Source organism: Catenulispora pinisilvae, from assembly GCF_015356865.1.
Taxonomy (GTDB): Bacteria; Actinomycetota; Actinomycetes; order Streptomycetales; family Catenulisporaceae; genus Catenulispora; species Catenulispora pinisilvae.
Window position 1 is genome coordinate 1 of the sequence record NZ_JAAFZA010000062.1, and the last position, 47,138, is coordinate 47,138.

General features: G+C 67.4%; 32 protein-coding genes and 2 pseudogenes. 17 read left to right on the forward strand and 17 right to left on the reverse strand.

Annotated features, from left to right (window positions below; genetic code table 11):
• Positions 1 to 232, reverse strand: a 232-nt coding sequence (locus IZR01_RS18885; protein WP_228559758.1) for a hypothetical protein, incomplete at its 3' end; no start/stop codon positions are given.
• A 112-nt stretch (positions 233 to 344) separates the two neighbouring features.
• Here IZR01_RS18885 and IZR01_RS18890 point away from each other — a divergent pair.
• From IZR01_RS18890 to IZR01_RS18905, 4 genes are all read left to right on the forward strand, one after another.
• The gene (locus tag IZR01_RS18890; RefSeq protein WP_194899798.1) at positions 345 to 1,262 is read left to right on the forward strand and encodes a LysR family transcriptional regulator; all 918 of its coding nucleotides are present in this window, start codon (positions 345 to 347) and stop codon (positions 1,260 to 1,262) included.
• Between the two features lie 265 nt (positions 1,263 to 1,527).
• Positions 1,528 to 2,508 carry a helix-turn-helix transcriptional regulator gene (locus tag IZR01_RS18895; RefSeq protein WP_194899796.1) on the forward strand — a complete coding sequence of 327 codons (981 nt, stop codon included), beginning with the start codon at positions 1,528 to 1,530 and terminating at the stop codon, positions 2,506 to 2,508.
• Positions 2,509 to 2,961: 453 nt separating this feature from the next.
• Positions 2,962 to 6,570: a choice-of-anchor D domain-containing protein gene (locus IZR01_RS18900; protein ID WP_194924584.1), complete on the forward strand. Its 3,609-nt coding sequence runs from the start codon at positions 2,962 to 2,964 to the stop codon at positions 6,568 to 6,570.
• A 473-nt stretch (positions 6,571 to 7,043) separates the two neighbouring features.
• Complete coding sequence (locus tag IZR01_RS18905; RefSeq protein WP_194899253.1) at positions 7,044 to 7,868, forward strand: polysaccharide lyase family 7 protein; 825 nt, start codon at positions 7,044 to 7,046, stop codon at positions 7,866 to 7,868.
• Between the two features lie 37 nt (positions 7,869 to 7,905).
• Here the strand turns inward: IZR01_RS18905 and IZR01_RS54285 are convergent, their stop codons facing one another.
• The 5 genes and pseudogenes from IZR01_RS54285 to IZR01_RS18925 form a co-directional block, all read right to left on the reverse strand.
• Positions 7,906 to 8,553, reverse strand: a complete 648-nt coding sequence (locus IZR01_RS54285; protein ID WP_194924585.1) for a TetR/AcrR family transcriptional regulator — start codon at positions 8,551 to 8,553, stop codon at positions 7,906 to 7,908.
• 11 nt (positions 8,554 to 8,564) lie between these two features.
• Positions 8,565 to 9,069: pseudogene (locus tag IZR01_RS54290) on the reverse strand (SDR family NAD(P)-dependent oxidoreductase); the annotation flags it as partial.
• 46 nt (positions 9,070 to 9,115) lie between these two features.
• Positions 9,116 to 9,604: an SMI1/KNR4 family protein gene (locus tag IZR01_RS50710; protein WP_228559760.1), complete on the reverse strand. Its 489-nt coding sequence runs from the start codon at positions 9,602 to 9,604 to the stop codon at positions 9,116 to 9,118.
• Between the two features lie 23 nt (positions 9,605 to 9,627).
• A complete protein-coding gene (locus IZR01_RS18920; protein ID WP_194899250.1) occupies positions 9,628 to 9,870 on the reverse strand; it encodes a hypothetical protein in 243 nt (80 codons plus the stop codon).
• Positions 9,871 to 9,966: 96 nt separating this feature from the next.
• Positions 9,967 to 10,668, reverse strand: a complete 702-nt coding sequence (locus tag IZR01_RS18925; protein WP_194924586.1) for a TetR/AcrR family transcriptional regulator — start codon at positions 10,666 to 10,668, stop codon at positions 9,967 to 9,969.
• Between the two features lie 167 nt (positions 10,669 to 10,835).
• On the opposite strand from IZR01_RS18925, the gene IZR01_RS18930 reads away from it, so the two are divergent.
• Both IZR01_RS18930 and IZR01_RS18935 read left to right on the forward strand, forming a co-directional pair.
• Positions 10,836 to 12,455, forward strand: coding sequence for an MFS transporter (locus IZR01_RS18930; RefSeq protein ID WP_194924587.1), 1,620 nt, complete (start codon positions 10,836 to 10,838; stop codon positions 12,453 to 12,455).
• Positions 12,456 to 12,762: 307 nt separating this feature from the next.
• Positions 12,763 to 16,701, forward strand: a complete 3,939-nt coding sequence (locus IZR01_RS18935) for a glycoside hydrolase family 3 C-terminal domain-containing protein (RefSeq protein WP_323747040.1) — start codon at positions 12,763 to 12,765, stop codon at positions 16,699 to 16,701.
• Positions 16,702 to 16,843: 142 nt separating this feature from the next.
• Here the strand turns inward: IZR01_RS18935 and IZR01_RS18940 are convergent, their stop codons facing one another.
• Positions 16,844 to 17,791 carry a threonine/serine dehydratase gene (locus IZR01_RS18940; RefSeq protein ID WP_194924589.1) on the reverse strand — a complete coding sequence of 316 codons (948 nt, stop codon included), beginning with the start codon at positions 17,789 to 17,791 and terminating at the stop codon, positions 16,844 to 16,846.
• A 299-nt stretch (positions 17,792 to 18,090) separates the two neighbouring features.
• Between IZR01_RS18940 and IZR01_RS18945 the strand changes: the two genes are divergently transcribed.
• Genes IZR01_RS18945 through IZR01_RS18970 form a run of 6 tightly spaced genes read left to right on the forward strand, consistent with a single transcriptional unit; the run spans position 18,091 to position 23,201 of the window.
• Positions 18,091 to 19,371, forward strand: coding sequence for an ATP-binding protein (locus IZR01_RS18945; protein WP_194924590.1), 1,281 nt, complete (start codon positions 18,091 to 18,093; stop codon positions 19,369 to 19,371).
• Positions 19,372 to 19,374: 3 nt separating this feature from the next.
• A complete protein-coding gene (locus IZR01_RS18950) occupies positions 19,375 to 19,785 on the forward strand; it encodes a roadblock/LC7 domain-containing protein (protein ID WP_194924591.1) in 411 nt (136 codons plus the stop codon).
• Complete coding sequence (locus IZR01_RS18955) at positions 19,782 to 20,129, forward strand: DUF742 domain-containing protein (RefSeq protein ID WP_194924592.1); 348 nt, start codon at positions 19,782 to 19,784, stop codon at positions 20,127 to 20,129. The genes IZR01_RS18950 and IZR01_RS18955 overlap by 4 nt, the downstream gene beginning before the upstream one ends.
• Positions 20,107 to 20,700, forward strand: a complete 594-nt coding sequence (locus IZR01_RS18960) for a GTP-binding protein (RefSeq protein ID WP_194924593.1) — start codon at positions 20,107 to 20,109, stop codon at positions 20,698 to 20,700. The genes IZR01_RS18955 and IZR01_RS18960 overlap by 23 nt, the downstream gene beginning before the upstream one ends.
• A gap of 50 nt (positions 20,701 to 20,750) precedes the next feature.
• Positions 20,751 to 21,920, forward strand: coding sequence for a cytochrome P450 family protein (locus tag IZR01_RS18965; RefSeq protein WP_194924608.1), 1,170 nt, complete (start codon positions 20,751 to 20,753; stop codon positions 21,918 to 21,920).
• Between the two features lie 57 nt (positions 21,921 to 21,977).
• On the forward strand, positions 21,978 to 23,201 hold the full coding sequence (locus IZR01_RS18970) for a cytochrome P450 family protein (RefSeq protein ID WP_194924594.1): 1,224 nt from the start codon (positions 21,978 to 21,980) through the stop codon (positions 23,199 to 23,201).
• A gap of 167 nt (positions 23,202 to 23,368) precedes the next feature.
• Here the strand turns inward: IZR01_RS18970 and IZR01_RS18975 are convergent, their stop codons facing one another.
• The 9 genes from IZR01_RS18975 to IZR01_RS19015 form a co-directional block, all read right to left on the reverse strand.
• Positions 23,369 to 25,072 carry a family 43 glycosylhydrolase gene (locus tag IZR01_RS18975; RefSeq protein WP_194924595.1) on the reverse strand — a complete coding sequence of 568 codons (1,704 nt, stop codon included), beginning with the start codon at positions 25,070 to 25,072 and terminating at the stop codon, positions 23,369 to 23,371.
• Positions 25,073 to 25,792: 720 nt separating this feature from the next.
• Positions 25,793 to 26,245 (reverse strand): hypothetical protein, encoded by a 453-nt coding sequence (locus IZR01_RS18980; RefSeq protein WP_194924596.1) that lies wholly within the window; start codon positions 26,243 to 26,245, stop codon positions 25,793 to 25,795.
• A 61-nt stretch (positions 26,246 to 26,306) separates the two neighbouring features.
• Positions 26,307 to 26,444 carry a hypothetical protein gene (locus IZR01_RS18985; protein ID WP_194924597.1) on the reverse strand — a complete coding sequence of 46 codons (138 nt, stop codon included), beginning with the start codon at positions 26,442 to 26,444 and terminating at the stop codon, positions 26,307 to 26,309.
• A gap of 430 nt (positions 26,445 to 26,874) precedes the next feature.
• Positions 26,875 to 27,282 carry a tetratricopeptide repeat protein gene (locus IZR01_RS54295; protein WP_194924598.1) on the reverse strand — a complete coding sequence of 136 codons (408 nt, stop codon included), beginning with the start codon at positions 27,280 to 27,282 and terminating at the stop codon, positions 26,875 to 26,877.
• Complete coding sequence (locus IZR01_RS18995; RefSeq protein ID WP_194924599.1) at positions 27,275 to 28,693, reverse strand: NB-ARC domain-containing protein; 1,419 nt, start codon at positions 28,691 to 28,693, stop codon at positions 27,275 to 27,277. Before IZR01_RS18995 ends, IZR01_RS54295 begins: the two co-directional genes overlap by 8 nt.
• 265 nt (positions 28,694 to 28,958) lie before the next feature.
• Positions 28,959 to 29,186, reverse strand: coding sequence for a hypothetical protein (locus IZR01_RS19000; protein ID WP_194924600.1), 228 nt, complete (start codon positions 29,184 to 29,186; stop codon positions 28,959 to 28,961).
• 169 nt (positions 29,187 to 29,355) lie between these two features.
• Positions 29,356 to 29,544, reverse strand: a complete 189-nt coding sequence (locus IZR01_RS19005) for a hypothetical protein (protein ID WP_194924601.1) — start codon at positions 29,542 to 29,544, stop codon at positions 29,356 to 29,358.
• The gene (locus tag IZR01_RS19010; protein ID WP_194924602.1) at positions 29,541 to 29,732 is read right to left on the reverse strand and encodes a hypothetical protein; all 192 of its coding nucleotides are present in this window, start codon (positions 29,730 to 29,732) and stop codon (positions 29,541 to 29,543) included. Before IZR01_RS19010 ends, IZR01_RS19005 begins: the two co-directional genes overlap by 4 nt.
• 579 nt (positions 29,733 to 30,311) lie before the next feature.
• Entirely contained in the window at positions 30,312 to 34,430 is a 4,119-nt protein-coding gene (locus IZR01_RS19015; protein WP_194924603.1) for a ricin-type beta-trefoil lectin domain protein, read from the reverse strand.
• Between the two features lie 728 nt (positions 34,431 to 35,158).
• Between IZR01_RS19015 and IZR01_RS19020 the strand changes: the two genes are divergently transcribed.
• From IZR01_RS19020 to miaB, 5 genes are all read left to right on the forward strand, one after another.
• Positions 35,159 to 42,187, forward strand: coding sequence for an RHS repeat-associated core domain-containing protein (locus tag IZR01_RS19020; protein WP_228559774.1), 7,029 nt, complete (start codon positions 35,159 to 35,161; stop codon positions 42,185 to 42,187).
• Between the two features lie 233 nt (positions 42,188 to 42,420).
• On the forward strand, positions 42,421 to 42,651 hold the full coding sequence (locus IZR01_RS19025; protein WP_194924605.1) for a hypothetical protein: 231 nt from the start codon (positions 42,421 to 42,423) through the stop codon (positions 42,649 to 42,651).
• Positions 42,652 to 42,806: 155 nt separating this feature from the next.
• Positions 42,807 to 43,010 (forward strand): hypothetical protein, encoded by a 204-nt coding sequence (locus tag IZR01_RS19030; RefSeq protein WP_194924606.1) that lies wholly within the window; start codon positions 42,807 to 42,809, stop codon positions 43,008 to 43,010.
• A gap of 561 nt (positions 43,011 to 43,571) precedes the next feature.
• Positions 43,572 to 44,375 (forward strand): hypothetical protein, encoded by an 804-nt coding sequence (locus tag IZR01_RS50715; protein ID WP_228559761.1) that lies wholly within the window; start codon positions 43,572 to 43,574, stop codon positions 44,373 to 44,375.
• 119 nt (positions 44,376 to 44,494) lie between these two features.
• Positions 44,495 to 46,024: a tRNA (N6-isopentenyl adenosine(37)-C2)-methylthiotransferase MiaB gene (miaB, locus tag IZR01_RS19040; RefSeq protein ID WP_194924607.1), complete on the forward strand. Its 1,530-nt coding sequence runs from the start codon at positions 44,495 to 44,497 to the stop codon at positions 46,022 to 46,024.
• Positions 46,025 to 46,128: 104 nt separating this feature from the next.
• On the opposite strand, the pseudogene IZR01_RS19045 reads toward miaB, so the two are convergent.
• Positions 46,129 to 47,138 (reverse strand): annotated as a pseudogene (locus tag IZR01_RS19045) (hypothetical protein); the annotation flags it as partial.

The following is a 47,138-nucleotide window of genomic DNA, read 5'->3' on the forward strand; positions in this document are numbered from 1 at the left end:
CTTCGGGGCGGCGGGCTTGGCGGATGGCCTGGTAGGTGGTGGGGGCGCTCAAACTAGCCGCGGCGCGGGCGGTGCTCGCGGAGGGCACTGTGCCCTCGGCGGCGTTCCCGCTGGTGGCGGTGCGGTCGGCGATGGCGCCGGTCGGTGCGGTGTGGCTGGCGGCGTGGGCGGCGCTCGTGCCGGCGGGGGTCGCGGCGGTCTTTTCAGCGTCGGCGGTCGGGCTCGTGTTCATGACCATGATCGTAGGGAGCGCCGCTGGTCGTGAGCAGAGCGCCGGGTTTCTGGATCCCGGCGTTCCATGAACGCGCTTCATGATCCGGCCGCCGCGGCCTAGAGTGATCGGCATGACCGATCTCGCCCCCTCGGAGCTGCGCCTGCTCGTCGCCGTGGCGCGCACCGGGAGCTTCACCGCCGCCGCCGAGGCTACCGGTACCAGCCAGTCCGCGGTGTCGCACGCGGTGCGGACTGTCGAGCGCAAGGTCGGTGCCGTGCTGTTCGAGCGCGGGCGCACCGGCGCGCGGCCGACGGCGGCGGGGGAGCGGGCCGTGGTGCGGGCGCGGCAGGTGCTGCGGCAGTTGGAGTTGCTGGGGGCTGAGGCGCGTGGGGCTGAGCGGGGCACGGTCTCCGGCACGCTGCGCGTCGCGGCGTTCCGGAGTGCGGCGGCGGTGTTGTTGCCGCCCGCGCTGAAGGGGCTCGCGGCGCAGTATCCGGGCGTGGAGCCGCGGGTGTTGGTGGTGCCGGAGCTGGGGGCCGGGACCGTCGGTGAAGTGGAGGAGGGGCGCGCGGATTTGGCGATCGCCACGTTGGACGACGACGCGCCGACGCCGGACGGCATGGTGGTCGGCGAGCTGCTGCGGGAGCCGTACGTGCTGGCGTACCCGTCCGTGCACAAGGAACCCCGCGGCCTGCCGGCGATCGACTGGCCGGAGAACTGTTCCTCGTACACGCGTGATTGGTGGCGGCGCCAGGACTTCCTGCCGAAGGCGACGTTGGAGGTCGCCGACGACGGCGTGGTGTTGTCGATGATCGCGCAGGGCGTCGGGATGGCCGTCCTGCCCCGGCTGACGGTCACCGGCCCGGTCCCCGGAGTGACGGTGACCAGCCTCGGCCCCGACGGACCGACCCGCCGCATCGTCAGCGTGGCCACCCGCGCCGACGCGAAGGCGGCGGCGCCCCGGGAGTTGGTGCGGCTGCTGCGTGGTGTGGCGCGGGAGATGCTGGTCGGCCAGGTACCGGCTGACGGCTACCGGACGCCTGCCTGACAGGTCCCGGGGGCAGCGCGGGAACGGTTCGGCCGGGTGCCGCCCCACGCCACCCGGCCGTCCCCCCCCCATCAGGGCCTTGTCGGTCCTGACAGGTGATGTTTCCAGCCCCGGACGGGCCCGGGGAAGGGACGGCTGTCGGCCCGAACGTGCCATGGCACGATCGGGTCACGTATCCTCACGCGCGCGGGCGGGACACTCGGCGGCGCGATCGCCGGTGGCGGGACGCCTATCGGACGTGGCACCTATCGGAACTGGGAGTCGGATGCTGCAAGGACTGGGCCTCGACGCGGTATCGGAACAGGTCTATCGAGCGCTGCTGGCCGAGCCGGCGCTCGAGTACGCGGCCCTGGCCGAGTCGTCGGGCCTGACACGGGAACAGGTCATCGCGGCCCTGGACCGACTCGCCGAACTGGCCCTGCTGCGCACGTCCCGGCAGAACCCGGACCGGTGGCATCCGGTCAGTCTGGAGCGCGGCGTCGCGGCACTGCTACGGCGCCAGGAAGCCGAACTCGCGGCGCGCCGCGAGGCCCTGCTGGCGGGCCAGGCGGCCGCGGTGGCGTTCAACGAGTCGGTGGCCCGGCGCCGATCACGGATGCCCGGCGGCGTGGAGCAGATCACGTCGCTGGACGACATCCAAACGCTGATGGAGTCGCTGCTCTACGCCGCGGACACGGAAGTCTGCTCGATCGTCCCGAACGTGATGCCCGCGGAGGCGTTGCAGGCCTCCCGTCCACTCGACGAGGACCTGGCCGCGCGCGGCGTCCGGTTGCGGATCCTGTGCCACGAAGCCATCCGCTCCAACGCGGCCGCGCTGGCCTACGAACGCGCGCTGCTCGCCCTCGGCGCGCAGGTCCGCACCGCCGCGGTGGTGCCGATACGGCTGCTGGTCGTCGACCGCACCAGCGCCGTGGTGCCCTTCGACCCGGAGTCCCGGGAGACCGGCGCGATCCTGACCACCGCGCCCGGCATGGTCAGGGCGTTGTGCGAACTGTTCGACCGGCTGTGGGACGGCGCCGTCCCGTTGGAGCCCACGCCGCCCTCCGATGCGGCCACCGGTTTGACCGACTCCGAAGCCGAGCTGCTGAAGCTGCTCTCCGGCGGTCTGACCGACGAGGCCGCGGCCAAACGTTTGGGCGTCTCGGTGCGGACGGTGAAGCGCCGCATGGAGGATCTGATGCGCCGCCTCGAAGCCGGCTCGCGATTCGAGGCCGGGGTGCGTGCGGCCAAGCGCGGCTGGCTGTAGACGCTGATCCGGTAAGGGGTGGCCCGGTTAGCGCCGACCCCGGCGAGGGCCGGCCCGGTTACCGCTGACCCCGGCGAGGGCCGACCCGGCTGGCGCTGATTCGGCAAGCGCTGACTCGGTAGATGTCGATTCGGTAAACGCTGATCGGGTCCGGCCGATCGCCCACGCCCGGCCGATCGCGCGCCGCGCTGATCAGGTCCGGCTCCGCCGACGCGTCGAGTCCGGCCGGCCACGTCCGGCCCGGTCGATCAATCAACACCCTGACCTGCGAGTTCATCCCCGGCCGCCCGCGCATCGTGATTTTTCATCGAACAGCAAACTCTTTGCAGCACTGGCACCAGGATATTGCGCGCAAGTGTCGCCAGCGTTACGCTCCGCCTGCGACATCCCCCCAACGGGCCGCACCCCACGGCCCGTCCCCCGCACGGTGCCCCATCGAAGGAGCCCTTTGTGATGTCCAGATCCGCATGCGCCGGGATCCCCGGCGCGCGTAAGCGCCCCGCTCGACGCGCCCTGGCCGCCGCCCTCGGCACGGTCCTGGCCACCGCCGGCGCCCTGGTCGCCCTCGCCGCCTCGCCCGCGGCCGCGGCCGGGGCCACCGGCGGTGGCGGGGCGAGCCTGCCCTATGTGGAGGTGGAGGCCGCGAAGGCGGCCACCACCGGTACCTTGATCGGCCCCAGTTTCAGCCAGGGCCAGCTGGCCGACGAGGCTTCCTATCGTCAGGCCGTGACCCTGGCCGGGAACGGCTCGGGGCAGAGCATCACCTTCACCACGCCGGTGGCGACCGACTCGATCGACGTCCGGTACAGCATCCCGGACAGCTCCGACGGCTCGGTCTACACCGCGCCGCTGTCGCTGTACGTCAACGGGACCAAGCAGTCCGACCTGTCGCTGACCAACGCCTACAGCTGGTACTACGGCAGCTATCCGTTCACCAACACCCCGAGCAGCGGCAACCCGCACCACTTCTACGACGAGGTGCACCAGCTGTTCAACACCACCTACCAGGCCGGAACCACCTTCAAGCTCCAGGTCGATTCCGGGGACAGCGCCTCGTCCTACACCGTCAACTTCGCCGACTTCGAGAACGTCGGCCCGGCGCTGACCCAGCCGGCCGGCTCGGTGTCCGTGACCAGTGAGGGTGCTGACGCCAGTGGCGTCAACGACTCCACCAGCGCCTTCAACGCCGCCATCGCGGCGGCCGGCGCGGGCGGGACGGTGTGGATCCCGCCGGGCAGGTTCAACATCCCCGGCCACATATCCGTGAACAACGTGACGGTCGCCGGCGCGGGCATGTGGTACTCGACGGTGATCGGCACGGCGCCCGGCTTCTACGGCGACTCCGCGCCGAACCCGAGCACCAACGTGCACCTGTCGAACTTCGCCATCTCCGGCAACGTGCAGGAACGCGACGACAGCGCCCAGGTCAACGGGATCGGCGGCGCGATGAGCGATTCGACCGTGTCCGACATCTGGATCGAGCACATGAAGGTCGGGGCCTGGATGGACGGCCCGATGGACAAGCTGACCTTCAGCGGCATGCGGATCCGGAACACCACGGCCGACGGCATCAACTTCCACGGCGGCGTGACCAACTCCACCGTGACGAACAGCGACATCCGCAACACCGGTGACGACGGCATCGCGACCTGGGCCGACTCCGGCATCGGGGCGGACGCCAACGACACGATCTCCAACAACACCGTCTCCGACCAGCAGCTGGCCAACGGCATCGCGATCTACGGCGGCCACGACAACACGGTCTCCGGCAACCTGGTCGTGGACACCGGCATCACCCAGGGCGGCGGCATCCAGGTCGGCCAGCGCTTCAGCTCCACGCCGGTCGGCACCACCACGATCGAGAACAACACCCTGATCCGGGACGGCAGTCTGGACCCGAACTGGCAGTTCGGGGTCGGCGCGCTGTGGTTCGACGGGAGTCAGGGGGCGATCACCGGGCCGATCAACGTCAGCAATGCCCTGATAGAGCAGAGCCCGTTCGAGGCCGTCCAGTGGGTCGAGGGCACGGTCAGCGGCGTCAGCCTGAACAACGTGACGATCGCCGGCACCGGCACCTTCGCGATGCAGGAGCAGACCGGCGGCGCCGCGACGTTCCAGAACGTCACCGCCACCGGCGTCGCGCAGGCCAACGCGGGCAACGCGCCCAGCTACAGCTGTGAGGGCAACTCCTTCGCGATCACCGACAACGGCGGCAACTCCGGCGTGAGCCCGACGCAGTGCGTCACCACGAGCCCCGCCCCGGTCTTCCCGCCCTACCCGGCCAGCAGCGTCAGCACCAGCCCGGGTTCGCTGAACTTCGGCTCGGTGGCCACCGGGGCGACCAGCGCGGCGCAGACCGTGACGGTGTCCAACCCGACCGGCTCGGCGGCCTCGGTGTCCTCGATCGCGGCCGGCGGCGACTTCGCGCAGACCGACAACTGCGGCTCCTCGATCGCGGCCAACGGCTCCTGCACGGTGAACGTCACCTTCACGCCGAGCGCTTCCGGGGCCCGCTCCGGCAGCCTCACCGTCAACGCCGGCGGCGTCACCGACACCGTCTCGCTGTCCGGCACCGGCATCGCGCCGGGACCGGTGCTCAACGCCAACCCGGCCAGCCTGGCCTTCGCCCGCACCGCGGTCGGCGCCTCGGCCGGGCCGCAGACGGTGACCGTCACCAACACCGGCACCAGTGCGGCGAGTGTGTCAGGGGTCTCCGTCACCGGTGACTACAGCCAGACCGACAACTGCTCCTCGATCGCCGTCAACGCCTCGTGCAGCGTGACGGTCAAGTTCACCCCGACCGCCGGCGGTGCGCGGACCGGCACGCTCACGGTCGCCAGCAACGCCACCAACACCCCGACGACCGTGGCGCTCAGCGGCACCGGCGTCGACGGCACCGTGAACCTCGCCGCCGGGCAGCCGGCCACCGCGAGTTCCAGCAACGGCACCTACGTGCCGGGCAACATCACCGACTCCGACCCGTCGACCTACTGGGAGAGCGCCAACGGCTCCTTCCCGCAGTGGGCACAGGTCGACCTCGGCCAGAACTGGAGCGTCGGCAAGGTGGTCCTGCGGCTGCCGCCGTCCACCGCGTGGAGCGCCCGCACCGAGACCCTGTCGGTGCTCGGCTCCACCGACGGCACCAACTTCTCGACCATCGTCGGCTCCGCCGGGTACAGCTTCGACCCGAACGCCGACAACAACACGGTGACGATCCCGTTCACCACCACGACCGCCCGCTACCTGCGGGTCAACATCACCGCGAACAGCGGCTGGTCGGCCGGTCAGCTCTCTGACTTCCAGGCCTACCTCGGCAGCGGCGGCGGCACCACCGGCCCGTCGATCGCGGCCAACCAGACCAGCCTGTCGTTCGGCAACCAGGCCGTCGGCAGCACCAGCGGCGCGCAGGCGGTCACGGTCGCCAACTCCGGCAACGGTGCGGCGACGATCTCCTCGATCGCCGCCACCGGCGACTTCGCGCAGAGCGACAACTGTGGCAGCTCGCTGGCCGCGGGTGCGTCCTGCACAGTCAACGTCACCTTCGCCCCGACCGCCTCCGGCGCCCGGACCGGCACGCTCAGCATCGCCAGCAACGCCCCGAACAGCCCGGCGACGGTCGCCCTGACCGGCACCGGCGGGTCCGCCACCACCGATCTGGCGCTCAACCAGCCGACGTCGGCCAGCGGCTCCACGCAGAACTACGCGCCGGCCAACGCCGTCGACGGCAACACCAGCACCTACTGGGAGAGCGCGGACAACGCGTTCCCGCAGTGGATCCAGGTCGACCTCGGCGCGGCCAAGAGCGTCAGCAAGATCGTGCTCGACCTCCCGCCGGCGACCGCCTGGGCCACCCGCACCCAGACGCTGTCGGTGCTCGGTTCCACCGACGGCAGCACCTTCTCGACCGTCGTCGGATCGGCGAACTACACCTTCAACCCTTCGACGGGGAACACCGTGACCATCACGTTCTCCTCGACCAGTACCCGGTATCTGCGGCTGAACTTCACCGCGAACACCGGATGGCCGGCCGGGCAGCTCTCGGAGTTCCAGGTCTTCCAGTGACAGTGCTCTGAGTTCTCTGCTCTGAGCTCTCGTGCTCTGAGCTCTCGTGCTCCGAGCTCTCATTGGGTGGCGCGGCTTTCGGCCGCGCCACCCATCACGTTCATGGATGTCGTTCATATCCGTGAACTGCGAAAGATGCCCGCCGAACGCCCTCGCGAGCCTGAGCGGTCTGACGGGCGCTTCGCAGGACCGGTCCAGGGCTCGCGCACGGATGATGGCGCGGATCTGACGCTGGTTATCGAAGCGCTCTGAGGCCCAGCAGTCAACAGCCTTAACTCGTTTGTTTCACGAAGTTAGTCACCATTGGCGATGCTATGTCAGTTCACGAATATGAATCAGAATCAGTATCGCGAACAATTTTACCGACGCTTGACCCTTCGGCCCTTGCCCGCCATGTCCCGGCCGCTGACGATGAACTCGCGCTTCGTACGGACCGGACAGTGCCACCGCCCCACTCCGAAGGGAAAGTCCTGATGTTCAGAGGCGCATCACCCAAGCTCCTGGCCCTGACCGCGGCCGCGACCGTGATCTGCACCGGCGCCGCGGTCGTCGTGACGTCGACGGCGGCCCAGGCCGCCCCGGCGGCGGCTTCCGTCGCTCAGCCCCACCTCAGCACGACGGTCGCACCCGGCGGCAACTTCAACCTGTCCGTCTGGGAGCTCCAGGAGCCCGTCGGCTCGCCCGGTTCCCCGCGTACGATCCCGTCCTCGAAGCTGGTGGGGGCCAAGGGGTATCAGGATACGTACTTCTACACCGACAAGTCCGACGGCGCCATGACGTTCTGGGCGCCGGAGAAGGGCGTGACCACGCCCAACTCCAACTACGCGCGCTCGGAGCTGCGGGAGCTGAACAGCGACGGCAGCACCGCGGACTGGGCGCTGCCGGGCAGCCACCAGCTCCAGGCCACCCTGCGCGTGGACTCGGTGACCGACCACGTCTGCGTCGGCCAGATCCACCTCGGCAGCGGTGGTTCCTCGACCAAGCCGCTGGTCGAGCTGTACTACTACAACAACGGGAACATCATCCTGGGCACCGAGAACTCGCCCTCCGGCGGGCAGACGACGCACAGCATCGCCAACGTGCCGGTCGGCAAGCAGTGGAGCTACACGATCGCGGTCACGGGCGGGAACACCGTCGTGCTGACGGTGAACGGCAAGACGACGAAGTACTCGATCCCGTCGTCGTTCGACGCGTACCACATGTACTTCAAGGCCGGTTCCTACAACCAGTCCTCGTCGAGCAGCACCACGAAGGGGGCCCGCGTCGGCTTCTACGCGCTGACCGTGCACCACGGCTGACCGTGCCGCGTCACGGCTGACCCGCTCAAGCTCAGCGTCAGCCTCGCGCCCGGGCCCGGTCTTCGCCGGGCGCGGGTGCGGGTGCGGACTCGCCGAGCCGGCGCAGGTCGCCGATGGCCAGGTCCAGGGCGGCGCGCAGATGGTCGGCCCGGCCGGTGGCCTGCAGGATCATCACGCCGCCCTGGACCGCCGCCAGCAGTGCCGCCGCCCGCTCATCGACGTCCAGGTCGGCGGGCAGGTGCCCGGCCGTACGCAATGCCCTGATGCCGACCGCCAGGTACTCCTGCCAGCGGCGCATCAGCTCGATGACGACGGCGCGGGCACCGGGAGTGCTTCGCCCGAGGTAGAGCGCCAGGGTCCCGAGCAGGCAGCGCTCGCCCTGCTCCTCGTAGTGGCGGACCGTCACGTCGCGCCACTGCTGCCACGCCTCCCAGCTGTCCGGGCATCCCAGATACGGCTGCTGGACATCCAGCACCTGGTCGGCCTCGTACTGCGCCACCGCGAGCAGCAAATGGTCCTTCCCGTCGGGGAAGTAGTGGAACAGCTGGCTCTTGCTGGTGTGGCTGCGGGCCATGACGTCTTCGAGGGTGACACCCTCGATCCCGGACTCGCGCAGGACCTCGGCCGCGGCCTCGATGACGCGGCCGCGGGTGGCTTGTCCTTTCGCCGTCAGCTCTTTGGGCACTGTTCCCACCTCTAGGCGGCGATCACGGCGACCGCGGTCCGCCCGCCGTCCACGTCCACGTCCAGCACGATGCCGTGGACGAACGCTGACTCGTCGGCTGCCAGGTACACCGCGGCGCGCGCGATCTCCGGGCCGGCCCATCCGCCCGGCCGGCGTCCCGTTCATCATGGCCTCGCCGGGATGGGACTGGTCCGGCCAAGGTTCCAGCACCACGCCCGGGGAGATCGCGTTCACCCGCACCCCTTGCGGGCCGAACTCGGCGGCCCAACTTCGGGTGAGGGTTTCCATGGCGCCCTTGGAGGAGCTGTAGAGCGCTCCGACCGGAACCGCCAGCCGCGCGATCCACGATCCGAGGTTGATGACGGCCCCGCCGCCGGCCGCCGCCATCGCCGGCGCGATCTCGCCGGTGAGGAAGAACGGCGCCTTCACGTTCACCGCGTAGACCTCGTCGAAGGTCTTCTCGTCGGTGGCCGCCGTGGTGTCGCCCGGGAAGATCCCGGCGTTGTTGACCAGGATGTGGTGAGGGGCTTGCTGTGAGCGCGTGCTGGTTCTGCGACGGGCGCTACTCCCGGCCGAACTCGCGCCGGAGGCGAACCGCCTCGGGAAGGTGATCGAACATCTCCCGCAGCCAGTCGGTGAAGGTCCCCTCGCTTTCGGCGAGGGGCGTCTGCTCGGCGTAGACCCAGAAATGCGGGTCGTCCTTTGCCAGGTCAGAGGCTCTGAAATAGAAGAACAGATACCCCTGGAAGGTCTGGAGCACAAAGGCTTCCGCAAAAGGTGTGAAGTCCTGCTGATGATCGTCGACGACTATTTCTCGCGCGACATCCTTCGCGCCCAGCAGCCAGTCGTAGTCCCACTCGCCGGAGGTGGAGAGCCAGTAGGGGTTCCTGCCGCCCCAGGCAAGAAACTCGCGATAGGCCCGGGGCAGCTCTGTGACGCCCTGCGCACGCATCAAGGCGGCGATCTCATCCTCGGAGCAGCCCTGTACCGCAGTCCGCGCCACCAACCCCTGCTCTATCAGCGGCTCGGTCAGGTCGGACAAGAAACTCACGGTCGAGAGTGTAGGGCGCCGCGTTACAGTCCGAACGCCTCTTTCGTCTTGGTCCGCTGGGCGTGCGCCACCCCGCGCAGCACTTCGTAGCTGCGGCCGTCCATGGTCGACACCACGATGACGTCGTGGCCCTGGCGCTCTTCGACCGTGGTGATGGAGGCGCGCGACAGCGAGATGTTGTCGTTGAGGAGCACGCGGAACGGCGCCTTCAGATGAATCGTGTGTTCGTCGAAATCGGTCACGGTCCAGCGCTTGTTGTCGGTCATGCCTGTTAGCGTCGCGCCGACGGGCGGTGCTGTCGGTGTGGGTGGGCCGTTCGGGTGTGTCGGCGGGGCGGTGGCGTAGAAATTCCTGGCGGTGGCTCAGTTCTCGGGGCCGCCGGGGAGTTGGGCGCGCAGGCCGTCGATGAGGCGTTCGACGCCGAAGGAGAACAGTTCCTTGGTGTCGCCGGACTTCTTCACCGCGATCAGCGACATGATGTTCGGGTACTGCGCGGCGGTCGTCGTTCGGCAGGCCGCGGACAGCTCCGATGCGGCATCGGGCTCCCGGTGCGGTGCCTTCGGCACTTGTTCCTGCAGGACGTAGCCCTGGACGTAAGTGGAGATGGTGAGGGTGGCCCGGGCGGCGACCGCGTCGGAGAAGCCCGCCTGGTGCAGCCGGCTCAGCATGACGTCCAGGACGTAGAGCAGGTTCGGGCCGGGGGTGCGGCGGCCGGCCATCAGGCGCGCGGCGTCGCGGTTGGCGTGCAGGTGGCGGTAGTAGGCGTGGGCCGCTTCGCGCAGGCAGTGCTCCCAGTCCCCGGTGGTGGCCAGCTTGCGGGCGTCCCAGACCACGCTGTCGGCGAGCAGGTCCAGGAGTTGTTCCTTGTCCTGCACGTGGTAGTAGAGCGAGGCGGCGCGCACGCCCAGCTCGGCGGCCACTTTGCGCATCGACAAGGCGTCCAGCCCCTCGCGGCGCAGGACGGCCAGACCGGCCGCGGCCAGTGCTTCGCGGGTGATGGCCGGTGCCTTGGCCGCCGCTCCGGCCCGCGGTGAGCGGGCCGAGCCGTTGTCCGCCGAAACCACTCGGGCCTCCTCGTCTCCGTGCGCCGTCGTCGTGTGTCGTCGTCAGGTGGCGTCGGCTCACAGACTTGCAGTCTAACGCTGTTAGTGGGAACCTAACGGCGTTAGGCAGCCGTCGCGCGGTGGCTCCGGCCCGGCGCGGGCCCCGCCGCGCCCCAGGAGGGGGCACCATGGCCATTCCGGAACAGAGAAACGGCGGGACCAGGAGCGGTCCCGAACTCCAGGCGGCTCCGGGGGAGCCGACCTCACGTCGCAAAGCCCTGATCCTCGGCACGCTGTGCATCACGCTGTTCATGGCCATGCTGGACAACGTCGTGGTCAACACCGCGCTGCCGAGGATCGGCTCGCAACTGCACGCCGGCGTCACCGGCTTGCAGTGGGTGGTCGAGGGCTACAGCCTCCTCTACGCCGCGTTGCTGCTGACCGGCGGCACGCTCGGCGACCGCTTCGGCCGCAAGCGGGTGTTCCTGGCCGGGGTGGTCGGCTTCACGCTCGGCTCGATGCTCTGCGCGCTGTCCGGCTCGATCGGCGAACTCCTCGCGGCCCGCATGGTGCAGGGCGTCGGCGCGGCGATGCTGACCCCGGGCAGTCTGTCGATCATCCGCAACACCTTCCCGGAGCCGCGCGAGCGGGCCCGGGCCATCGGCCTGTGGTCCGGGATCTCAGGGCTCGGACTCGCCCTCGGCCCGGCCGTCGGCGGCCCGCTGGTGGACGCCTTCGGCTGGTCCAGCGTCTTCTGGATCAACGTGCCGATCGGCGCGGTGGCCCTGCTGGTGGGCTGGCGGGTGCTGCCGGAGTTCCACGACGGCCGCGACCGCTTCGACGTCCCCGGTCAGATCACCGGCGCCCTCGGCTTCGGTGCGCTGGTGTTCGCGCTGATCGAGGGGCCGGGTTCGGGGTGGGGGAGCGTCCGGGTGCTGACCGCCGCGGCGATCGCGCTGCTGGCCCTGGTGTCCTTCGTCGTCATCGAGGCGACCCGGGCGACGCCGATGCTCGACCTGTCGTTCTTCCGGGACCGGGTGATCTCCGGCGCTCTGATGAGCGGGTTCATGGTGAGTTTCGGGATGTTCGGCGCGCTGTTCTTCCTGCCGCTGCTGATGCAGGACGTCTACGGCTGGTCGCCGACGATGGCCGGTGTCGGTTCGCTGCCGGCCACCGCCTCGATCATGGCGGCGGCCCCGGTCGCGGGCATCGTCACCGGCCGGCTCGGTCCGCGCCCGGCCCTCGTGACCGGTCTGCTGTTGTGCGCGGCGTCCGTGGGCGGTCTGTCGCTATACGGTCTCGGCGCGCATTACGGAAGCTACGTGTGGACGCTGCCGGTGATGGGCCTGGGCATGGGCCTGTCCTTCGCGCCGGTGTCCGTCGCGGTGCTCGAACGCGTTCCGGCGCCGAAGGCCGGCATCGCCTCGGCGGTGACGAACACCATGCGCGAGGTCGGCGGCGTGGTCGGCGTCGCCACCCTCGGCGCGATCCTCACCAGCCGGATGACCGGGCTGCTCGGCCACAAGCTGCACGCCCTCGGGATCGACGCCGGACACTCGCACCAGGTGGTCGGCGCGGTCACCGACGGCGGCGCGGGCGGGATCACGGCCAGCCGCGCGCTGCCGCCGCCGCTGCGCGACACCGTGGACTCCTCCTTCGTCCAAGCCCTGCACCTCGCGCTGCGCAGCGGTGCCGGTCTGCTCGCCCTGGCCGCGATCGCCGCCTGGCTGCTGTTGCGGGCCAAGGCGGACCGGCCGGCGTTGGCTCAGCCTTCTGAGGTTGCCGCGCCGTCCGGCTCCGCGGTGTGATCCCATATCAGAGTGCTGCTGAGGTGCCGCGCGGCACCCGCACGTCCCGGAACCGGTAACGGATGCGGTTCCGGGATCGGTTCCGGAACCGGTTCTTCATTGACACCTGGTAACCCGCGCGCAATATTCAAGCCGAGTAAGGGCGCCCTCCCGTCGAAGTCGTACGAACCCTGACACCGTCCCGGCCCCACCGGGCGTGATCAGCCGTGCGATCCACCGGAACGAAGGGACAGCAATGAGGCTCCTGACACCCGCTCGGCGGCCCAGGCCGGCGCGCGGCAGACCGGGCTCGTCGCAAAGACGGCCGGTGTTCCGTACCCTGCTGGCGGTGGCGGCGTTGTTCGTCGCGCCGCTGGCCGCCCTACCCACCGCGGCGCACGCGGCCACCGGTGCCCCGTTCGGCGGGACGGCCGCCGCCGTGCCCGGTCCGATCCAGGCCGCGAACTACGACACCGGCGGCCAGGGCGTGGCCTACAACACGGCCCCGGGCAACGGCTCGGCCAACAGCTACCGCGCCGACGGCATCGACCTGGAGAGCACCGCCGACACCCTGGGCACCAGTCCGGCCGGTGGCGCTTACGACATGGGCTGGACAACGCCCGGTCAGTGGTTCGACTACACCGTAAACGTTTCCACCGCGGGCACCTACAGCGTCGCCTTCCGGCTGTCCTCGCCCTACGGCATCACCGACGCGCTGCACATCGCCGACGCCTCGGGCACCAACCTGACCGGCTCGGTCGCCGTCCCCAACACCGGCGGCTACGAGACCTGGGCCACGGTCACCGCCAGCCTCACGCTGCCGGCCGGCATCCAGACGCTGACTGTGAAGCAGGACTCGAACGGCTTCAACTTCCACAACATGGCGTTCACCCTGACCACCAGCGGTGGCGGCGGTGGCGACAAGCCGTTCGGCGGGACTCCCGCGGCCGTGCCGGGCACGGTCCAGGTCGCCGATTACGACACCGGCGGGCCGAACGTCGCCTACAACGTGACCGCGGCCAACGGCACGGCCACCGGCTACCGGACGGACGCGGTCGACCTGGAGAACACCAGCGACACCCAGGGCACCAGTCCGGCCGGCGGCGCCTATGACATGGGCTGGACGAACGCCGGACAGTGGTTCGACTACACGGTCCAGGTGGCCACCAGCGGTGTCTACACGGTGAGCTTCCGGGTGTCCTCGCCATACGGGGTCTCGGACGCGTTGCACATAGCGAACGCTTCCGGGGCGAACCTGACCGGCTCGGTCGCCGTCCCCGACACCACCAGCTACGCGACCTGGACCAACGTCACCGCGAGCATCACGCTGGCGGCCGGGGCCCAGACGCTGACCGTGAAGCAGGACTCGAACGGCTTCAACCTGCACTTCCTGGCCTTCACCCAGGGCTCGGGCGGCGGCGGTCCCGGCCCGAACCAGTACTGCGGCACCCAGGACCTGGCGATGGACCAGCCGACCACCGCGTCCTCGGTCTATTCGGCGACCGCCAACCCGCCGTCCGCCGCCACCGACGGCGACCCGGGCACCCGCTGGGAGAGCGCCTACAGCGACCCGCAGTGGCTCCAGGTCGACCTCGGGAACCAGCAGCAGATCTGCAACATCGGCGTCCTGTGGGAGAACGCGTACGCCTCGGCGTTCCAGATCCAGGTCTCCAACGACGCCACCAACTGGACGACGGTGTACTCCACGACCACCGGCACCGGCGGACACCAGACGGTCCCGGTCTCCACGACCGACCGGTACGTCCGCCTGTACGGCACGACCCGCGCCACTCAGTGGGGCTATTCGGTGCTGGAGTTCGACGTCTACGGTTTGACCAACACCCCGCCGGTCACGGGCGGCAACGGCAACGGCGGCAACGGGGTCTGCCCGTGGGTCGGTTCCACCGCGCCGGTCGCGCAGCGGGTCCAGCAGGTGCTGAACACGATGGACCAGGCCGAGGAGCTGACGCTGGTCGCCGGGGACGGCACCACGAACTACATCGGCCACGTCGCGGGCATCCCCAACCTGTGCGTCACGCAGATGAACCTGGAGGACGGGCCGTCCGGTGTCGGTGACGGCAACGGCGGCGTGACGGCGTTCCCCGACGGCGAATCCGCCGCGTCCACCTTCGATCCCGGCCTGATCCAGCAGGAGGGCACGGCCAAGGGCGCCGAGTTCGCCGGCAAGGGCGTCGACATCGCGCTCGGCCCGACGACGAACGTGGTGCGCGACCCGCGCTGGGGCCGGACCTACGAGACCTACGGCGAGGACCCGTTCCTGGCCGGCCAGATCACCTCGGCCGAAGTGCAGGGTTTGCAGGGCCAGGGCGTGATGGCGATGGTCAAGCACGTCGCGGCCTATGACCAGGAGCAGTACCCGAACGGCGGGAACAACGAAACCGTTGGCCAGCAAGCGATGCAGGAGCTGTATCTGGCTCCGTTCCAGGCAGCGGCCGAACAGTCCGCACCGGCCTCGATGATGTGCTCCTACGCCGTGGTCAACGGTGCCTCGTCCTGCGCGAGCGCCCCGATGCTCCGCAACGGCCTGGACACGCAGGCGAACTACGGCGGCTTCATCGCCTCCGACTGGGGCGCCGCCGGCCCGGCCGTCGCGGACGCCAACGGCGGCCTGGACATCGCCATGCCGTTCAACTCCTACGCCACCAACCTGGGCAACGCGCTGGCCGCCGGCCAGTTCGACCAGACCACGCTGAACTCCATCGTGGCCCGGATCCTGACCCAGATGTTCGCCTTCGGGCTGTTCGACAACCCGCAGACCGGCTCGCTGTCCGCCACGGTGACCACCGCGGCGCACCAGCAGACGGCGCTGCAACTGGGCGAGGAGGGCACGGTCCTGCTGAAGAACAACGGGCTGCTGCCGCTGAACCCGAAGCCGGCCACGGCGCAGAGCATCGCGGTCCTCGGCACCGACGGCGGCGCCGCGGTCGAACTGGCCGGCGGCGGTAGCGGCGGAGTGGACAGCTCCAACACCGTGTGGCCGGTGACCGGCATCCAGAACGCGGTCGGGCCGAACGTCACGGTGACCTACACCGCCGGCGACGACAACGGGACGACGAACATCCCGCAGGCCGTGGCCGCGGCGAAGGCCGCGACGTACGCGATCGTCTTCGCCAGCGCGCCGGAGGGCGAGGAGAGCGACCTGAAGACGCTCGACGTGTCCGCCGCCGACGAGACGATGATCGCCGACGTGGCCGCGGTGAACCCGAACACCATCGTGGTGCTCAACAGCGGTTCGCCGGTGGTCATGCCGTGGCTGAACTCCGTGGCCGGGGTTCTGGAGAACTGGTACGGGGGCCAGGAGACCGGCGCCGCGGTCGCCGCGCTGCTGTTCGGCACGGTCAACCCGTCCGGCAAGCTGCCGATGACCTTCCCGAGCAGCCTGAGCCAGGTCCCGGCGCAGACCACCGCGCAGTGGCCCGGTACTCCGACCGGCCCGATCTACAGCGAGGGCGTCGACATCGGCTATCGCTGGTACCAGTCCCAGAACATCACGCCGGCTTTCCCGTTCGGATACGGCTTGTCCTACACCAAGTTCTCCTTCTCCAACCTGTCCGTCGGCTCGTTCAACTCCGACGGAGGGGCCACGGTGACCGCGACGGTGACCAACACCGGCTCGGTGGCCGGCGCGGAGGTGGCCCAGATGTACGTCGGCGACCCGGCCGCCAGCCAGGACCCGCCGAACCAGCTGGCCGGCTTCCAGCGGGTGATGCTCAACCCGGGACAGAGCGCGACGGTCAGCTTCCCGCTGACGATCCACAACCTGGCGTCGTGGTCGACCGCCGACAACCAGTGGGAGGCCCAGGCGGGCAGCTACGCGATCCGGGTCGGGGACGCGTCGAACAACCTGCCGCTGACCGGTTCCACCTCGCTGGCGAACACGCTGACCGGCCAGGTCGCCGCGGGCGCCGCCAGCGCCGGGGTGTCCCTGGCGAACACCGCGGTCAGCTCGAACGTCACGCCGAACTCCGGCGTCCCGGGCGCGGAGACGGTCGGCGTCGCCAACCCCTTCGGCTACAGCAGCCCGAAGGGCGCGGCGGTGTCGTTCGCGATGCAGGCCGCGGACTCCAACCAGGCGCAGACGCTCACCTACACGGCGACCGGGTTGCCGCCCGGCGTCAGCATCGGAGGTAACGGCACCTTCTCCGGCGCCGGGACCACGACCGGCACCTACACCGTGACCGTGACGGCCACGGATACGGCCGGGGTGTCCGGCACGGCCACGTTCGTGTGGTCGGTCGTGCAGTGAACTCGATAGTGCGGTAACAGAAGTGCGGTAGCGGAAATCGCCGCGGTAACAGAAAACGCCGTGCCGGTCGGGCTTGGGGCCTCGACCGGCACGGCGACTGTTCGGTTCGCAGATTGTTTCTCAGAGATCTGTTAGAGATCTGTCAGAGGTCTGATGGATCGGTGTTCGCGCCGCACAGCACGACGGCGATCCGCTCGCCCTCGCGCGGGGTGTACCGGCCGGACAGTAGAGCCGCCATCGCCGCCGCGGCGCCGTGTTCCACCGCCACCCGCCGGTGCTCCCACAGCGCGGAACGGGCCGCGACGATCTCCTTGTCGGAGACCAGGACGGAGGTCGCGAGCGGGTCGGTGGCCAACCGGTAGGCGGTCTGCGAGACGCGGCGCGCGCCGAGCGAGTCGGACGCGACCGAGTCCACGTCGACATCGGTCGGGCCGCTGGCGGCCAGTGCCGCGTTGAGGGCCCGGCAGTTCTCGGGCTCGACGGCGACGACGCGGACCCCGTGCGGGAACATCGCGGCCGCGGTTCCGGCGAACAGACCGCCGCCGCCGACGGCGACCATGACGGTGTCGATGTCCGGGACCTGTTCGCGGATCTCGGCGGCGCAGGTCCCGGCACCGGCGGCGATCAGCGGATGGTCGTAGGCGTGGGAGAGCAAGGCCCCGGTGGCCTCGGCGTATTCGATGGACGCTTCCAGCGCGTGCGCGTAGACGGTTCCTCTCAGCCGCACGTCCGCACCGAGCGCCCGCAGCCTGTCGACCTTCACGGCCGGTGCGGTCTCCGGCACGAAGACGGTGACCTTGGCCCCCGCGGCGCGTCCGGCCCAGGCCGCGGCGATCGCCGCGTTGCCGCCGGAGGCGATCGCGATGCCCTCGGCCGGCATCGTGCCGTTCTCCTGGTGGTACAGCGTGAGGTTGAGCGCGCCGCGGGCCTTGAACGAGCCGCCGTGCTGCATGAACTCGTACGCCAGCCAGACCGGGGCGTTCGGGACGGTTCCGGAGTCGGCGGGGGCGACGGCCACGCGGCGTACCCGGGAGGAGACGCGGTCGGCGGCGGCTTCGACGTCGGACTCGGTGATGGCCTCGCTGCTCAAGCTCAACTCCTTGCTGAGGCGGTGCGGATCGTTGTACCGGCTGGTACCCCGGCCGCGGTTTCAACCGTATCGACCGGGGACCGGGGACCGGGAGTCGCAGCGCCCGGGGACGTCCGGCGAGGCGCCAGGGGGAACAAGTTGTCGAAGGCCGGATCCTCTGTGGAATCTGGACCGCTGCGCTATTGTCAGGGAGCGTAGATGCCCCGGTACGCTGCGGGCGCGTCAGCGCAGGCGACAGCGTGTCCGTCCGGGCTGGGACCTTCGCCGATCTCACGAGTAGACCTGATTGAGAAGGCCGAATGAATTCTGAGATAGCGCTTTGGTGCGCGGGCGGCGCCCTCGTGGTCGCGATCGCGTTCGCCGTGTACAAGGCCCGGAGCGCCGGGCGGCTGCGGGCGCGAATAGCCCGGCTGGAGCAGGCCTGCGCGGCCCGGGACGCCGCGGTGGCGCAGCTGGCCGCGATCGGTCTGCCGACCGCCGCCGACTTGGCGGACGACTCCCGCCCGGCCCGTTCCGCTCCCGCCCTGGCGCCGATCCTGGCCGGGACGCCGTTCGCCGACAGCGCGGCGGTACTGGCCCAGCGGTACACGGTCGGTCTGGGCGAACTCCAGGTCGCAGTCGCGGAATCGGTGCGGCACAAGGCGCAGGACGAGGCGCGGCAGACCACTGAGTCCTCGGTGCGGTCCTTCGCCGAGACCGTGGTCAGCCTCGGGGCGAACCTGAGCAAGGTGGTCGCCCAGGCCATGCGGCAGCACCGCGGCCAGGAGACCTTCGAGACCCTCACCCTGATCGACCACACGGTCCAGCAGATGATCCGGCAGGCCCAGTCCTACGTCGTGGTCTGCGGCGGGCTGCCCGGCCGGCGCTGGCCGAGCCAGGCGATGACCGACGTGGTACGCGGGGCGATGGGCCGGATCCAGGACTACCAGCGGATCCGGCCGCGGGAACTGGACCGGCAGGTGATCGGCCAGGCCGTCGAACCGGCCGTGCACGCGGTCGCCACGTTGCTGGACAACGCCGCGCGCTACTCCCCGCCCGGGTCGTTCGTGGACGTCACATTCCAGGAAGGCCACCACGGCGTCACGATCATCGTCGACGACGCCGGGGTCGGCATGAACAGCGAGCAGCTGGACGCCGCGCGCCGCGTCCTGTCCGGCCAGGAGCCGGCGGACCTGCACAGGTTCGGTCCGCACCCGAAGATCGGCTTCCCGACGGTCGCCGCGCTCAGCAAGCGCTACGGATTCCAGGCCTCGGTCGACGGATCGAGCAGTCCGTTCGGCGGGACGCGGGCGGCGCTGTTCATCCCCGAAGCCCTGCTCGCCGCCGACGCCGCCGACGTCCTGGAAGCCGCCCCGGGCGCGGCGCCGGAGCCCGAACCCGAGCCGCCGGAGGCCGCCGAGGTGACCGGTGCCGGACTGCCGCGCCGGCGTCGGCACATCGCGACCGCGGACACCCAGCCCCTCCCTCCGATTCTGAGTACGTCGGCCCCGCGGCCCAGTGTCGCCGCGGCGTGGCAGAGCGGTGTGCACAGCGCCGATGACGCGGCCGCGCCGTCCGACCCCGCAGAAGGGACCCGATAGCCCGTGAGCACCACCGCCCCGCCGGCTGACGGGAACAACAAGTTGACGTGGATGCTCAGCAGCCTGGACCTGGAAGGGGTCCGCTACTCGGTCCTGATCTCCGGGGACGGGCTGCGCATGGCGCATTCGGAGACCATCACCCGCGACGCGGCGGACGCCTTCGCCGCGGCGATCAGCGGGGTCCAGTCGCTGGGCAAGGCCCTGGCCGGGATGTGCGGCGATGAGGACAACCGGCTGCGGCAGAACCTGATCGAGTACGACCAGGCGCTGGTGCTGGTCACCGCCGCGGGGCAGAACGCGATGCTGGGGGTGTGCGCCGAACCCACCGCGGACGCCGGGCTGATCGTCCACCGGATGAACGATCTGGCCTCGCGCCTCGGCAATGAGCTCAGCAGCCAGACCCGCCGGCCATGACCCGGCCGCGGCGCGATCCGGACCTGGTGCGCGCGTACGTCGTGACCGGCGGCGTCCTGCGGCCCAGCCGGGACGTGGGGCTGGTGACCCTGCTGGTCGCCCAGGACGTCCCGGGCCAGGGGCTGGCCCCCGAACAGCGCCGGGTACTCGGGGTGTGCAGCCGGCACGGCGCCCTGTCCATCGCGGAGATCGCCGCGCACCTGGACCTGCCGCCGTCGGTGGTCACGATTCTGGCGGCGGCCCTGATGGACTCCGGGCACCTCGCCGTCCCCACCCCGGTCGCCGACGTCCCCGACATCGATGTGCTGAAAGAGGTGCTTCGTGGGCTCCGCCAACTTGTCTGAGGTCGCGTATCTGCCGGGCACCGTCACCCGGTCGGTGAAGCTGCTCGTCGCCGGACACTTCGGCGCCGGCAAGACCACCTTCGTCGGCAGCGTCTCGGAGATCCGGCCGTTGCGCACCGAGGAACCGATCACCGAGGCCAGCGTCGGCGTCGACGACCTGGCCGGGCTGCCGCGCAAGGCCTCGACCACCGTGGCGATGGATTTCGGCCGCCGGACGTTCGGGGGAGTGGCGCTGTATCTGTTCGGCACCCCCGGGCAGCAGCGGTTCCTGCCTATGTGGGACGAACTCGCGCGCGGCGCGGTCGGCGCCCTGGTGCTGGTCGACACCCGGCGGCTGGACCACTCCGACGAGATCCTGAGCGCGGTGGAGAAGCGCGGCCTGCCCTACACGGTGGCGGTCAACGAGTTCGACGGCGCCCGCCGCTACCCCTCGGAGGAGATCCGGCAGGCGCTGGACCTGGCCCCCTCCACCCCCCTGACCGTCTGCGACGCCCGTGACCAGGCCTCGTCCGCCAAGGCGCTGATCGTGCTCGTCGAACACCTCACCAGCCGACCGGAGACGCTCGCGTGACCACCCAGACAACCGCCGCCGCCGCGACCGCCGCGAGGGCGCGGGTCCCGATGTATACGCCGGAATTCGCCGCCGACCCGCATGCCGCGTACGAGGAGATGCGGCGGCGGCACGGCTCCCTGGTGCCGGTGCTGCTGGATCCGGACGTGCCCGCCACGCTGGTGATCGGCTACCACACGGCGGTCCAGATCCTGCACGACCCCGAACGCTTCCCCGCCGATCCGCGCCGTTGGGAGGCGGGCCTGGCCGCGGACAACCCGGTCCGGCCGATGATGGAGTGGCGGCCGAACGCCTTGCGCAGCGCGGGGATGGAGCACGCCCGGTACCGCGGCGCGAACGTGTTCAGCCTCGGCGGTGTCGACCTGCACGGGCTGCGCACGGTGGTGCAGGACGTGGCGATCGGCTTGATCAACGAGCTGTGTCAGGCCGGTGAGGCGGACCTGATCACCCAGTACGCCTTCCCGCTCGCGTTCCAGGTTCTCAATACCCTGCTGGGCTGCCCGCCGGAGATCGGGGAGCGGGTCGCGAAGGGGATGGCCTCGATCTTCGAGGGGATCGATGCCGAGGCCGGCAACGCGATGCTGGCCGCGGCGTTGGCCGAGCTGGTGTTGCTGAAGAAGGCGCATCCGGCGAACGACGTCACCAGCCGGCTGCTGCAACACGAGTCGGGGCTGGACGTCACCGAGATGGTGCATCAGCTTGCTTGTATCTACGGGGCGGGGATCGAGCCCCAGCAGAACCTGATCGCCAACACGCTCCTGCTGATCCTCACCGACGAGCGTTTCTCCGGCGACGTGCTTGACGGGAACCTGGCTGTCCGCGACGCTCTGGACGAGGTGTTGTATCAGGACCCGCCGATGGCCAACTATGCGATCTCCTATCCCCCCTACCCCGTGCAGATCGACGGGGTCTGGCTGCCTGCCGACCAACCGGTGCTGATCAGCATGTCCGCGTGCAACAACGATCCGGCGATCGCTTCGGACCAGCGGACCGGGAACCGGGCTCATCTCGCGTGGAGCATCGGGCCGCATGCTTGTCCGGCGCAGCCGGCCGCGTATCTGATCGCCCAGGCCGCCATCGACCAGATTCTCGACGCCCTGCCGGAGATGGAGCTCGCGGTTCCCGCCGATCAGCTGGTCTGGCGGCCTGGGCCCTTCGCACGGGCTTTGGCCGCGCTGCCTGTCACCGTCCCGGGGTCGCCGCCTATTCCGCTGCGCTGAATCTCTGTCATCTCATACCTGTCTGCCGTATGCCCGTTTGCCATGGAAGGCCCTCGCATGGACCAGAACGTCTTCACCCTCGACCCGACCGGCGGGAACCGCCACACCGAGGACGCGTATCTGCGGGCTCACGGTCCCGCGGTGCGCGTCGATCTGCTGGGGCAGGAGGTGTGGGCGGTCGCCGATCCGGGCGTGCTCAAGGCGCTCCTGGTCGATCCGCGGGTGTCCAAGGACGCGGCCCAGCACTGGCCGAAGTTCCCCGACGAGATCATCGGCAAGTGGCCGCTGGCGCTGTGGGTCGGCGTCAGCAACATGTTCACCGCCTACGGCGCCGACCACCGCAGGCTGCGCCGCCTGGTCAGCCCGGCGTTCTCGACCCGCCGCGTCGCCGCGATGACCTCGCGGATCGAGGAGATCACCGCCGAGCTGCTCGACACCGTCGCGGCCACCCCGGCCGGCCAGAGCGTCGACCTGCGCGAGAACTTCGCCGTCCCACTGCCGATCCAGGTCATCAGCTCCCTGATGGGCCTGCCGGTCAGCGCGCAGAAGGCCTTCCGCGGCCTCGTGGACGCCGTGTTCGACACCACCCAGTCGGCGCAGGAGGCGACCGAGAACGCCACGAAGCTGTACGGCGTCCTGGCCGACCTGGTCGCCGAGAAGCGCGAGAACCCGGGCGACGACATGACGTCCCTGCTGATCGCCACCCGCGACGACGAAGGAGACGGCTCGGCCCTGGCCGAACAGGAACTACTCGACACCCTGCTCCTGGTGGTCTCAGCCGGCTACGAGACCACCGTCAACCTGATCGACCAGGGCATCACCCTGCTCCTGACCCGCCCCGACCAGCGCGCGAAGCTGCAAGCGGGCCAAGTCGGCTGGCGCGACGTGGTCGAGGAGATCCTGCGCTTCGAGGCACCGGTGGCCAACCTGCCGCTGCGCTACGCGGTCGAGGACGTGGACCTACCCGGCGGCGTGACGATCCGCCAGGGCGAAGCCATCCTGGCCTCCTACGCAGCCGCCGGCCGCCACCCGGACCTGCACGGCGAGAGCGCCGACGAGTTCGACGTGGCCAGATCCCTCAAGGACCACCTGGCCTTCGGCCACGGCGTGCACTTCTGCCTCGGCGCGCAACTGGCCCGCATGGAAGCCGAGATCGCACTGCGCACGCTGTTCACCCGCTTCCCGGACCTCGCTTTCGCGACGGACGCGGAGCTGCGTCCGCTGGAGTCTTTGATCTCCAACGGGCATCAGGTGCTGCCGGTGGTGTTGCGGCCTGCGTGAGGCGCTGCGGCTTTGGTTCCCGGGGGCTGATGTGCTCGGGGACCGGGGAGATGGTTTTCAGAGCCGTCGTAGTAAGCGCTCGGCGCCGCTGACATTAGGCGGCACCCGCCCTTCAGCATTGGAAGGGCGGGGGCCGCACACTGTGCGCCTAATGTTGATTCGCCGAATTACCGCCCACCGGCCAGCTCCTGGACCGCCGGGCCGATCCGCGGCCAGGAGCCGCCTTTCAGCTCGAACGTTCCGGTGCTGTTTGTGCCGTACAGATCTGTGTCGGTGACTGCGAAGGCAGTACCCGGGGCGCCGGTGGGTGTCCACAGTCCGGCGCTGTTGTCGTAGTGGTTGATGTTCCCGGTGTTCGGGTCGGTCGCATACAGGTCGGTGCCGCCTGCGTAGAGGTGCGCCGCCGGACCGCCGATCTGGGTCCAGCCCGTCCCGTAGCCGACCCACTGCCGGACTGCGGAGTGGTCCGGCGCGAGCCCGAACAGCCCGATCGCATTGACGACGAACTCCGATCCGGGTCCGCCCGCCTGGCTCCAGTTGTTCGGTGTGCCGTTGTAGCGGTTGATGTTCCCAGTGTTCGGGTCAGTGGCGAACAGTTCGGCGCCGCCCGCGTAGAGGTGTGCCGCCGGACCGCCGATCCGGATCCAGCCGCTTCCGGTGTACTGCACGACTTGGGAGTGATCGGGCGCGAGGCCGTACAGGCCCACGGCGTTCACCGCGAACTCGGCTCCCGGTCCACCCACCGGGCTCCAGTTGTTCGGTGTCCCGTTGTACCGGTTGATGTTCCCAGTGTTCGGGTCAGTGGCGAAGACCCCGTAGCCGCCGGCGTAGAGATGCGCGGCCTGACCGCCTATGGCTGTCCACGACGTGCCGTCCCACTTGTCGACCGCTGTACCGCCCTGCGCCAGCGCGTACAGGTTCGATCCGGTCGCGGGCTCGTTGCGAAAGGTCAGCGGCGCGAGATAGACGCCGCCCGCGCCCCAGCCCGCTGAGCTCACCCACAGGTTGCCCGCGTTGTCCGGCACCACTTCGGCAGCGTGCGCGGCGATGTGCCCGACCTGGTCGGCCAGATCGAAGTGCAGCGGATCGGTGCTGGCGAACACGTCGGTGCCCGCGTAGTCGCCGCGTGGTCCGATGAACAGGTACCACATGCCATCGTGTTGGTACACGAACGGCGACTCGGTGGGCCCGGCACCGGTGCCGGTCGTCGGGTCGGTGTACGCGATGGCGCGGTCGCTCCAGTGGATCAGGTCAGTGCTGGTCCGGTAGGCGACGACATGGTTGCCGCCGGCCGGCGTGCTGGTCGCGTCGTAGTACATGACCCACTGCGAGCCGACGCGCGCGACCATCGGATCCCGGGCGTCGTAGCCGTCGGTGAATAGCGGGCCGGACGGCAAACGGGTCCAGGTGACGAGATCCTTCGAGGTGGCGAGGTTGATCTCCGAGTTCGTGTTGTCCGGGCCGCCGCCGCAGTAATACATGTAATACGTGTCGCCGACGTGGATGACGTGGGGAGCCCACAGGTGCGTTTCGTTATAAGGAGGCGTGGTGTCAACCGTCAGTGCGGGCGCTTGCTTGGTCCACGGCCCGTGCAGGTCCGGTGCGGTGGCGTGGGCGAACTCTGTCTCGTGCTCCGGATCGCCCGGTTCGGCGTGGGTGATGCCGAACAAGTGCCACTCGCCGCTGGAGTCCTGGACGAAGGTGTGGTCGTTGATGTACCACTGCTGCGAACCGACGCTGGGATCGTAAATCTTGGTGAAGGCGCCCGCGGTGACCCAGTCGGCGCCTTGTTGAAGCGCAGCGGCTGCATGCGGTGTGGCCGGTGTCTTCGGTGCCGCCGAGGCCTCGGCATCCGTCCCCGCCGCTGTCATGGCGAGTACCGCTGTGAGTGCGCCGAGCGCGGTACGTATACCGCGATGACGTTTCAAGACTCCTAGATGCATAACCTGTCTTGCCTCCTGTTGTAACGGTGCATGGATGCGGTGGCTGTGCGCACCGTGGCGGGCGACCTATCGGAGATCACGCTGCCGAAGTCGATCGCCCGCCTTGATAGTGTCGGCCGCCCCGCCGATCTCGAACAGCCGTTTCAGGTGAACCGCATGACCATGCTGCGGTCGGGGCCGGGCCGTACAGAGTGTCGCCGACCATTGCGAAGGTACAGCCGGGACCGCCGATCTGACCCCGGCCTTGGGCGTACGGCTTAAGCGGCGAAGGCCGTTGGGAACTCCAATGTCGTCAGCCTGACGAGAACAGGTGTCCAGTGGACGTCGGCAACGCCGGGGCGGGGACCCTTCGGCCTGGAGTGCGGGAAGGCCGAGGCTGCCCGCTTAGGGAGCGCCCTTCCCCGACCGCCCGAGGCCTATCCTGGTAGGCATGCCCGACACCGCGACCACCGACCAGACCTACATCGTCCGCACTCTGATTTGCTAGATAAGGACCCTGATTAATCTGGGGGAATGGCTCCGGGCCAGGTCTTCACGGGCTCGCGATGGTCGAGAACCCGACCGGTGATTGGCCAGTATGCGTATGCCTCTACCTGTCCAATCTGCGGTTCAGGTTGTCAGATAAGAACCCTCATCTATGTGGGTGTTTCATCCGTGGTGGTGTGTCCGTGGTAGAACACTATGCGCGCCGTTGGCATAGTCCTGCCACTGCCTTCCGGGGGCTATGGCAGACTGGCTATCCAGCATCAGGGGCAACATCGCGGTCCTGCTGGCGTCCGCGCAGCGGGAGCTCCGGTCGGCGAGTGCGCGGCGGGCCGCAGTCTCACCAGGGCAGCAGGTCGGCCCAGGGCGTTCGTGGCCGGTGTCGAACCCCATGGCGAGTACGTAGGCCAGCGCGGCTTGATCGGCGCGGACCGCGGCGGTCCATTCGGCGGTGACTTCGCCGTCCAGGTGCATGAGCCGGCCCAAGGCGGCCTGGCCCACGCACCATTCGCTGTCGGTGGCATCTACCGGCACGAGGGTGTAGCCCCGGCTCTGCCAGGCCACCTCGGCACGCCAGGAACGGCGGCGGAACCAGCCCCGGGCCGGACGCAGATTCACCGGCGTGCCGGCGACGGTCAGCAGCAGACGCCCTTGCTTGCGGGTGCCGATCAGCGCGTACTCAGTGGGTGTCGGCCTTGCCGGCGCGTTGGAGAACCGCAGTGGTGTCGTCGGCGGTGACCCGCGTTTCGGCCCGATCTTCCGTTCGGGTCAGGCGGATCGGGCCGAAGTAGGGGTCGCCGGTCTCGTGGGCCTGCATCTGCCCGTCCTCCTTTGCCGCGCCACCCATCGATGATCACCACAGTAGGTTCGGACGGGCTGGATGGCACGTCGCCGAGTTGCGGCGGATACCTGGCGGAGTCGGTGTCGACGCCGAATCGAATGCTCCGGGTGAGCGCCATCCCCATTGCCGCTCAGGCGCCGGTGGTTTCGCGGCCGCAACGGCGTCGGAACTTGAGCCCTGTCGTGGGTTCGTACACGTAGCGGCGGTTCCAAGGCGGCGGTGTGACCGAGAGCGGCATTACTGCGGCTACCGCGTTGCCTGTCTCAATCGCCCGCATGAGATATGCGGGGTCGTCCGATACGTGCCCTTGGAGGTTGCGTCCGAAGACCCGGCCCGCGTCTACCGAGCACCGCACCTACGTCCGGGGGAGGTTCAGCGGCCAGAACGGACGCACCGACGCCGCGGACTATTTGAGACCATTCGCCCGCGGAAGGATCTTGCTAAGGGTTCTGCTGATGGTCTTGCGAGTTTGGTGGCCTGACGGCAGGGCTATCCGGGCCACTGCCATGGTCGCTCGTAGCTCGTCTGCTGCCTCAGGGTACTGCTTTGAGTGGGCGAGTGCGCAGGCGAGCTCGTGACGTGTCCTGATGACTTCGTCACTGCTCGCACCGAACGTCTCTGTTCTGCCGGCAACGACCTCGCGCATGATCGATGCGGCCTTTGCCGGCCGCTCCTGGCCTCGCAGGCAGTTCGATAGGTTGTGTTGCGCTACGAGCGTCTCGCTATGAGCAGGCCCCAAGACGCGCATACGCATGGCAATTACTTTGCGGTATATATGCTCGGCTTCTTTGAACCTGTCTAGATGTTCAATCACGAACCCTAGGTTGTGCCAGACCGTCAGCGTATGTGGATGTTCCCTGACGCCGCAACAGGTCAACAGAGAGTCCGAATGTTCGGGCGACCGTACGTCGAGCTACAGCGTCCCCGTGTTGCCGGCCTCCACTGACGTCGGCGAATGCCTCGTCGAGCACCAGTGGCGCCTGTTGGAGAAGCTGCCCGTACTCGTTGAACGTTCCGGCACAGGCGAGAGGATCGGTGCTGCTTCCCGACAGGTAGTTGCCGGCGAGATGGAGCGGAAGAGGCAAGCCTCCCAACAGCATTCCGAGTTCTTCGGCCGCGGCACGTCCCCCGGCGTGGTGAGCGAGTCCCAGCAAGACCGTCGCGGCATCGGGGCGTTCCAGCGTGCGCAGCTCGAGTGTCTCCGCGATCTGGCTTCCCCATGCTGCGACGTTGTGATCGCGGGTGGTCACGATCACGCCGACCCCCGCTCCTGTAGGTGGACGCACCCAGCCTGTGCCGTCCGGTAGCACAGACTCTGCACATGTCAGCGCGTCCAGATCGTCTGCGTCGTCGAAGACGAGGAGCCATCTTCGGTCCAGCGCGGCAAGGTACTGCCAGGCCAGGTCGGCGGCGCTGCGTCCGGGAATCCGCCAATGATCGCTCACCGTATCGCGTGGCGCGCCAGCTATCAGCGCTACTTGCCACATCGCCTCGTTGATACGAATCTGCGAGGACGCATCGACCCACATGACATCACAGCCGTCGTCTCGGACTGACGCGGCGTGAGCAAGGGCGAGGGCGCTCTTGCCTACGCCGCCCATCCCTGTGAGTACACGCACCTTGGATGGCTGCCTATGCAGATCCGCGGCAAGCAGATTGAGCTCTCGATCTCGTCCGCAGATGGTCTGAGGTAGGCGTCCGAATGGTGCCCCGACGGATCCTGACGCTGCGGCTTCGTCGATCCTTTCCGGGTGCTGACGGTCACTGATGAGCGGACGGAGCTCCCGCGGCAGAGCTGGCTGACCGGCGGCCTCCACTGCGGCATGAAGCTTGGCGAGGACTTCTCCCGGTGTGATGAAGGTCTGGTAGGGCTGGCGTACGCCTTGGTAGACGTCCAGGTATCGGCAGATCTGGTCGTAGTGCCAGACGCTCCAATCCTTCAGTGGCAAGTTCAACTCACTGACCAGCGTGGCAATCTCAGTGGTCACCCGATCGATGCCACCGGTGCTCGCCACAGGCGACAGCACCACGTTCGTCGCGAAAACCATATAGTCCGGCAGTCCGGCCGTGGCGCCCCGCTTGGCCCAGCCTCGCAGGTCCTTCTTGATCTCCTGCATGAGCCAGTCGGCGTCCTTGCCCGTGCCCTCTGGGCGTGCACGGAACTTGGCCTGGAGGACGGCGTAGCCCTCCCACTGGTTCCCCTCGTCGCGGGTCGGATAGTTCATGCGACCGCGGAAGGCGGCTTCGCGACCGCCGTCCGGGTCCGTCGCCGTAGACCTCGACTCCGGGCCCGAAGATCTCGATCGCGAGTGCCTGACTCAGGTGTTCAAACGAGCGAGGGTCGAAGCTCCTCAGGTCATAATCCGCCACCCGGCTCATCATGCCGGGTACTACCGACAGTTGGTGCTCATTCGCATGCACCGAGTAGCCAGGCCCCTGTTCGCGTGAGCCAGCTTGGCAGGCGCGGCGCGAAGCAGGCCTGCTCGGGCACTACCAGTCAGAGCGGTCGTCGATCGGCTTCAGGCGTATTTCGTCAGTCAGCTCCCAGTGGTTGTCGGCGTCGTCGGTAAAGCGGATCAAGCACGGCATGGGTGGCGAGTACAGCGGTAGACCGGGCCGGGGATCATCAGCAATCCCGCCGTTCTGGTCCATCTCCAAAAGCACGTGAGTCGAGGCGGGGGTACCTGCGCCGTTCTCCACCAACACGGGGAAGAACAACGCTATAGCCTCGCCTCGTCGGATGAGCGGCAGAGGAGCTAGCGGCGTCCGGTCTAGCTTTGTCTTCCCTTTGGGAGCCTCCGCTCCCTCACACCAGCCGTACGGAAGCAACCGGTGGGGGTTCATGTCCAAGACACAGGCCACGTCACGAATCGGACGGGGAGTTCACTCAGGCGCTTGAGCCCGTCGGGATGTTGATTGCCTTGACCGCCTCCAGCTGGCCCACCAGGAAACGGCGCATGGCCGGGTCGGTCGCAGCTCGTAGCTCGGCCTCCAACTCGGCGACAGTGGAGGTCTTCAAATGAGCGTTATGGGCCTTCATACGGCTCAATTCGGCATCCAGCTCATCCAGCGTCATGCGTCCCCCTCCTCCGGTTCTGGCTCGCCCAAGCGGCCAGCGATGTGCCCGATGAGCCGCTGTCGATAGTCGATGTACTTGCGGTAGAACGCGATGCCGGTCTCGTACTGCACGATCAGCTCCTCAGCGCGTTCGATCTGCGCCGTAGCCTCCATGCGCCGGAACTCGGCCTCTTCGTCGTGTTCCATGATGGGAGATAGGATACCCGGCCAATAGCCAGTCGGGCACTGCCGTCATTGCTCGACGGCACGTTCGTCGCCAGCGTCGAACCGCAAGACACGTTTCGGTGCCGAGCGCAGCGCTAGGACAGCGCCGTATGGTCCAGGGCCGGTCCAGGGTCGGCGCTGAACGAAAACGTCACAGGTTGACACTTGATGACAGGGGCGATCCATTGAATACGGACAGATCAGCCCTGACCGGACTAGAACGGCACAAGATGACAGTCCGAGCCTTGGCAACCTCGGCGCTTCTAGTCCGGTGATCGCAGGTTCGAATCCTGCCAGGGACTTGAACCCCGAACCCGCGGATTAAGTGAGGCTTGAACGGAGTCTGCTGGTGGCAGAACCGGGGATCGGCGTCGGGCAAGTGCGTGGCGGGATGGCTCGTGGATGTCGGGCTTCACGTCAAGGTTGTGGGCGACGGATTTGGCTACCCGCATCGCGCCTGAGCCGTGTCGAACTCCCGTTGAAGCGGACCGAGCCAGCCTGCGGAGTCAGCGTGTCGTGACCCAGTAGGGCTGGTTCGGCCGTTGCGCCCGTGCCTGGGGGTCAGTACGCGGTGGGTTGTAGGACGAGGGTGTCGATGCCGGCGCCGTAGCGGTTACCGTTGGATGCGCTGTTCGTGCCGGTCATCGTGAATGTGAAGCTGTGCATGCCGGCGGCGAGATTGAGTGTCGAGCCGAAGTCGAACGTCTTGGTGGCCACTGCGCTGCTGTATCCGTCGAAGGTCGAGCCGAAGTTGGTTCCGTCGATGCTGAGCTGGAAGATGCCGTAGTCGGGTGTGGTTGTGAGAACTGGGGTGACTCGGTATCTGCCTGCGTTCGCGACGTAATAGTTCAGGGTGAACGAGGAGCCGTTGGTGGTGCTGTTGAACCACTGCTGCGCGCCGTTGGACCAGTTCACATTGCAGCAGTTGGTTTGGACGGACAGTACTCCGTTGGTTGCGGTGCCTCCCAGGGATTCGGCTTCGACACTCTGGTTCTGGCCGGGTGCGCTGGGTAGCAGGAAGTGCTGGTCGGTGTTGTCCAGGCACTGGTAGAGCTGGAACGGGTTGGTGTCGGTGGTGCTGCCTGCGGTGTTGTCGAGGCACATACTGGTGCCCGGGTTCTGCAGCGAGACGTATCCTGGTGCGGTGGTTGAAGGAACGATGTTCCACACCTGATTGGCATTTCCAGTTTCGCAGTCGTCGAGCGAGACTTCCGAGCCTTGTGTGTTGAGGCCGCCGGTGTCCAGGCACATGGCTGGGTACGGTGGTGTGGCGGGGTTGGATCCTATGATGTGGATCGTGTGGTCGGGGTAGAACTGCCAGGCTTCGGTCCAGGAGCCGTTGCAGTCGTTGATATCGACGGTGGTGTCGCGGGTCAGGCTCCCGTCCCGGTCGTCTAGGCACACCTGGCGGCTGGGATTGCCGGTGGTGGTGTTGGCGGAGATTACAGGGCCGGCGACGCCGGGCAGTTGGGGTTTGGCGAAGCCGGTGTTCTGGTAGATCCCGGCCGCCAGGTCGCTATCGATGGCTTCCGGGTAGACGCGGACGTCGGCGATCGAGCCGTCGAAGAAGTTGTTGGCGCTGCCATTGTAGAAGCCGCGTCCTATGGCCAGGGGACCGGTTGAGGCGATCGGCGTGGTGTCGGTCGCGGTGCCGGCGAGTTGTCCGTTGAGGTAGAAGGACATGGTGCCGGTGGATCCGTCGTAGGTGCCGATCAGGTGAGCCCAGACTCCTGCGGTCGCTGGTGAGCTGGCGGCGATGTGAGCGACGGTTGGGTTCGTCGTGTCGGTGAGAGCGCGGGCGAACTGCCAGGTGGAGCCGTTGTATTCCAGGTAGAAGCCGGCGGCTGTTCCGGCCTGTTGGAACGTTATGGTTTGGGTGCCGGTTCCGAGGGATGCGGCGTTGACCCACGCGGCTACGGTGAAGGATTTGGTGGTGTCGACGACGGGTCCGGTGGTGGTGATGGTTCCGCCGGTTCCTGCGAAGGTGGCGTAGCCGCCGGTTCCCCATGACACACCGGATGTTGACAGTGTGGCTGGGTGGTTGCCGGGCAGGCTGGAGTCGGCGGCGGTGCTGCCGGCGCCGTCTGCTAGCTTCCACCATCCAGTGGGGCCGCCGGTGAGCGTAATTAGCGTCGTTGTGCTGCCTGGGGCGTTTCCGTTGTCGATAGCAGTGGCTTTCACGCTGTAGGTGCCGGCGGTTCCGTAGACGTGAGTGGCGGTCGGGGTGGCCGATGTGACGGCGGCGGTTCCGTCGCCGAAGTCGAAGGTGTAGCTGGTGAGCCTGCCGCCACCTTGGTAGGAAGATGAGGCGTCTGCGGTAGTGATCAAGGGTGTGTCACCGCTGGTCGGGCTCAAGCTGAGTCCCGCGGTCGGGCCCAAGCCAGTGGTCGGGATGAGGTTGAGCGTGTCAACACCGAGGTTGTATCGGTTGCCGGTTGAGGCGGCGTTTGTGCCGTTGACATGGAACTTGAACGTGTGGGGCCCGGCAGCCAGCTCGAAGGCTCCGAGTTTGACGACCTTGGTGGATACACCGGATGGCTGGAAACTATCGAATTCGCGTCCCAGTTGTTGGCCGTCCATCACAAGCTCGAATTGACCGTAGTCCGGGGCCATGGTCAAGATTGGAGCGACCTGGTAGTCGCCTGTGTTGGCAACGTAGTAGTTGAATGTCAGGGACGCGTCGCTGACGGTACTGGTGAAGAATTCTTGCGCCCCGTTGGACCAGTTGATGCCGCAGCAGTTGGTTTGGATTTGCATGGTGCCGTTTTCCGCCGTGCCAGACATTGATTCGGCTTCTGCGGTTTGGTTTTCATTGGCTCCGGTGGGTAGAGACCATTGTTGTGCAGCGTTGTCCAGGCACTGGTTGAGTTGCAGCGGGTTGCCATTGGTTGTGGATGCTTGAGTGTCCTCCATGCAGAGCCCTGATGCTGGGTTGTAGAACCAATATTTGCCGGCGGTGGACGGAGAGGGTAGGAGGCGCCAGACCTGGAAGCCGTCAGTGGCGCCGCCGCAGGTGTTCAGGGTGATCTTCGCGCCCTGTACCAGTTGGCCGCCGGTGTCCAGGCACAGGTTGGGTGGGGTGGCCGGTGAGGAGCCCATCAGTTGGATGGTGCCGTCTGCGGCGAAGGACCATTGTTGGGGCCAGGTGGCATTGCAGTCCCACAGGTCGATGACCGCGGTTGCCGGGGTGAGCGATCCTTGGAGATCGTCGATGCAGCGTTGTCCGCTGCGGCCGCCGATGATGCCGGAGACGACCTGTCCGGCGATGCCGTTGGCGGCTTGGTTTTGCAGCCTGCTGGTGTTGGAGGTGTTGGTCCAGCCGGTGGCGGTGGCGGTGGTCAGGGTTTGGGCTCCGAGGGTGGTGCCGATCGGTCCGTTGATTACGGTGATTTGGCCGTCGGGGGTCATGGCCCACAGGTCTGGGTGGCCGTCGCCGTTGAGGTCGCCGGCTGACGAGATCCAGGTGTAGTGGCCGAATTCGCCGTTGGAGCCGAGTTGCTGGCGGGTGGCGAGGTCTGCGAGTCCGGAGCCTAAGGTTGCGGTGTCGGAGTGGTTGGTGAATTGCCACAGTGTGCCGTCGGGGGCCTTGGCCCACAGGTCGGGCAGTCCGCCGGCGCCGCCGGGGTGTCCGGTGGCGTTGCCTGGTGCGATGACTTGGACGGTGGACCAGTCCCAGTCTGGGGTGGAGGTGGACAGCAGGATTGGGTTTCGGAGTTGTCCGTTGCTGGCGGGGGAGAACAGCCAGACGCGGGTGGCGTCGGTTCCGTCCTTTTCGACAGTGATCAGGCTGGTTTTGCATGCGTTGGTGGGGGTGGTGATGGTGCAGCCGCCGTTGGCTGGGCCGAGCGCGATGGTTTGCTTGACGCTGCTCCATGTCGTGTCGTAACCGGCGCACAGGCCATTTTGTATTGAGGGAGTGCAGGTCGGTCGGGTGACCGTGACCCTGTGGGTTTGGCTGAATTGGTCGGGGGTCAGCGGGGGCCGGTAGCCGGGCTGGGTGGTCGCGGAGGCGATTTGTGCGTTGAGGTAGTAGTAGAGGTTCCCGTTGCCGTGACTGTCGGCGTCCCAGGCGAATAGGTCGTCGGTTGGCTGGACGCGTTCGGAGCCGCGGTGCGTGAACAGGGCGCTGGCCCAGCTTTTGCCGTTGGGGGCAGCTGCGGCCGTGGCGGCTTGGATCGCGTTGACGGAGCCTGCCGGGTCCAGATTGGCCGGGTAGACGACCAGGTTGCCGCCGGCGTCGACGCTCATCAGGTTGGGGATGCCGTCGCCGGTGACGTTGCCGAAGGACGTCGGTGTGAATGCCTGCGCCAGGAAGAAGTCGTAGCGGGCGAACGGTGAGGCGATGCCGGCGCTGTCGACGGCGGCCGCGTAGAGAGTGTTGGTGCCCCAGCGTTCGCCGTCGCTGGTTCCCGCGGCGAGGTTGATCGTCGCGGTGGCGTTCAAGCCGCCGGTCGCTGCGGCAGTGCCGCAGGCGACGTTGGTGAGGGTGGTGCAGTTTCCGGCGTCGGCGTTGTTGGCGGTGGCGTTGAGCACCCACAGGAAATGATCGATCGGTGTGGTCGGGGCGGTCGCGCTGACTGTGATCGTGCCGGCGGTGCCGGTCTGGGGGTAGGACGGTAGGTGCTGGCCGATCCCGGGGAAGGTAGTGGACTGAAACGTGGGTGGGTTCGCCCCTGTCATCGTGGCGTGCGGTGTTACCGATCCTTGCTTGACATGACTACTTGCTATGTGCTGTTTCGGCGTGGGTGTCGGGTTGCCTGAGGCACGGGAGGCTGCGGTAGCCGTGCTTGCCAAAGACAGCAAGAGGGTGACGCTAACTACGCAGATGAAAAGTCGTTGTGCCACCATTCTGGCCCTTCTGCGCGCGCGTGAAAGTGGTTTCATCAACGGCCCTCCTCGGCGCTGAACGCGCGCCAGCATGCGCGCGTGCGCAACTTACGGGGACGGTTCAAGGGCTGGCAACTGATCTGCGCTGTCGGAATCGTTATAGACGACAGCCTGCGGTCGGCGCCGCGAGGCGATCTTGGTGGTCTAAACCAGTCGAAATCACCTCGTATCAGAACTCTGATTTAACTCTGGGTAGCGAGGGCATGGGACTAAATCGTTATAAACAAGCCTTGAGTCAAGGTCCGCATATGGACGATCTGTTCGAGCCTGGTTATCGTCCCCCGCGCCGCCTTGATCGGGTTAGGCGATGCTTTGGTGCGATTTGATCATCCAGGGGGTGCCCGGTGGGGGCATGGCGTTCGTCGAGTGATTCCCGCGCTGTTCAGAGGCGGTTTCGCTGTCTCGCGGTGTGTGTGGCGATCGGTTCCATGGGACTGGCTGTGATGTCCGGTCCAGCAGCGACTGGGGCTGCTCATGGGCCGCACAATCCGAAGGTGTGGCAGCCGCGGCCGGTGACGAAGATGCCGTCCATCGCGGCAGTGAGCCGCAGTACGGCGCATTCTGCTGTTGCGGTTCAGCCGATGGCCGGGTACAAGGTCCCGGCGACTGTGTGGCCGAAGGCCGCCTCGGTCGTGGTTGACCTGTCGCCGACACCGGCCCAACGTGATGCCGGATCCTCGGCCGGCGGCGCCGGCCAGAGCGCTTCCTCGGCCCCCGTACCGGGTACGCCGGTCAGTATCGCGGCAGCCGCGGCAGGGCAGACCGGCGGAGCGCGGCCGCCTGCAACGACTCCAGCAGCGAAGGTCAACGTGACCGTCGCCGATCATTCGGCGGCATCCAGCGCCGGGGCCAGCGCAGTGATGTTGACTCTGGCGCGGGCCGATGGCGGGACGGTCGGGGTCCCTGCGCTGGTTGCTCTGGACTACTCCGGATTCTCTGATGCCTTCGGCGGCAACTTCGCCGATCGGCTGAAGCTGGTCACCCTTCCCGGCTGCGCGTTGAGCACGCCGAAAGAAGCGGCCTGCCGTACCCAGACGCCGGTGGCTTTCACCAACGACCGTGCGCATCACCGGCTCATTGCGACAGTCACCATCCCAGGCGATGCCACAGCTGCCGCAAGCGGGCAGGCCAGCTCCGAAACGGGCGCGGCGATCGTATTGGCCGCGACCTCGGCGCCAAACGGCGCCAACGGCGACTACTCGGCCACCCCGTTGAAGGATTCGGACACCTGGTCCGGGGGCGGCAACGAGGGGTCGTTCACCTACAGTTATCCGATCACTGTGCCGCCCGCACTTGGCGGCGTGGCTCCGAAGGTCGCGTTGAGTTACGACTCTGCCAGCATCGATGGCCGTACCTCGGTGTCCAACGCGCAGGGCTCGTGGGTCGGCGATGGCTGGGACTACAACCCGGGCTACATCGAGCGTTCCTACGAACCATGTTCGAAGGCTGGGTTTCCCACGTCGAGCGACGAGTGCTGGGGGACGCCCAATGCCACCATCTCCTTCGGCGGCCGCGGCGGAGAACTGCTCAAGGACGACGGTACAGGCACTTGGAGGATCGCCGGGGACGACGGATCCCGGGTAGAGCTGCTCTCCGGTGCGAGCAACGGGAACACCGGCGACGGCGGCCAGTACTGGCGGGTGACTACCACGGATGGCACCCAGTACTACTTTGGTGCCAACCAGCTGCCCGGCGCTGGCGGCAATGACGCGCCTACCTACTCGGCGTGGGGTGTGCCGGTGTTCGGGGCCGGGTCTCTGGCCGGGGCAGCTTGCGCTGACCCGACGAAGGATCCGAAGGCGTGTCGGACCGGCTGGCGGTGGAACCTGGACTTCGTCGTTGATCCGCGTGGCGGCCTGGCCCGCTACACCTACGCCCGGGAAGAGAACTTCTACCTGCGCGGCACCCCGGCGAGCCCGACCGAATACCAGGCCGGCGGCTACCTGGCACAGATCGACTACGGCTGGGACACCGGCAATGTTATCTGGAACCCCTCGGCAATCGCGGCCGCCAATCATCTGCGCCCGTACCGCATTGCCTACCCCCCAGCTGAGAACGTGGTGTTCACCCCGGCTGCACGTTGTATCTCAGATAGCGGCGAGGCTGGATACAACCCTCTGTGCCCGACGGCAACGGTGACCGTCTCCGGCGGTATTGCATCCACCGGTATCACCTCGGCGAATGCTGCTGCATTCGTAGACACGCCATTTGACCAGCACTGTACTGCGGCTGGGACCGTGGACGGTACGGCTGGTGGTGCCGTGTGTACCAACTACACACCCACGTTTTTCAACACCGAACAACTGTCGCAGATCACAACCAATGTCAACGCGGATCTAGATGGTAAGTATCGGCCGGTAGACCAGTACGGCCTGCCACACCAGTTCAATGCCGTAACTGGCGGTTCTACCGATGACCGGCCCTCGCTGTGGCTGGCGGGCATCACCCACACAGGGTGGACAACCAATCGTGACGGAAGCACCGCCAAAACCACCGACCCAGAGGTCTACACGCACGGCAGCTTTATGCCTAACCGGGCGAAGGCGTCGCCTTCTGCCGCTACCCAGGCCTACCAGCGACTACGCCTGGACCGGATCAGCGACACCCTTGGCTCGCTCGTTGAGGTCACCTACGGTTTGGGAAATGCGGGCGGCACGAGTTTCGACTGCAACGCCCCACCTGCGCCTGTGCCGACGATCACCGCGAACAACAGCCTGTGCTATCCGGAGTACTGGACCCAGCCCAACGCCACCGCGCCGACTCTGGATTGGTTCAACAAATACATCGTCACATCCGTCCGGACCGTGGACACGACGGGGATCTCGCCAGACCGGGTATCCCGCTACACCTTCCTCGGCACACCGGTATGGCACACAAACGACTCCGAACAGGCTGACGCCGCTTACCGCACATTCGACCAGTTCCGAGGGTTCTCGCAGGTCCAGACCATCACCGGGGCCGCGGCAGCTGGAAGCAACAGCAAGACACTGACCACGTACTTCCGAGGCATGGACCAGGACGGTAACGCTTCCTACCCGTTCCAGGACTCCTCTGGGCACGTGTGGGCGAACGACAACCACAACGACGTGTTCAACCAAGGAGATCCCGGGCTTCGCGACGACAACGCACTGGCCGGGGCGCCCGTCGACGTCCAGACCTTCGCTGCCGACAATTCCTCGACCGTCGTCTCCGACGTGGTCAATGTGCCAGTCGATCCCACCACAATCGTCACAGCCACCCACAAGCGGCCTCCCGGCTTGCCGGACCAACGCTCGCACTTCGCCGAGACCGCCAAGAAGGTCACCTACGACCGGGTGACCACCGGTACCCGCCATGCGGAGATCGACTACACCTATGACAACAGCCTGCCGAACTTCACGGCCGGCACAGTCGGCGGCAACGGGCACCTGATCCTCACCGACGACAAGAACGACGGAACACTCCAGGAACTGTGCACCACCACCAAGTACGCCACCGACCAGAGCGACCTTGAGCGCACCGCCGTCTCTTACTGGCAGAGCACGCAGATCGTGCCGCCCGGCGGTACGTGTGCGACAGGGACCGCGCCGAGCAAGGCGAACCTCGTCTCCGCACAACAGACCCTGTTCGACGGATCGACCACCCCAGGCGTCATCCCCGATGTAGGGGACCCGACGACCGTGCAGAAGGCGAGCGACGTTGACGCCTCCGGCAACCTGACGTGGATCACAACGACCGCGACCTTTGATGGGTACGGCCGAGTCATGTCCGCGACCGATCCGGACCAGCACACGACCCAGACCATCTTCACTCCGGATAAGGCCGCGCTGCCGACCAGTATTCGAACCACAAACCCGGCCGGCTGGGTCACCACCGACACCGTGGACCAAGGTCGGCAAGTGGTAGAGCAGACCACAGACCCTAACAACAGATCCACTTACGAGTACTACGACGGCATGGGGAAGCCCACCTCCGTCTGGCTGCCCGACCGCCTGACCGCCTCGAGCTCGAACAAGCGGTTCACCTACAACCTGGTCGGCGTAGCACCGACCGTACTTAACGGCGGTACTCCGCCGACATCTCCGCCGCCCAACAGCTACGTCCAGACTGAGACGTTGCGGGAAGACGGGTCTTACGGCGAATCGTTCTCCGAGGTCGACGGGTTCGGCGACGCGGTGCAGACCCAGTCCACACCGGTGGACGGCTCTGCCGGGACAGTCGTCGCCGATACCCAATACGACAGTCTCGGGCGGTCGTTCAGGACCTACGCTGCGCACTACGACGCGAGCCCTGCCCCGAGCGGGCTGTGGCTACAGTTCGCCGAGAGCAGCATTCCATCGGAGACCGTCACGACCTTCGATGGGATGTCCAGGCCGCTGACCGTCACCCAGCAGTCCATGGGCAAGCCGCTACCCGGGGCCGTAACCACCACCGCCTACCCCGGCATGGATCGCACCGATGTCACCGCCCCGGCCGGGAACGGCCAGGCCACCAGCGGCGGAACCTCCACGGTGACAGACGTTCGTGGTCGTACTACCGCGCTGTGGAGCTACCACGACGCCGCCGGCAACCCGATCGCCCCTGATGGCAACCCGGACCATGCGGACGTCACCAAATACGGCTTCACCTACAACCCAGGCGGCACTGAAGGCACTGCTACCACGGTCACCGACGCCACGAAGCAGAACACCTGGACCACAACCGTCACCGACCTGGCCGGGCGCAACGTCACCACCACGGACCCGGACATCGGAACCACCACCACCCTGTCCGACCCCGCAGGACTCATGCTGGCCACCGCCGACGGCCGCGGTCACGTGCTGGCCTACACCTACGACAACCTGAACCGTAAGACCGGCGAATACGACGCCGGCTCGATCACCGACCGCAGCATTTTGGCCCAGGCCCGCACCACCGCGATCGCCAATCCCGCGGCGCAGCTGGCGGGATGGACCTTCGACAGCCTGGACAAGGGCCAGCCTGACGCCTCCATCCGCTACGTCGGCGGCGCCAACGGCAGCGCCTACACTGCGCAAACCACCGGGTACGACACAGACTACCGGCCCACCGGCACCAAGACCGTCATCCCGAGCGCCGAAGGCCCACTGGCCGGCCCGTACCAAACCAACATGTACTACACCCCAAACACCGGGGCGCTGGACCACATCGACCTGCCCGCTGCCGGGGGACTACCAGCAGACACCGTCTACAACTCCTACAACACCGACGGCCTGCTGTTGCTGTCCAGCGGCACCAACAACGACCTCGTGGACACGCAGTACGACCAGACCGGCAAGATCCTGTCTCGCACCGTCGGCGACTACCCGCGTCAGGTGGTCACACAGAACCAGTACGACCAGGCCACCAACCGCGTCACCAACACCTTCACCGACGCCACCGCCGGAGACGACCCGAACAACACCGCCCAGCTCAACAAATACGGCATCGACGACGTCTCCTACACCTATGACGCGACAGGTCGTCTCACCTCGACAGCGGACCTTCAGGACTGGAATGTCACCGGCTCCTACTACCCCGGGACCCAAGCCCGGGACAACCAGTGCTTCACCTACGACTACGCCAGCCGCCTCACCAACGCCTGGACCGACGCCGGCGACCAGAGCCCACCTGCCACCACCGACCTGACCAAGCCCAACGCAGCCGTGGGCGGCCTCGGCTCGTGTGCGTCGTCGACGCAGAACAACCCACCGACCGTGGCCACCGCGCGGGCAGGCCAGATCACCGGCAGCGGTACCGGTCAGATGGCCAGCCCCGCCGCCTACTGGCAGTCCTGGACCTTCGACGCCGCCAGTGCCGCAGGCCTGGGTAACGGCGCACAAACCGGCAACCGCTCCACCCAGACCGACTACGACACCGCCGGCAACACTACCAACGACACCACCGCCACCAGCGGCTACCCGAACGCCGGAACCACCAACACTGCTGGCGCAGCAACCACCGGCGGCACCGGACCCCATCTGCTCAACCAGGTCACCCGCACCGGCCCGATCAGCAGCACCGACACCTACAACTACGACGGCTCTGGCAATACCACCAGCCGCCAACTCGCAGCCGGCCCCAACCAAACCCTCACCTGGGACGCCGAAAACCGTCTGGCCACCGTCACCGACGCCACTACCAACAGTACTTCTACATACCTGTACGACGCCGATGGCAACCAGCTCATCCGCCGCGATACGGGCGGCGCAAACGCCGGCGTGAGTCTCTACCTCGGCTCCGCCGAGATCCATCTTGCTGGCGGAATCGTCTCCGGAAACCGGTACTACACCTCCCCTGGTGCAGCGACGATGATCGTCTCCAACGGCGGCAGCATCACCTACGAAGTCAGCGACGGTCAAGGAACCGGCGACACCACCATCAACGCCGCCAACGGCCAGATCCTCAACCGCCGCTACACCACCCCCTACGGACAAAGCCGCGGCAAGGCCGTCACCACATGGCCCGACGACCACACCTTCCTCGGCAAGACCACCGACACCACAACAGGGCTCGTCGACATCGGCGCCCGCAAATACGACCCGAACGCCGGCCGCTTTATCTCTGCGGACCCAGTCTTCTCGGAGGGTGATCCGCAGACTGTCGGTGGCTACGCCTACGCCGGAAATGACCCAATCAACGGTTCTGATCCTTCAGGCCTGATCCGTGAGATCAACAACGACCCCTTCTCCAACTATTCGCCGAACTACGTCAACCCCTGTACTGGTGAAGACGGCTGCCAGGACACCTCGACGGCTCCGGCGAGTTGCAGTTGGTCATGCTCCTTGAACAAGACGCCGCACGACGCCGGGGTAGTGGCTGCAGGTGCTGGCCATTGGCTGAATAGCCAAGCGGACACTGTCCTCCAGCTGACCCCCATTAGCAAAATTATCTCCGCGGGCGCGACGGCGACCGTGGACCGAACCATTACCAGCGGTGGAGCGAATGCCCCGTCTGGTGAGGTAAATACGCAGTCAATATCACTCACTGACTGGTATGACAACTTTATATCGACTCACGGCATAGCCACCAAAAGGCAGATGAACGCGGTATCGAAGGCTATCGATATCGCAACTGTGGCGACAGGGCTGGGCAAGGTGAGAGACGCGGGGCTTCTCGCCGACGGCGCCCGCGCGGGAGCCAAGCAGGTGGCATCCAGTTTGGCTCACACGAAGGAAGGCGTCCGTAGTTGGGCTAGTAACCAGGCTTCGATACGCAGCGCGATGGGGCTGCCCATGGATGTATGGCAGGCGAATCGCGATTTGCACGCATCACTCAATGGGGCAGCACCGGAGGCCAATGCCACAGTCGCAACCCTCCGCGGGATGGCGCATGGAAACGACTTCATGGCATCCAAGGCGGTCGGTTCGAATGGACTCGACGATGTCGACCTGATAGCGTCTGTCTTCTTCCCGCAGGATGGGCAATATCTTGCAACGAATGCAGGCCTGTCTGATGAGCTTGGGCAAGGCAATCATAGGATGGCGCAGTTGCTCGCACGAGCTGCCGACCCGGGAAACGAGAACATCGATTGGGACACTGAAATATTTATCAACTATGTAGAGGCGCGGTGATGATCGGTAGAAATGGCAAATTCCGTTGGCCGTGGGAAGTGGTTGGTGGGCGGATGTCGTGTAGCGATATCAAGATCCTTTCGGTTGGAGACCTGGAGCGACTTACGGAGGCTGCTCTCTCTAGCGGGTGGAGCGCCAACGGGCGCCCGGATTGGTTTCGCCGAAACTGCGGTGAAATAAAGAATATCGAAATGGTCATATCTGGTTCGGAGGGTGCAGATGTATACCGTTGCATGGTGATGGTCGAGATGAACGACAGGGCGCGATGGAGATTCACGCTGGATGTTTCCAGGGGTGATTTTGGGCACTTGAAAGATGCATCGCTGAAGGAGGTTATCAACCTTGCCTACGCCTTTTTTGCGACCTTCCCTCGCCTTGAACTCGATTCAGATCAGCAGGCACGCTGGGACCAATTCATGCTGGGTGCTCAGGATAGTTCATCAGGGGACGATCACAGTCGTTGATGCGTCGTCAGGGCACTGAGTAGCAATCGCTATGGGCGGCGCCTGAGCAGCCGCTGAGACCGCCTTACCAGACGCATCCGCCCTACCGGCACCATGCCCGACCGAACTTTTCTGCTATTCAGCAACGTCTTCTTCGACGTGCGGGAAGCCTGAACGTGAATGAGACGTTGAGCGCCGCGAGCTTCCTACTTGGCGGGTGGCTGTTGGTCGCGGTGGACGAGGCGGGCCCGTCACTCGCCTATCTCTTCCATACGGACTCCCAGCACGCTGTCGGCCAGTCGAGCTCGATGATCACGAGCCCGGTCAGCGAGGGCGCAGTGGAAGCAGTACGCTCCGAGCACTGGATCGTCAGCCATTGACATGAAACGGCCAGCCACGGCCGGACGACCACACCTTCCTTGGTAAAGTAAAACCACCGACACCACAACAGGACTTGTATGCATCGGCGCCCGCAAATAGGACCCGAACACAGGACGGTTCATCTCCGCCGACCCCGTCTTCCAAGCCAGTAACCCACAGATCTTAGACGGCTACGGCTACGCCTACGCCGGCAACGACCCAGTCGCCGCCACCGACCCAGGCGGCCTGATGGAACAACTGAGCGGCGGCGGTTGTGACCCTAAGGAGGACGGCCCGTCGTGCGCGGCAGAACTCACGTACACGGCTAAGGCCCTACGCGATCCTGATGCCAATGATCAGGAGGCCCGTGTAGCGGCTTTCGGCGATGCAAAGATCGTGAAGGCTGTCGCCAAAGGCATTTACAACGGCACCGGAGCCTCGGATGTAGTCGGCTGTACCACACACCCATCGTGGAGTGGACGTATCGCGGGTGTGGCTACGCGTCGGACGAGCTCGATCCTTCAGGGCGCTCCCGAGGCCCCACGACATCTTCAGGGAGTACGAACAAAGGGAGTGGGCCTGTGACCGGTCTGAAGTTCGACAAGCGGGAGTGGGTGCCGCAGTCCCGGCCGATCCCCGCGAACGTGCTGGTCCGGCTCGGCAAGATCGCTCAGCCGCCCGCCTACGCCGGCCTGACCTGGCTGGCCCAGGCCAACCAGAGCGTCGTGGCGCAGCAGGCGGCGGCGCAGGCTCGCGACTTCAGCGATCAGGTTGAGCAGGACCGGCGCACGGGGCTGCAGCACTCGGCCTGGGAGCCGTTCGCCCTTATCTCCGGCGAGTTCCACGACGCCGTCGTGGAGACCGCCTCCGACGGGACGCTGACGCCCGGAAACACCGGATGGATCTTCCAGCTCGGCGCCGGGGAACTGCACCTGTCCGCAGTGGAGCCGGTGAACGGTATGTGGCGCGACCGAGCCGAATTGCCGTTCGACGTGATCGCGCACGCCTCCCTCACGGTGAAGACCACCCCGCCGCTCCGTGGCTACGACGGGCGCAAACACTCGCTGTGGTTCTGCGACGCGCAACAGGCTGGTGTGTACGGCTGGTACGAGATGGCCTTCATGACGCACCCGGCCACCGGGATCATCGAGTCGTACGCCCCGTTCGCGATGGCCCCGGACGCCACCTCGCGCGCCGCGCTGGCCCGTTCGACCGCCGTCCACCAGGTGGCCTGGCCCTTCACGCAGGTGGAAGCCGGGGACCTGGAGGAGTTCATCACCCGGTGGGCGAACTGGCTCGTCCAGGCCCAGGCGCGGCGGCTGGCTTACCCCGCCAGCATGCCTGAGCGGCAGGTCGAGGGGAGTTGGCGGCGGGGCGCTGCGTGATCGGCTGGAGGCGCGCCGCGCCGGACTCGATACATCCGGCGGCGGGACTACCTCAGTGAGCTGCGCAGCCTGGTCACAAGGGCCCACGACACTGCCGACGAACGCCTATCCTAGTAGGCATGCCCGAGGAACGAGTTATAAAGAGCTTTCAGGTCCGGACCTACGGCTGCCAGATGAACGTCCACGACTCCGAGCGCCTGTCCGGCCTGCTGGAAGGCGCCGGCTATGTGCGGGCGGCGGATGGGGCCAGTGAGGCGGATGTGGTGGTGCTCAATACCTGTGCGGTGCGGGAGAACGCCGACAACCGGCTCTACGGGAACCTGGGGCATCTGGCCTCGGTGAAGGCGGGGCGGCCGGGGATGCGGATCGCGGTCGGGGGGTGTCTGGCGCAGAAGGATCGGGGGGAGATCACGCGGCGGGCGCCGTGGGTGGATGTGGTGTTCGGGACGCACAACATCGGGGCGTTGCCGGTGTTGTTGGAGCGGGCCCGGGTGCAGGATGAGGCCCAGGTTGAGATCCTGGAGTCGTTGGATGTGTTCCCCTCCACGCTGCCGACGCGGCGGGAGTCGGCGTACGCGGCGTGGGTCAGTGTGTCGGTGGGGTGCAACAACACCTGCACCTTCTGTATCGTGCCCGCGCTGCGGGGCAAGGAGAAGGACCGGCGGCCCGGGGAGATCCTCTCCGAGATCGAGGCGCTGGTGGCCGAGGGCGTGTGCGAGGTGACGCTGCTCGGGCAGAACGTCAACGCGTACGGGTCGGAGTTCGGTGACCGGGAGGCGTTCGCGAAGCTGCTGCGGGCCTGCGGGCAGATCGAGGGCCTGGAGCGGGTGCGCTTCACCTCGCCGCATCCGCGGGACTTCACCGACGACGTGATCGCGGCGATGGCGCAGACCCCGAACGTGATGCCGCAGCTGCACATGCCGCTCCAGTCCGGCTCGGACACCGTGCTGCGGGCGATGCGCCGCTCCTACCGGCAGGACCGCTACCTGGGCATCATCGAGCGGGTGCGGGCGGCGATGCCGGACGCGGCGATCACCACCGACATCATCGTCGGCTTCCCCGGGGAGACCGAGGAGGACTTCGAGCAGACGATGCACGTGGTGCGCGAGGCGCGGTTCTCGGCCGCGTTCACGTTCCAGTACTCCAAGCGGCCCGGGACTCCGGCGGCCACGATGGAGGAGCAGGTGCCCAAGGAGGTCGTGCAGGCGCGGTACGAGCGGTTGGTCGCGCTGCAGGAGGAGATCTCCTGGGAGGAGAACAAGAAGCAGGTCGGGCACACCGTCGAGCTGCTGGTCGCCGAGGGCGAGGGACGTAAGAACGAGGAGACGCGGCGGATGTCGGGGCGGGCTCCGGACAACCGGCTGGTGCACTTCGCTGTGGGCGGTACTCCCGCTGAGGAGCTGCCGCGGCCCGGCGACATGGTGTCGGTGCAGGTCACCTACGCGGCGCCGCACCACCTGAACGCCGACGGCGCGGACGGCGGGAGTGCCATCAAGGTGCTGCGACGTACCCGGTCCGGCGACGCGTGGCAGGCTCGGCAGGAGCAGCCGGAGGCCCAGCGGCGGGGGTCCGCCGTGGCGCTGGGGATGCCGTCGATCGGTCAGCCGGCGGCTCCGGCCCAGGCGGAGGACGCTTGCGGCGTCTGCTGATCGTGGTTGTGGTTTGCTGATCGTGGTTGTGTCAAAGGCCCCTGCGAAGAGCATCGCAGGGGCCTTCGAACTGGGCCTTCGAACTTGGCCTCGACGGGTATCCGCTACTGATTGCCGGACCAGTTGGTCGGCCCGGAGCCGTCCACGGCCTTCTTCGCGGCGGCGTCCAGCCACGGTGTGATGTCAGTGGACTGTGAATGGTTCACGGCCAGCGCCACCGACAGGATGATGTAGCGGTGCTGCTGCTCGCGGTACTGCTTGATGGTCGCCGACTGGTAGTCGCCCTGGCACGCCGTGGAGCCGGGCCCGCTCTCCGGGCACCAGATGCCGAAGTCGGCGGTCGACTGCTGCGCGAGGTCGTTGTAGACGGTGGTCGCGGTGTGCTCGTCGGGGAGCGGCAGGACCTTCACCGAGACCAGGTACTGGCCGCTGTCGTCGACATAGGCGGCCGCGATCTCCTTGCTACAGCTGTTGGAGGTCAGGATGTCCTGCATGTTCGAGGACATGTCGGTCTGCACGCACGGCTGCACGCTGCCGGCCTTCAGCGTGTAGTGCACGCCCTTGTCGTCGGTGAAGTCCTGCGGCACCAGCGCGTTCACCTCCAGCGGCGTCTTGTCGGTCTGCATCGCGTTGAGCGAGTTCGGATCGAACGGCGCCGAGGTCAGCCCGGGCGGGGAGTCGGTGTCCCCGGCCGAGTCGGTGTCGGTGACATCGCCCCCGGCGGTGTCGCTGGAGCCGTCGGACGGCCCGCCGGTGTCCGACCCGGACGCGCCGGCGGAGTCGGTCGGGAAGTTGGTGCCCGGCACGGACGTCGGCAGCGTCGAGGAGGGGGCGGACGACGAAGTCGTGGACTTCGCGGCGTTCCCGACAGCGTCGGAGGACCCACTGTTGTTGCTCCGCGTGGCGAGCACCACCAGCGACACCACGGCGGCTACCGCGACCACGGCACCCACGATGATCGCCGCGGTCTTGCCCCCGTTGCCCTTGCTCGGGGGCGGCCCCTGCTGCGGGAAGAAGGGCGGCTGGCCCGGCGGCGGCTGGCTGGGCGGGAACGGCGACTGGCCGGGCGGAGGCCCCCAGGGACCGGCGCCTGGTGCGGGGGCGGGTGCGGGTG

What these genes read in the sequence shown, in the direction of transcription:
- IZR01_RS18890 (WP_194899798.1), top strand. Translation starts at nt 345, where the DNA reads ATGACCGATCTCGCCCCCTCGGAGCTGCGCCTGCTCGTCGCCGTGGCG.
- IZR01_RS18895 (WP_194899796.1), top strand. Translation starts at nt 1,528, where the DNA reads ATGCTGCAAGGACTGGGCCTCGACGCGGTATCGGAACAGGTCTATCGA.
- IZR01_RS18900 (WP_194924584.1), top strand. Translation starts at nt 2,962, where the DNA reads ATGTCCAGATCCGCATGCGCCGGGATCCCCGGCGCGCGTAAGCGCCCC.
- IZR01_RS18905 (WP_194899253.1), top strand. Translation starts at nt 7,044, where the DNA reads ATGTTCAGAGGCGCATCACCCAAGCTCCTGGCCCTGACCGCGGCCGCG.
- IZR01_RS18920 (WP_194899250.1), bottom strand. Translation starts at nt 9,870, where the DNA reads ATGACCGACAACAAGCGCTGGACCGTGACCGATTTCGACGAACACACG.
- IZR01_RS18930 (WP_194924587.1), top strand. Translation starts at nt 10,836, where the DNA reads ATGGCCATTCCGGAACAGAGAAACGGCGGGACCAGGAGCGGTCCCGAA.
- IZR01_RS18945 (WP_194924590.1), top strand. Translation starts at nt 18,091, where the DNA reads ATGAATTCTGAGATAGCGCTTTGGTGCGCGGGCGGCGCCCTCGTGGTC.
- IZR01_RS18955 (WP_194924592.1), top strand. Translation starts at nt 19,782, where the DNA reads ATGACCCGGCCGCGGCGCGATCCGGACCTGGTGCGCGCGTACGTCGTG.
- IZR01_RS18965 (WP_194924608.1), top strand. Translation starts at nt 20,751, where the DNA reads ATGTATACGCCGGAATTCGCCGCCGACCCGCATGCCGCGTACGAGGAG.
- IZR01_RS18970 (WP_194924594.1), top strand. Translation starts at nt 21,978, where the DNA reads ATGGACCAGAACGTCTTCACCCTCGACCCGACCGGCGGGAACCGCCAC.
- IZR01_RS18975 (WP_194924595.1), bottom strand. Translation starts at nt 25,072, where the DNA reads ATGACAGCGGCGGGGACGGATGCCGAGGCCTCGGCGGCACCGAAGACA.
- IZR01_RS18985 (WP_194924597.1), bottom strand. Translation starts at nt 26,444, where the DNA reads ATGCAGGCCCACGAGACCGGCGACCCCTACTTCGGCCCGATCCGCCTG.
- IZR01_RS18995 (WP_194924599.1), bottom strand. Translation starts at nt 28,693, where the DNA reads ATGAACTATCCGACCCGCGACGAGGGGAACCAGTGGGAGGGCTACGCC.
- IZR01_RS19005 (WP_194924601.1), bottom strand. Translation starts at nt 29,544, where the DNA reads ATGACGCTGGATGAGCTGGATGCCGAATTGAGCCGTATGAAGGCCCAT.
- IZR01_RS19010 (WP_194924602.1), bottom strand. Translation starts at nt 29,732, where the DNA reads ATGGAACACGACGAAGAGGCCGAGTTCCGGCGCATGGAGGCTACGGCG.
- IZR01_RS19015 (WP_194924603.1), bottom strand. Translation starts at nt 34,430, where the DNA reads ATGACAGGGGCGAACCCACCCACGTTTCAGTCCACTACCTTCCCCGGG.
- IZR01_RS19020 (WP_228559774.1), top strand. Translation starts at nt 35,159, where the DNA reads ATGCCGTCCATCGCGGCAGTGAGCCGCAGTACGGCGCATTCTGCTGTT.
- IZR01_RS19025 (WP_194924605.1), top strand. Translation starts at nt 42,421, where the DNA reads ATGGTGATGGTCGAGATGAACGACAGGGCGCGATGGAGATTCACGCTG.
- miaB (WP_194924607.1), top strand. Translation starts at nt 44,495, where the DNA reads ATGCCCGAGGAACGAGTTATAAAGAGCTTTCAGGTCCGGACCTACGGC.